Source organism: Cupriavidus sp. USMAA2-4, assembly GCF_001854305.1.
In the GTDB taxonomy this organism is placed as follows: Bacteria; Pseudomonadota; Gammaproteobacteria; order Burkholderiales; family Burkholderiaceae; genus Cupriavidus; species Cupriavidus malaysiensis.
In genome coordinates this window covers 3,718,740-3,774,378 of the sequence record NZ_CP017748.1, presented here as the reverse complement: position 1 = coordinate 3,774,378, position 55,639 = coordinate 3,718,740, and the positions used below count along the sequence as shown (strand labels likewise).

General features: G+C 68.4%; 53 protein-coding genes and 1 tRNA gene (2 of these 54 only partly in view). 27 read left to right on the top strand and 27 right to left on the bottom strand.

The genetic code is table 11. The features are described 5' to 3' along the window. Window positions 1-182: the 3' end of a thymidylate synthase gene (locus BKK79_RS16795; RefSeq protein WP_071014519.1), read on the top strand. It extends 613 nt beyond the left edge of the window; the window shows 182 of its 795 coding nt (coding positions 614-795); its start codon lies beyond the left edge, outside the window; its stop codon occupies window positions 180-182. Beyond that, window positions 179-679 (top strand): dihydrofolate reductase, encoded by a 501-nt coding sequence (locus BKK79_RS16790; protein WP_071014522.1) that lies wholly within the window; start codon window positions 179-181, stop codon window positions 677-679. Before BKK79_RS16795 ends, BKK79_RS16790 begins: the two co-directional genes overlap by 4 nt. A gap of 117 nt (window positions 680-796) precedes the next feature. Here BKK79_RS16790 and pmbA read toward each other — a convergent pair whose 3' ends face one another. Next, on the bottom strand, window positions 797-2,176 hold the full coding sequence (gene pmbA / locus BKK79_RS16785) for a metalloprotease PmbA (RefSeq protein ID WP_071014525.1): 1,380 nt from the start codon (window positions 2,174-2,176) through the stop codon (window positions 797-799). A 57-nt stretch (window positions 2,177-2,233) separates the two neighbouring features. Between pmbA and yjgA the strand changes: the two genes are divergently transcribed. Continuing rightward, window positions 2,234-2,818 (top strand): ribosome biogenesis factor YjgA, encoded by a 585-nt coding sequence (gene yjgA, locus BKK79_RS16780; protein ID WP_272481992.1) that lies wholly within the window; start codon window positions 2,234-2,236, stop codon window positions 2,816-2,818. Next, a complete protein-coding gene (gene mog, locus BKK79_RS16775) occupies window positions 2,815-3,468 on the top strand; it encodes a molybdopterin adenylyltransferase (RefSeq protein ID WP_071014531.1) in 654 nt (217 codons plus the stop codon). The genes yjgA and mog overlap by 4 nt, the downstream gene beginning before the upstream one ends. 14 nt (window positions 3,469-3,482) lie before the next feature. Here mog and BKK79_RS16770 read toward each other — a convergent pair whose 3' ends face one another. Both BKK79_RS16770 and orn read right to left on the bottom strand, forming a co-directional pair. Next, window positions 3,483-4,364 (bottom strand): AEC family transporter, encoded by an 882-nt coding sequence (locus BKK79_RS16770; RefSeq protein ID WP_071038098.1) that lies wholly within the window; start codon window positions 4,362-4,364, stop codon window positions 3,483-3,485. 129 nt (window positions 4,365-4,493) lie between these two features. Then, on the bottom strand, window positions 4,494-5,147 hold the full coding sequence (orn, locus tag BKK79_RS16765; RefSeq protein ID WP_071014536.1) for an oligoribonuclease: 654 nt from the start codon (window positions 5,145-5,147) through the stop codon (window positions 4,494-4,496). 204 nt (window positions 5,148-5,351) lie between these two features. Between orn and BKK79_RS16760 the strand changes: the two genes are divergently transcribed. From BKK79_RS16760 to BKK79_RS16750, 3 genes are read left to right on the top strand one after another with little or no spacing between them, the layout of a single operon-like run. Beyond that, a complete protein-coding gene (locus BKK79_RS16760; RefSeq protein ID WP_071038097.1) occupies window positions 5,352-6,599 on the top strand; it encodes a M48 family metallopeptidase in 1,248 nt (415 codons plus the stop codon). After that, window positions 6,596-7,561, top strand: a complete 966-nt coding sequence (gene rsgA / locus BKK79_RS16755) for a ribosome small subunit-dependent GTPase A (protein WP_071014541.1) — start codon at window positions 6,596-6,598, stop codon at window positions 7,559-7,561. Before BKK79_RS16760 ends, rsgA begins: the two co-directional genes overlap by 4 nt. Before the next feature lie 41 nt (window positions 7,562-7,602). Continuing rightward, complete coding sequence (locus BKK79_RS16750) at window positions 7,603-7,932, top strand: putative signal transducing protein (protein ID WP_071014544.1); 330 nt, start codon at window positions 7,603-7,605, stop codon at window positions 7,930-7,932. An 80-nt stretch (window positions 7,933-8,012) separates the two neighbouring features. Here the strand turns inward: BKK79_RS16750 and BKK79_RS16745 are convergent, their stop codons facing one another. Both BKK79_RS16745 and BKK79_RS16740 read right to left on the bottom strand, forming a co-directional pair. After that, window positions 8,013-9,005 (bottom strand): CobD/CbiB family protein, encoded by a 993-nt coding sequence (locus BKK79_RS16745; protein WP_071014547.1) that lies wholly within the window; start codon window positions 9,003-9,005, stop codon window positions 8,013-8,015. Window positions 9,006-9,282: 277 nt separating this feature from the next. Further along, entirely contained in the window at window positions 9,283-9,981 is a 699-nt protein-coding gene (locus BKK79_RS16740; protein WP_071038096.1) for a pirin family protein, read from the bottom strand. A 151-nt stretch (window positions 9,982-10,132) separates the two neighbouring features. On the opposite strand from BKK79_RS16740, the gene BKK79_RS16735 reads away from it, so the two are divergent. From BKK79_RS16735 to BKK79_RS16725, 3 genes are all read left to right on the top strand, one after another. Further along, complete coding sequence (locus BKK79_RS16735; protein WP_071014553.1) at window positions 10,133-11,065, top strand: LysR family transcriptional regulator; 933 nt, start codon at window positions 10,133-10,135, stop codon at window positions 11,063-11,065. Window positions 11,066-11,067: 2 nt separating this feature from the next. Next, window positions 11,068-11,982: a tRNA glutamyl-Q(34) synthetase GluQRS gene (gene gluQRS / locus BKK79_RS16730; RefSeq protein WP_071014555.1), complete on the top strand. Its 915-nt coding sequence runs from the start codon at window positions 11,068-11,070 to the stop codon at window positions 11,980-11,982. 488 nt (window positions 11,983-12,470) lie between these two features. Further along, window positions 12,471-12,797: a type 1 fimbrial protein gene (locus BKK79_RS16725; RefSeq protein ID WP_071014557.1), complete on the top strand. Its 327-nt coding sequence runs from the start codon at window positions 12,471-12,473 to the stop codon at window positions 12,795-12,797. A 149-nt stretch (window positions 12,798-12,946) separates the two neighbouring features. Here the strand turns inward: BKK79_RS16725 and BKK79_RS16720 are convergent, their stop codons facing one another. Then, the gene (locus BKK79_RS16720) at window positions 12,947-14,455 is read right to left on the bottom strand and encodes a DEAD/DEAH box helicase (RefSeq protein ID WP_071014559.1); all 1,509 of its coding nucleotides are present in this window, start codon (window positions 14,453-14,455) and stop codon (window positions 12,947-12,949) included. A gap of 352 nt (window positions 14,456-14,807) precedes the next feature. Here BKK79_RS16720 and BKK79_RS16715 point away from each other — a divergent pair, with 352 nt between their 5' ends. Further along, a complete protein-coding gene (locus BKK79_RS16715) occupies window positions 14,808-14,993 on the top strand; it encodes a hypothetical protein (protein ID WP_071014562.1) in 186 nt (61 codons plus the stop codon). 103 nt (window positions 14,994-15,096) lie between these two features. On the opposite strand, the gene BKK79_RS16710 is transcribed toward BKK79_RS16715, so the two are convergent. Both BKK79_RS16710 and BKK79_RS16705 read right to left on the bottom strand, forming a co-directional pair. After that, the gene (locus tag BKK79_RS16710; RefSeq protein ID WP_071014563.1) at window positions 15,097-16,095 is read right to left on the bottom strand and encodes a Bug family tripartite tricarboxylate transporter substrate binding protein; all 999 of its coding nucleotides are present in this window, start codon (window positions 16,093-16,095) and stop codon (window positions 15,097-15,099) included. 128 nt (window positions 16,096-16,223) lie between these two features. Further along, window positions 16,224-17,849, bottom strand: a complete 1,626-nt coding sequence (locus tag BKK79_RS16705; RefSeq protein ID WP_071038095.1) for an acyl CoA:acetate/3-ketoacid CoA transferase — start codon at window positions 17,847-17,849, stop codon at window positions 16,224-16,226. Between the two features lie 193 nt (window positions 17,850-18,042). Here BKK79_RS16705 and BKK79_RS16700 point away from each other — a divergent pair, with 193 nt between their 5' ends. Then, on the top strand, window positions 18,043-18,828 hold the full coding sequence (locus BKK79_RS16700; RefSeq protein ID WP_071014569.1) for an IclR family transcriptional regulator domain-containing protein: 786 nt from the start codon (window positions 18,043-18,045) through the stop codon (window positions 18,826-18,828). A 181-nt stretch (window positions 18,829-19,009) separates the two neighbouring features. Here the strand turns inward: BKK79_RS16700 and BKK79_RS16695 are convergent. Together BKK79_RS16695 and rpoD are read right to left on the bottom strand one after the other, a co-directional pair. Further along, window positions 19,010-19,088 (bottom strand) — tRNA-Ile (locus BKK79_RS16695). A gap of 54 nt (window positions 19,089-19,142) precedes the next feature. Continuing rightward, complete coding sequence (rpoD, locus tag BKK79_RS16690; RefSeq protein ID WP_071014572.1) at window positions 19,143-21,377, bottom strand: RNA polymerase sigma factor RpoD; 2,235 nt, start codon at window positions 21,375-21,377, stop codon at window positions 19,143-19,145. A gap of 28 nt (window positions 21,378-21,405) precedes the next feature. Here rpoD and BKK79_RS39100 point away from each other — a divergent pair, with 28 nt between their 5' ends. Beyond that, the gene (locus BKK79_RS39100; RefSeq protein WP_071070208.1) at window positions 21,406-21,804 is read left to right on the top strand and encodes a hypothetical protein; all 399 of its coding nucleotides are present in this window, start codon (window positions 21,406-21,408) and stop codon (window positions 21,802-21,804) included. 82 nt (window positions 21,805-21,886) lie between these two features. Here the strand turns inward: BKK79_RS39100 and dnaG are convergent, their stop codons facing one another. The 4 genes from dnaG to BKK79_RS16670 form a co-directional block, all read right to left on the bottom strand. After that, complete coding sequence (gene dnaG / locus BKK79_RS16685) at window positions 21,887-23,701, bottom strand: DNA primase (protein ID WP_071014575.1); 1,815 nt, start codon at window positions 23,699-23,701, stop codon at window positions 21,887-21,889. Window positions 23,702-23,969: 268 nt separating this feature from the next. Next, window positions 23,970-24,419, bottom strand: a complete 450-nt coding sequence (locus tag BKK79_RS16680; protein WP_071014577.1) for a GatB/YqeY domain-containing protein — start codon at window positions 24,417-24,419, stop codon at window positions 23,970-23,972. A 132-nt stretch (window positions 24,420-24,551) separates the two neighbouring features. Beyond that, window positions 24,552-24,764: a 30S ribosomal protein S21 gene (gene rpsU / locus BKK79_RS16675; protein ID WP_006576196.1), complete on the bottom strand. Its 213-nt coding sequence runs from the start codon at window positions 24,762-24,764 to the stop codon at window positions 24,552-24,554. Between the two features lie 164 nt (window positions 24,765-24,928). Continuing rightward, window positions 24,929-26,206 (bottom strand): NAD(P)/FAD-dependent oxidoreductase, encoded by a 1,278-nt coding sequence (locus tag BKK79_RS16670; RefSeq protein ID WP_071014580.1) that lies wholly within the window; start codon window positions 26,204-26,206, stop codon window positions 24,929-24,931. A 136-nt stretch (window positions 26,207-26,342) separates the two neighbouring features. Between BKK79_RS16670 and tsaD the strand changes: the two genes are divergently transcribed. Then, window positions 26,343-27,377 (top strand): tRNA (adenosine(37)-N6)-threonylcarbamoyltransferase complex transferase subunit TsaD, encoded by a 1,035-nt coding sequence (gene tsaD / locus BKK79_RS16665; RefSeq protein WP_071016518.1) that lies wholly within the window; start codon window positions 26,343-26,345, stop codon window positions 27,375-27,377. A gap of 105 nt (window positions 27,378-27,482) precedes the next feature. Here tsaD and folE2 read toward each other — a convergent pair whose 3' ends face one another. The 4 genes from folE2 to BKK79_RS16645 all read right to left on the bottom strand — a co-directional run bounded on the left by folE2 (window position 27,483) and on the right by BKK79_RS16645 (window position 31,700). After that, window positions 27,483-28,298: a GTP cyclohydrolase FolE2 gene (folE2, locus tag BKK79_RS16660; protein ID WP_071038094.1), complete on the bottom strand. Its 816-nt coding sequence runs from the start codon at window positions 28,296-28,298 to the stop codon at window positions 27,483-27,485. Between the two features lie 276 nt (window positions 28,299-28,574). Further along, a complete protein-coding gene (gene dxs, locus BKK79_RS16655; protein ID WP_071014584.1) occupies window positions 28,575-30,491 on the bottom strand; it encodes a 1-deoxy-D-xylulose-5-phosphate synthase in 1,917 nt (638 codons plus the stop codon). Between the two features lie 43 nt (window positions 30,492-30,534). Continuing rightward, entirely contained in the window at window positions 30,535-31,419 is an 885-nt protein-coding gene (locus BKK79_RS16650; RefSeq protein WP_071014587.1) for a polyprenyl synthetase family protein, read from the bottom strand. Next, entirely contained in the window at window positions 31,416-31,700 is a 285-nt protein-coding gene (locus tag BKK79_RS16645) for an exodeoxyribonuclease VII small subunit (RefSeq protein WP_083384126.1), read from the bottom strand. The genes BKK79_RS16650 and BKK79_RS16645 overlap by 4 nt, the downstream gene beginning before the upstream one ends. Window positions 31,701-32,101: 401 nt before the next feature. Here BKK79_RS16645 and BKK79_RS16640 point away from each other — a divergent pair, with 401 nt between their 5' ends. The 3 genes from BKK79_RS16640 to BKK79_RS16630 all read left to right on the top strand — a co-directional run bounded on the left by BKK79_RS16640 (window position 32,102) and on the right by BKK79_RS16630 (window position 35,269). Beyond that, complete coding sequence (locus BKK79_RS16640; protein WP_071014589.1) at window positions 32,102-33,205, top strand: aromatic ring-hydroxylating oxygenase subunit alpha; 1,104 nt, start codon at window positions 32,102-32,104, stop codon at window positions 33,203-33,205. A gap of 217 nt (window positions 33,206-33,422) precedes the next feature. Beyond that, window positions 33,423-34,343, top strand: a complete 921-nt coding sequence (locus BKK79_RS16635; protein WP_071014591.1) for a DMT family transporter — start codon at window positions 33,423-33,425, stop codon at window positions 34,341-34,343. A 68-nt stretch (window positions 34,344-34,411) separates the two neighbouring features. After that, complete coding sequence (locus tag BKK79_RS16630) at window positions 34,412-35,269, top strand: sulfurtransferase (RefSeq protein WP_071038093.1); 858 nt, start codon at window positions 34,412-34,414, stop codon at window positions 35,267-35,269. A gap of 40 nt (window positions 35,270-35,309) precedes the next feature. Here BKK79_RS16630 and BKK79_RS16625 read toward each other — a convergent pair whose 3' ends face one another. From BKK79_RS16625 to polA, 4 genes are all read right to left on the bottom strand, one after another. Further along, the gene (locus BKK79_RS16625; protein WP_156811376.1) at window positions 35,310-36,140 is read right to left on the bottom strand and encodes a ZIP family metal transporter; all 831 of its coding nucleotides are present in this window, start codon (window positions 36,138-36,140) and stop codon (window positions 35,310-35,312) included. A 186-nt stretch (window positions 36,141-36,326) separates the two neighbouring features. Then, window positions 36,327-37,202 carry a dienelactone hydrolase family protein gene (locus BKK79_RS16620; protein WP_071038092.1) on the bottom strand — a complete coding sequence of 292 codons (876 nt, stop codon included), beginning with the start codon at window positions 37,200-37,202 and terminating at the stop codon, window positions 36,327-36,329. Window positions 37,203-37,398: 196 nt separating this feature from the next. Next, complete coding sequence (locus BKK79_RS16615) at window positions 37,399-38,733, bottom strand: NAD(P)/FAD-dependent oxidoreductase (protein WP_071014599.1); 1,335 nt, start codon at window positions 38,731-38,733, stop codon at window positions 37,399-37,401. Between the two features lie 166 nt (window positions 38,734-38,899). Beyond that, window positions 38,900-41,722: a DNA polymerase I gene (polA, locus tag BKK79_RS16610; RefSeq protein WP_071014602.1), complete on the bottom strand. Its 2,823-nt coding sequence runs from the start codon at window positions 41,720-41,722 to the stop codon at window positions 38,900-38,902. A 4-nt stretch (window positions 41,723-41,726) separates the two neighbouring features. Here polA and BKK79_RS16605 point away from each other — a divergent pair, with 4 nt between their 5' ends. From BKK79_RS16605 to BKK79_RS16590, 4 genes are all read left to right on the top strand, one after another. Then, a complete protein-coding gene (locus BKK79_RS16605; RefSeq protein ID WP_231907932.1) occupies window positions 41,727-42,659 on the top strand; it encodes a TIGR00730 family Rossman fold protein in 933 nt (310 codons plus the stop codon). Between the two features lie 182 nt (window positions 42,660-42,841). Then, window positions 42,842-43,237, top strand: a complete 396-nt coding sequence (locus tag BKK79_RS16600; protein ID WP_071014606.1) for a hypothetical protein — start codon at window positions 42,842-42,844, stop codon at window positions 43,235-43,237. A 97-nt stretch (window positions 43,238-43,334) separates the two neighbouring features. Continuing rightward, window positions 43,335-44,318, top strand: a complete 984-nt coding sequence (locus BKK79_RS16595) for a homoserine kinase (RefSeq protein ID WP_071014609.1) — start codon at window positions 43,335-43,337, stop codon at window positions 44,316-44,318. A gap of 17 nt (window positions 44,319-44,335) precedes the next feature. Beyond that, window positions 44,336-45,124 (top strand): BPSS1780 family membrane protein, encoded by a 789-nt coding sequence (locus BKK79_RS16590; protein ID WP_071014612.1) that lies wholly within the window; start codon window positions 44,336-44,338, stop codon window positions 45,122-45,124. 210 nt (window positions 45,125-45,334) lie between these two features. On the opposite strand, the gene BKK79_RS16585 is transcribed toward BKK79_RS16590, so the two are convergent. From BKK79_RS16585 to BKK79_RS16575, 3 genes are all read right to left on the bottom strand, one after another. Next, window positions 45,335-46,096 carry a slipin family protein gene (locus BKK79_RS16585; RefSeq protein ID WP_071038091.1) on the bottom strand — a complete coding sequence of 254 codons (762 nt, stop codon included), beginning with the start codon at window positions 46,094-46,096 and terminating at the stop codon, window positions 45,335-45,337. 2 nt (window positions 46,097-46,098) lie between these two features. Continuing rightward, a complete protein-coding gene (locus BKK79_RS16580) occupies window positions 46,099-47,544 on the bottom strand; it encodes an NfeD family protein (RefSeq protein WP_157128482.1) in 1,446 nt (481 codons plus the stop codon). A gap of 155 nt (window positions 47,545-47,699) precedes the next feature. After that, a complete protein-coding gene (locus tag BKK79_RS16575) occupies window positions 47,700-48,578 on the bottom strand; it encodes a LysR family transcriptional regulator (protein WP_071014620.1) in 879 nt (292 codons plus the stop codon). A 205-nt stretch (window positions 48,579-48,783) separates the two neighbouring features. Between BKK79_RS16575 and BKK79_RS16570 the strand changes: the two genes are divergently transcribed. From BKK79_RS16570 to BKK79_RS16545, 6 genes are all read left to right on the top strand, one after another. Then, the gene (locus BKK79_RS16570) at window positions 48,784-50,007 is read left to right on the top strand and encodes a YbfB/YjiJ family MFS transporter (protein WP_071038089.1); all 1,224 of its coding nucleotides are present in this window, start codon (window positions 48,784-48,786) and stop codon (window positions 50,005-50,007) included. A 100-nt stretch (window positions 50,008-50,107) separates the two neighbouring features. After that, window positions 50,108-50,881, top strand: a complete 774-nt coding sequence (locus BKK79_RS16565; RefSeq protein ID WP_071014625.1) for a class II aldolase/adducin family protein — start codon at window positions 50,108-50,110, stop codon at window positions 50,879-50,881. Window positions 50,882-50,956: 75 nt separating this feature from the next. Then, complete coding sequence (locus tag BKK79_RS16560) at window positions 50,957-51,145, top strand: 4-oxalocrotonate tautomerase (RefSeq protein ID WP_071014628.1); 189 nt, start codon at window positions 50,957-50,959, stop codon at window positions 51,143-51,145. 83 nt (window positions 51,146-51,228) lie between these two features. After that, complete coding sequence (locus BKK79_RS16555; RefSeq protein ID WP_071038088.1) at window positions 51,229-52,260, top strand: threonine aldolase family protein; 1,032 nt, start codon at window positions 51,229-51,231, stop codon at window positions 52,258-52,260. Window positions 52,261-52,343: 83 nt separating this feature from the next. Further along, window positions 52,344-52,919, top strand: coding sequence for an NUDIX hydrolase (locus BKK79_RS16550; RefSeq protein WP_071014633.1), 576 nt, complete (start codon window positions 52,344-52,346; stop codon window positions 52,917-52,919). A gap of 40 nt (window positions 52,920-52,959) precedes the next feature. Next, window positions 52,960-53,187 carry a sulfurtransferase TusA family protein gene (locus tag BKK79_RS16545; RefSeq protein WP_071014635.1) on the top strand — a complete coding sequence of 76 codons (228 nt, stop codon included), beginning with the start codon at window positions 52,960-52,962 and terminating at the stop codon, window positions 53,185-53,187. A gap of 132 nt (window positions 53,188-53,319) precedes the next feature. Here the strand turns inward: BKK79_RS16545 and galU are convergent, their stop codons facing one another. Together galU and BKK79_RS16535 are read right to left on the bottom strand one after the other, a co-directional pair. Further along, window positions 53,320-54,189, bottom strand: a complete 870-nt coding sequence (galU, locus tag BKK79_RS16540; protein ID WP_071014638.1) for a UTP--glucose-1-phosphate uridylyltransferase GalU — start codon at window positions 54,187-54,189, stop codon at window positions 53,320-53,322. A gap of 52 nt (window positions 54,190-54,241) precedes the next feature. Continuing rightward, on the bottom strand, window positions 54,242-55,639 hold the 3' portion of the coding sequence (locus tag BKK79_RS16535; protein WP_071014641.1) for a valine--tRNA ligase. Its footprint extends 1,470 nt past the window's final position; 1,398 of the gene's 2,868 nt are visible here — the last part of the coding sequence; the start codon falls outside the window, past its right edge — the gene reads right to left on this strand; it ends in the stop codon at window positions 54,242-54,244.

Genomic DNA, 55,639 nt, shown 5'->3' with positions numbered 1-55,639 from the left:
ACTGCCACCTCTACAGCAACCACATGGAACAGGTGCGCACCCAGCTGGCGCGCGCGCCGCTGCCGCTGCCGCGCCTGCAGATCGCGCGCAAGCCGGACAGCATCTTCGACTACCGCTACGAGGACTTCTCGCTGGAAGGCTATCAGTCGCACGCAGCGATCAAGGCACCGGTGGCCGTATGACACTGCTGACCCTGATCGTGGCCAAGGCCCGCAACGGCGTGATCGGCCGCGACAATGCCCTGCCCTGGCGCCTGCCGGAGGACCTGGCCCACTTCAAGCGCACCACCATGGGCGCACCGGTGGTCATGGGCCGCAAGACCTGGGATTCGATCGGGCGCCCGCTGCCGGGCCGCCGCAACATCGTCGTCAGCCGCAACCCGGCGCTGCAGCTGGCCGGTGCCGAGGTGGCAACCTCGCTGGAAGAGGCGCAGCGGCTGTGCGTGGGCGCCGAACAGATATTCCTGATCGGCGGCGCCCAGCTCTATGCGGAGGCGCTGCCCAGCGCCGACCGGCTGGTGGTCACCGAGATCGACGCCGACGTGGAAGGCGACGCGCATTTCCCGGCGATCGACCGTTCGCGCTGGCTGGAAGTCTCGCGCGAAACGCACCGCAGCGAAGCCAACGGCTTCGATTACGCCTTCGTCGTCTATGAGCGCCCGCCGTCGGGCGAGGCATAGCCGGGGGAAGCATGGCCAGGCCGGCGCGCAAAGCGCGCCGGCATCAAGCAGAACGGGCGCCAAGGCGCCCGTTCTGCTTGATGCCCGGTGGCAAGCCGGCTTGGGCCGGCCGCCGCTTCAGTTACCGGCGATCGTCATCTGCTCGATCAGGATGGAGCCGGTCTCCTTGGTGCCGCGCACCAGGACGTCGGCGCCCACCGCGGCGATCTGGCGGAACATATCGTTCAGGCTGCCGGCGATCGTGATCTCTTCCACCGGATACTGGATCACGCCGTTCTCGACCCAATAGCCGGAGGCGCCGCGGGAGTAGTCGCCGGTCACGTAGTTGACGCCCTGCCCCATCAGTTCGGTCACCAGCAGGCCGGTACCCATCTTGGCCAGCATCGCGGCGAAGTCGTCGCCGGGCGCCGTCAGCGAGCTGCTGAGCGTCAGGTTGTGCGAGCCGCCCGCGTTGCCGGTGGTCTGCATGCCGAGCTTGCGCGCCGAGTAGGTGGAGAGGAAGTAGCCCTCCACCACGCCGTCGCGCACCACGTCGCGGGCACGCGTGCGCACGCCTTCCTCGTCGAAGGGGGCGCTGCCCATCGCACCCGGCACATGGGGCCGTTCATGGATCTGCACGTGCGGCGCGAATACCGCCTTGCCCAGCGAGTCGTACAGGAAGGTCGACTTGCGGTACAGCGCGCCGCCCGAGACCGCCTGCACGAAAGCGCCCAGCAGCCCCGCCGCCAGCGGTGCCTCGAACAGCACCGGACAGCGGCGCGTGCTCAGCTTGCGCGCATGCAGGCGCGCCAGGGCACGCTCGGCGGCGTAGCGGCCGATCTCCTCGGGCACCGCCAGGGCCTGCGGCGAGCGCTTGGAGGAATACCAGTCGTCGCGCTGCATGGCGCCGCCGCTGCCGGCGATCGGTGCGCAGGAAATGAAATGGCGCGAATACGGATAGCCGCCCATGAAGCCGCGCGAGGTGGCCAGCATGAACTGCGAGTGCTGGGCCGAGACGCTTGCGCCGTCGCTGTTGCGGATGCGTGGCGACACGGCAAAGGCAGCCGCCTCGGCGCGGCGCGCGATCTCGATCGCTTCCTCGGCATCCAGGGCCCAGGGATGGAACAGCTCCAGGTCTCGTGGCGCGTGCTCCAGCAGTTCTTCCTCGGCCAGCCCGGCGCAATCGTCCTCGGCGGTGAAGCGGGCGATGTTGTAGGCCGCCTCCACGGTTGCGCGCAGCGCCGACGGGGAGAAATCGGAAGTGCTGGCATTGCCGCGCCGCTTGCCGATCATTACGGTGACACCGACCACCTTGTCGCGGTTCTGCTCGATGGTCTCGACCTTGCCCTTGCGCACGGTGACCGACAACCCGCCGCCCTCGGAAATCTCGGTAGCGGCATCGGTGGCACCGAGCTCGCGTGCCACACGCAGCACATCGCTGGCCATCTCGCTCAGCTGGGCCGGGGTATAGGTGAAATGGGCGGTGAGATCGGCGGTCTGGTCCACGGTATGGTCCATGCAGTGGGGGCTTATCAAAAGTCCAAACGGCAATCATAGCAAGATAAAATGCGCACCATGACGCGAAACACCCAACACTCCCGCTTCCCCGGCGCCTTCGCGCCCGAACCGGAAGCCGACGACGAACCGAAGAGCAAGTCGCAGAAGAAGCGCGAGATGACCGCGCTGCAGGACCTCGGCGCCGAGCTCGAGGCCCTGCCCAAGGATCGCCTGGCCCGGGTGCCGATGCCCGACACGCTCTCCAGTGCGATCTATGAGGCACGCCGGACCACCAGCCACGAAGGCAAGCGCCGCCAGCTCCAGTATGTCGGCAAGGTGATGCGCACACTGGATGACGATGAGATCGAGGCGATCCGCCAAGCGCTGGAAGGCTTCAAGGGCACCAGCAAGGCGGAGACGGCAAGGCTGCACCTGATCGAACGCTGGCGCACGCTGCTGCTGGCCGACGACGAGGCGCTGACGCGCTTCCTGGCCGAGCACGCGGTCGAGGACGTGCAGGCGCTGCGCAACATCATCCGCAACGCGCGCAAGGAGCAGCAGCAGAACAAGCCGCCGCGCTACTTCCGCGAACTGTTCCAGGCCATCAAGACTGCGCTGGGCGGCGAGAGTCCCGACGCCGGCGCCGAGGAGCCCCAGGCATGACGAATCCGGCCACCCGGGCGGGCACGCAGCCCATCGCCCGCAACCACCCCGACGAACTGGTCGTGGGCCTGGTCTCGATCTCCGACCGTGCGTCGGCCGGCACCTACCAGGACGAGGGCATCCCGGCCCTGCGCGACTGGCTCGGCCACGCCCTCGCCTCGCCCTGGCAGGCCACCGAGAGGCTGATCCCGGATGAGCGGGCGCTGATCTCGCAGACCCTGATCGAACTGGTGGACGTGGCCGGCTGCGACCTGGTGCTGACCACCGGTGGCACCGGGCCGTCGCGGCGCGATGTGACGCCGGAAGCCACGCTGGCGGTCGGCACCAAGGAAATGCCTGGTTTCGGCGAGCAGATGCGGCAGATCAGCCTGCACTTCGTGCCGACGGCCATCCTGTCGAGGCAGGTCGCGGTGATTCGCGAGACACCCGGCCACGCGGCGCTGATCGTCAACCTGCCTGGCCAGCCGCGCGCCATCCGCGAGACGCTGGAGGGCCTGCGCGGCGATGACGGCAAGCCGCTGGTGCCGGGCATCTTCGCCGCCGTGCCCTATTGCATCGACCTGATCGGCGGTCCCTACATCGAGACCGACGAGACCGTGGTCAAGGCCTTCCGCCCGAAGAGCGCGATCCGCACCCAAAGCGCCGGCTGAGCGCCGGCGAGGCCTCAGCGCAGGCCGAGGTAGAGCCCCACCGGCACGAACAGCACGGCGCCGATATTGCCCAGCAGCACGATCGACGCGACCTGGTCCGGCTCCTGCCGGAAATGGTCCGCCACCAGGAAATTCAGCACCGCGGGCGGCAGCGCGGCAAAGACAAACAGCAGGCCGCGCTGCAACTCGGTCAGCGGCACCAGGCGCGCCAGCACGAGCGCGCAGGCCAGGCCGGTCAGCGGGCACAGCACCGCGCCGACCGCGCCCATGCCCCAGTTACGCAGATTGACGTCCTTCATGCGCACCCCGAGCGCGAACAGCATCAGCGGCACGGTGGAATCGCCCAGCAGCTTGATCGACTGGTAGACCGGCCCGGGCAGCGCGAACCACGGCCGCGCCAGCGACAGCCCCACGCCGGCCACCGTGGCCAGCACCATCGGATTGCGCGCGATCTGCGCGAGCGAGGCATGGCGGTTGACGATCTTCATGCCGAGCGTGAAGTGCATCAGGTTTGACGCCGCGAACAGCGCCACCGCCGGCGCCAGCCCGGCCTCGCCAAAGGCGAACACCGACAGCGGCAGCCCCATGTTGCCGCTGTTGTTGAACATCATCGGCGGCACGAAAGTGCGCGCATCGACCCCCATCACGCGGGCCGCCCCCCACGCCAGCAGCCCCGAACCCAGCACCACCGCCACCGCACAGGCCAGCAGCGCGAACTGGTCGGCCAGCACGAAGTCCTTGCTGACGAAGGCGGATACCACCAGCAGCGGCGCGATCACATCGAGCATGGCGCGGTTGATGCCGGCCATGTCGGGCCGCACGCGGCGCCCGTACAGCCAGCCGATCAGGATGATCAGGATGACCGGCGTGATGATGGAAACGATGCGGGCGAACATGGCGCGGGGCGAGGAGGCATGACGCGGTAGGGACCGCGCGCGCTGGCGCGGTGGAACAGGTGCCGCCAGCACCGCAGGGCGGCGGCGCGGCGGCGGCGCGGCGGCAGGGCGGCCCGAAGGCCGCCCGGTTCACTCCCGGGCCGGCGCGGCGCCGGCCGCGGGCGCGGCGGCGGAGGCGTCGGGCGCGACAGGGGCGGCGCTGGACTGGCGGATGAAGTGGGTACGGTAGTAGCGCAGTTCCTCCACCGACTCGAGGATGTCGGCCAGCGCGGTGTGCAGCTGGCGCTTGACGAAGCCCTTGTGCACGGCCGGTTCCCAGCGTTTGCACAGTTCCTTCAAGGTCGACACGTCGAGGTTGCGGTAGTGGAAAAAGGACTCCAGCTTGGGCATGTAGCGCGCCATGAAGCGGCGGTCCTGGCAGATGGAGTTGCCGCACATCGGCGACTTGCCGGCCGGAACCCAGCGCTTGAGGAAGGCCAGCAGCTCCGCCTCGGCCTGCTCCTCGGTCAGGGTGGAGGCCTTGACCTTGTCGATCAGGCCGGAGCGGCCGTGCGTGCCCTTGTTCCAGTTGTCCATGCCGTCGAGCACGGCGTTGTCCTGGTGGATCACCAGGACCGGGCCCTCGGCCAGGATATTGAGCTCGGAATCGGTCACCACCACGGCCACCTCGATGATGCGGTCGTGGTCGGGCGCCAGCCCGGTCATCTCCATGTCCAGCCAGATCAGGTTGTTCTCGCTCTTGACGGATTTGGTGGCGGCGCCGACGTGGGTATTGCTTGTCATCTGGACGATCGGGGAGGGAATCAGGGAAGTGGACGGAAACACCCGGAGCGGGCGGCGCCTCCACGCGGCGCGCGGACGGCGCCAGGGACGCCGGGCGCGAACAATTTATAATTCTCGCATAAGCGCCCGCACCGGGCGTCCGCGCCGCTTCCGCGCGGAGCCGGCGCCGCGGGCACTCCGACCCCAGCGACCCAAGGCCGCCCGATGTTCACCCTACTCTTTCTCGCCGCTCTGACGGTCATGGTGCTGACCAAGCTCTGGCTGGCCGCACGGCAGGTCGCCCATGTCGGCCGCCACCGCGGCACCGTGCCGGCCCGCTTCGCCGACACCATCGCACTGTCGGCACACCAGAAGGCCGCCGACTACACCATCGCGCGCACGCGGCTGTCGATGCTGGAGGTACTGGCCGGCGCGGCCGTGCTGGTCGGCTTCACCATGCTCGGCGGGCTGCAAGCGCTCAACCAGTTCTGGCTGGCCACCTTCGGCCCCGGCTACGCCTATGGCGTGGCGCTGGTCGCCAGCGTGGCGCTGATCGGCGGCCTGGCCGAACTACCGTTCTCGCTGTACGGGCAGTTCGGCATCGAACAGCGCTTCGGCTTCAACAAGATGACCTGGGGCCTGTGGCTGGCCGACATGGTCAAGATGATGGCGGTCGCCTGCATGCTGGGGCTGCCGCTGCTGCTGGCCGTGCTGTGGCTGATGGATCGGGCGGGCCAGTACTGGTGGCTCTGGACCTGGCTGGTCTGGATGGGTTTCAACCTGCTGCTGCTGGTGGTCTTCCCCACCTTCATCGCGCCGCTCTTCAACAAGTTCGAGCCGCTCTCGGACGATGCCCTCAAGACGCGCATCGAAGTGCTGCTGCGCAAATGCGGCTTCGCCAGCAAGGGCCTGTTCGTCATGGACGGCAGCCGCCGCAGCGCGCACGGCAATGCCTACTTCACCGGCTTCGGCGCCGCCAAGCGCATCGTCTTCTTCGATACGCTGCTGGCCCGCCTGTCCGGCGACGAGATCGAAGCCGTGCTGGCGCACGAACTGGGCCATTTCAAGCGCCACCACGTCGCCAAGCGCATCGTCGTCACCTTCGCCCTCAGCCTGGTCTTCCTGGCCTTGCTGGGCTGGCTGTCGACGCGCACGTGGTTCTATACCGGACTGGGCGTGCTGCCCAACCTGGGTGCCTCCAACCATGCACTGGCACTGGTGCTGTTCTTCCTGACGCTGCCGGTGTTCACCTTCCTGCTGGGACCGCTGTCGAGCATCAGCTCGCGCCGCCACGAATTCGAGGCGGACGCCTTCGCCGCCGGCCAGACCGACGCCGGCCACCTGGTCTCGGCCCTGGTCAAGCTGTACAAGGACAATGCCTCGACGCTGACACCCGACCCGCTCTACAGCGCCTTCTACTATTCGCACCCACCGGCAGCGCAGCGCATCGACCGCCTGCTGGCACACGCATGAGCCGCGGCGCACGGCAGCCGCGCGCGGCGCGGGAAACGGCACAGGCCGGCCAGCAGGCCCTGGTGGTGGCGGCGCACGGCCGCCACTACGTGGTCGAGATGGAAGACGGCAGCCTGCTGCACGCCTTCCCGCGCGGCAAGCGCAGCGACTGCGCGGTCGGTGACCGCGTGCGGGTGGAGAGCGCGGCGGCCGACCAGGTCGTGATCGCGGGTACGCAGCCGCGCAAGAACCTGCTGCACCGCTCCGACCAGTTCAAGTCCAAGCTGCTGGCCGCCAACATCGACCAGGTAGTGATCGTGCTGGCGACCGAGCCGAGCTTCTCCGAGGATCTGCTCGGGCGGGCGCTGGTATCGGCCGAGGCGCTGGAGATCCGCCCCCTGATCGTACTCAACAAGGTGGACCTGACCGACCGGCTCGAAGCCGCGCGCGCGCGGCTGGCCCCTTACCGCGAGCTGGGCTACACCGTGCTGGAGCTATCGGTGCACGGCGACCCGGACGGTACGCAGGCGCTGCTGCGCCCGCGCCTGGCGGGGCTGTCCACCATCCTGATCGGGCAGTCCGGCATGGGCAAGTCGTCCCTGCTCAACCTGCTGATCCCCGGCGTCGAGGCGCAGACGCGCGAGATCTCGGCCAAGCTCGATTCCGGCAAGCACACCACCACCTTCACCCGCCTCTATCCGCTGCCGGCGGACTGGGGCACAACCGAGGACCGGCGCGGCTGCCTGATCGATTCGCCGGGCTTCCAGGAGTTCGGGCTCTACCACCTCAGCGAGGGCATGCTCGAGCGCGCCTTCCCGGAATTCCGCCCGCGCCTGACGGGCTGCCGCTTCTACAACTGCCACCACATCAACGAGCCGGGCTGCGGCGTGCTGGAGGCGGTCCAGTCCGGCGACATCTCGCCGCGTCGCCATCAGCTGTACGCCCAGTTGCTGCACGAGTCCAGCCAGCAGAAGCCGTGGTAAGGTAGTCGCGTGGCGGCGTTGCGCCGCCGAGGGTGGCCACGATGAAACTGCTGCTGTCGACCGCTTCCCTGATCCATGCGGCGCACTGCCGCAACCTGCTGGATGCCGCCGGCATCCGTGCGGAACTGCGCAATGTCTGGCTGGCCGGCGCAACCGGCGACATTCCCTTCCAGGAAAGCGCCCCCCAGGTCTGGCTGCTCGATGCGGACCGCGAGGCCGAGGCCCTGGCCGTGCTGGAAGCCGCGGCCCGGCCGGTACCCGGCCCGCCCTGGCGCTGCGGCCGCTGCGGCGAATGGCACGAGGCCCAGTTCGGCGCCTGCTGGCATTGCGGCGCCAGCCGCGAGCCCGCCGGCACCACCGGCGCCGGCTGACGGCACCTCCGCCCGCGCGCAAACAGAAGGGCCGGCGCAAAGGCCGGCCCCATGCCATCGCGAGCGGCGCAGCGGCGTGCTCAGCCGACCCACAGCGCCAGCGACAGCATCGCCAGCAGCAGCATCCACAGCACCACCGCGCGCCACACCAGGCCCACCGCCGACTGCAGCGTACGTACCACGGGCTCGGTACCGAATTCCGGCGGGGCCGGCTCGGGGCCGCCGTCGTCGTCCGGCTCCGGCGCATAGTCCAGCGCCGGCCCTGCCGGGATGGCGCGCAGTACCACGGCGGAATCGTCCTCGGCCAGCGGCGTGCCCAGGCGCACACCGAGCGCGCCGCCGCCGCTGGCGAGCAGGATGCCGTTCACGCTGTCGTTGAACTTGCGCGCATGATTGCGCCAGGCGTAGACCGCGTCCTCGAAATTGCCGACGATGGCAAACCCGATCGAGGTCAGGCGCGAGGGCAGCCAGTCCAGCACATAGAAGGCTCGCGCGGCGAAGCGGCCCAACGCCGGGCTGCGCTCGGTCGACGGCTCGTTCCAGTGGCGGCCCAGGTACTCGGCGGTGCGGTAGAGCACCACGCCGCCCGGGCCGATCGGCACCAGGAACCAGAAGAAGACACCGAAGACATGGCGGTGGGCGGCGACGATGGCCGCCTCCAGCGTGTGGCGCACGATCTCGGTGACCGGCATCTCCATCGTGTCGAGCCCCGTCCACTCATGCAGCAGCGCGCGGGCTGCCGGCAGGTCGTCACGGTTGAGCGCCTCGTGGATATCGGTGAAATAGTGGCTGAACTGGCGGAAGCCCAGTGTCAGGTACAGCAGCAGCACGTTCCAGGCGAGCGTCAGCGCCACGCTGATCGAGGCCAGCAGGTAGTGCACCACCATCACCGCCAGCGTGAGCGGCACCACCACGGTGAGCCACGCCAGCCGCGCATCCCTGGTCCGTCCGGTGTCGAAGGCATGCTCGGCACGCCCGGACAGGACGCGCACGATGTCATAGATCGGATTGTTGCGGCCCAGGGCACGGAACTGCTCGGCGATCAGCGCGAGAAGGACGGAAACGAAGGTCATTGCAGGTCAGGATGGCGACGGCAGCCTGGCGGCGCCGGCAAGTGCCGGCATGGCCGCATGCCGTTAGCGAGAAGATAGCACATGCCCCCCGCCCCCGAACGGGCAAAACGCGCGCGGAATGCCGGAGGAACGCGACCGAGCATGGCATCGGCAGGCGCCGACCGGCCGCCGCAGGCAAAAAACAAGCCCGCCGGCACGACCGGCGGGCTGTTTCGCGACGTCTCCACGGCGCGCGCGGCCGCACATGCTGCATGCGCCGCGCGCCGCCTGGCCTCGCTCAGGGCAGGTCGAAGACCAGCACCTCGGCGCCGCTGCCCTGCGACAGTTCCACCAGCGCCTCGCCCTCGAGGCGGGCCGCGTCGCCGGCCTCGAGCGCACGGCCATTGACGCTCACCCGCCCGCGCGCGACGTGTACGTAGGCGCGGCGTCCAGGCGCGATGTCCAGGCTGGCGCGCTCTTCGCCATCGAACAAGCCGGCGTAGAGCCGCATGTCCTGGTGGACCAGGACCGAACCGTCGGCGCCGTCCGGGCTGGCCACCAGGCGCAGGCGACCCTGCTTGTCGGCAGCCTCGAAGTGCTGCTCCTGGTAGCTCGCCTCGATGCCCGTCCGATCCGGCAGGATCCAGATCTGCAGGAAATGCGTGACCTGCTGCGTGGCATGGTTGTACTCCGAATGGCGCACGCCGGTGCCCGCGCTCATGCGCTGCACGTCGCCCGGGCGGATCACGCTGCCGTTGCCCATGCTGTCGCGATGCGCAAGTTCGCCTTCGAGCACGTAGCTGATGATCTCCATGTCGCGGTGGCCGTGCGTGCCGAAACCCTTGCCCGGCGCGACCCGGTCTTCATTGATGACCCGCAGCGGCCCGAACTGCATGTGCTGCGGATCGTAGTAGTCGGCGAAGGAGAAGGTGTGATACGACTTGAGCCAGCCGTGGTCGGCATAACCGCGTTCGCCCGACTTTCTGATTTCAATCATTTTGACGACTCCGTTCGTAGGTTCCTTGCAGGGCCGCCGGGGCTCCCGGCGCCACAGCAAGCGAGATCTGCTGTTGACGCTAGGCAGTTTAGGGCAGCTGGAGTATAGTCGTCGGCACCACATTAGTAGCAATCATTCAGAATTTCTGAACATGCCTCTTTCCCTCGAATCCCTTGAGGTGCTCGATGCCATCGAGCGCAAGGGCAGCTTCGCCGCCGCCGCGCACGAGATGGGCAAAGTGCCCTCCGCCCTCACCTATGTCGTGCGCAAGCTGGAGGAGGACCTCGATGTCCTGCTGTTCGACCGCCGCCGCCACCGCGCCGAGCTGACGCCGGCCGGGCGCGCCCTGCTGGACGAGGGCCGCCACCTGCTGCACGCGGCAGACGACCTGGAACGGCGCGTCAAGCGCCTCGCCACCGGCTGGGAAGCCACGCTGACGATCGCGGTAGACGACCTGATCAACTTCCGCGCCCTGCTGCCGGTGATCCAGGACTTCTATGCCGAGAACTCCGCCACCCGGCTGCGCTTCTCCAAGGAGGTACTGGGCGGTTCCTGGGATGCGCTGGTCAGCAACCGCGCCGACCTGATCATCGGCGGCGCCTACGATGCGCCCAGCGCCCAGGGCTTCCAGGTGCGGCCGCTGGGCAACCTGCCCTTCGTCTTCGCCGTGGCCGCCCACCATCCCCTGGCGGCCGAACCGGGTCCGCTGACCACCACCCAGATCGCCATGCACCGCAGCGTGGCGGTGGGCGACACCTCGCGCAACCTGCCGACCCGCACCTATGGCGTGCTGGCCGGCCAGGACGTGCTGGTGGTGCCCAGCATGCGCGACAAGCTGGAAGCGCAGATCCGCGGACTCGGCTGCGGCTGGCTGCCGGCACCGATGGCCCAGCCCTTCATCGAAAGCGGGGTGCTGCAGGTCAAGGAAACGGTGGAAGTGCGCGGCACCGGCAACTTCAAGGTCGCCTGGCGCACCAGCACGCGCGGCAAGGCGCTGCAGTGGTGGGCGCGCAAGCTCGACGACCCTCGCCTGGCGCAGGCGCTGCTGCAGTTCCTGCCTGGTCAGCCTGTGACGGAAGACTGACGATGCCTGCCCCCGCCGACGGCGCGGCTCCCTATCGCGGCCGCTTCGCCCCATCGCCCACCGGCCCGCTGCACATGGGCTCGCTGGTCACCGCGCTGGCCAGCTGGCTGGACGCACGCGCGCATGGCGGCACCTGGCTGGTCCGCATCGAGGACATCGATTACCCACGCTGCGTGCGCGACGCCGATACCGGCATCCTGCGCACCCTTGCCGCCCTGGGACTGCACCCGGACGAGCCGCCGCTGTGGCAGAGCCGGCGCGAGCACTGCTACGCGAGCGCGCTGCAGCGGCTGGAAGCGGCCGGCCAGGTCTATCCCTGCGGCTGCTCGCGCAAGGAGATCGCCGACTCGCTGGTGCATGTGCGCGAACGCCACCAGACATTGGCCTACCCCGGCACCTGCCGGCACGGACTGAATGGCAAGCTGCCGCGCGCCTGGCGCGTGCGGGTGCCCGACGGCGACGCCGCCACCATCTGCTTCGACGATCGCTGGCAGGGGCGGCAGTGCCAGAACCTCGCCACCGAACTGGGCGACTTCGTGCTGCGCCGCGCCGACGGGCTATGGGCCTACCAGCTCGCGGTGGTGGTCGATGACGCACTGCAAGGCATCACCCATATCGTGCGCGGCGCCGACCTGCTCGACTCCACACCGCGGCAGATCCATCTGCAGCGCCTGCTCGGCCTGCCGGAGCCTGCCTACCTGCACGTGCCGGTGGTGGTCAATGCCGTCGGCGAGAAGCTGAGCAAGCAGAGCGGGGCACAATCCGTTGACGACCTCGCTCCGCTGGAGGCGCTGCGCGCCGCCGGCGCCCACCTCGGCCTGCGCCATGACGCCACGGACGTCCCGGACTGGCTCGCACGCGCCACCGAGAGCTGGGCCGGGCTGCTGGCTCGGCTGCCCCGGCCGGGCGCAGCCTAGGCGACGGGACGACGGACTGCGCCGGAAGCCACCGGACTCCGGACACCGGGCGAGAACCGCATCACCGATCAGCGCCACCCGGTGCGGCATTGGTGCGCGTCAAGCGACGCCGGCCCCCGCCCACCTTGGATTGGATATCACGTCCGATCCCAGCCTTCGGCTACCTCGGCAATCAGCACATTCCCGAGAAATCGGAAACACGCCTAGATATTCCCCAGAAATATTCCTAATTTATTTGCAGCGATCCCAGGTGACGGCTGATCGCTCATTAGTCCATTCCAATGAATTAGGAAATTTCCCAAGAATGGCACACCCACACTAGGTTTCCAGCAAATGTGCGCAGGATTCCTTGGGATTTTTCCAAGAAAATTCCCGCGCTAAGTTTCGCATTCAATCTGCCGTTTACTGGATTGTTCTGATCAAGATCGAAAAATCGGAAATCAGGACCGGTCCCACAGCAATTCGCGCAACGTTCACTGGAGATGCCCATGCCTTCCCGCCCGATGCCCGCCCGGCTTGTCCTCACCGTCGCCATGCTGGGAGCCGCCTCGCTGTGCGCTGCGCAAAGTGGCGTGATCCGCTTCTCCGGCATGATCGTGGAGCCGCCCTGCTCCTTCCGTTTCAGTAACGATGCCGGAGCCCGGCTGCGTCCCGAGTGCCCGCGTCCGGTCGCCGCGGACCTGTCCCTGGTCGATACCAGCGGGCGCGCGCTGCAGCCGACGGTACGGCTGGCGCAGGCTCCTGGCGCCATCGAACTCCCCGCGCGGCAGGCCGGCCAGGGCGCGCGATGGATCGCGATCGTGACGTATCAGTAGGAAGGGAAAACGAGGCGCGCGAAAGATTCCGCGAAAGATTTCACGGAAGATTTCGCGGAAGACTTCGCGGGAAAGCGCGCGGCCGGCATCGGGCAGGCGCCGTCAATTCCGGTGCCGGCAGCCATCGACGGCGGCACCGATGCGCGCGCTCAGGACTTGCGCGGAACGCCGCCGAGCAGTGCGGCCAGCGGGCGCTTCGGCGCGGTGCGGCCGCGCCCGAGCGCGGCGATGGCGGCCTCCTCCGGCTTCGGCGTGGCGGCGGCACTGCCGGCGCTGGGCTCGTAGGGGCGCGAGAAGAAGGGGTCGTCCGACGGACGGAAGACGGGGCGCTGCCCCGAGCCATTGCCATCCTTGCGGCGCGGGCGCTCCTCGGACTCGCCGCGGGCGCGACGGACTTCCGAGCGGGCACGACGCCGTTCGGCATCTTCGCCGCGCGCACGCTCGCCCGTGGGATCGAAGCCATCCAGCGTGGCACGCGGGATGCTGCGCTTGATCAGCTTCTCGATATCGACGAGCAGGCGCTCGTCGCCAGGCTGGAATACCGACAGCGCGTCGCCGCTGGCACCGGCACGGCCCGTGCGGCCGATCCGGTGCACGTAATCCTCGGCGCTGAACGGCAGGTCGAAGTTGATCACGCAGGGCATGTCGGGAATATCCAGCCCGCGCGCAGCCACATCGGTGGCGACCAGCGCGTCGATGGTGCCGTTCTTGAAGCCTTCGAGCGTCTGCATGCGCTCGGTCTGGGTCTTGTCACCGTGGATGGCGGCGGCGTTGATGCCCTCGCGCTCCAGGTGGCGCGCCAGGCGCGAGCAGCCGATCTTGCTGTTGACGAAGACGATGCACTGGCGCGACAGGCCCTGGGCCGCGCGCTGCTTGAGCAGGTGCACGACGGCGGCCTGCTTCTGGCCATCCTCGACCTGGTAGACGGTCTGCCGCACGTTCTCGTTGGCCGAGTTGCTGCGCGCCACCTCGATGGTGACCGGCTGGGTCAGGTAGCTCGAGGCAAGGCGCTTGATCTCGGGCGAGAAGGTGGCGGAGAACAGCAGCGTCTGGCGCTGGGCCGGCAGCAGGTTGATGATGCGCTGCAGGTCGGGCAGGAAACCCATGTCCAGCATGCGGTCGGCTTCGTCCAGCACCAGCATCTGCACCTGCGACAGGTTGACCGATTTCTGCTGCACGTGGTCGAGCAGGCGACCCGGCGTCGCCACCAGGATTTCCACGCCACGGCGCAGCGCATCGGTCTGCGGATTCATGTCGACGCCGCCGAACACCACCGTGCTGCGCAGGTCGGTGTGCTTGGCGTAGCGCGCGACGTTGTCGTAGACCTGGTCGGCCAGCTCGCGCGTTGGTGTCAGCATCAGCGCGCGCACCGGATGGCGCGCCGGCGAGGCGCTGCCATTGGCCAGCGGCAGCAGGCGCTGGATGATGGGCAGCGCGAAACCGGCGGTCTTGCCGGTACCGGTCTGGGCCGCGCCCATCACGTCCTTGCCCAGCAGCACCACCGGAATCGCCTGCGCCTGGATCGGCGTGGGCTTGGTGTAGCCCTGCTCGGTCAGCGCACGCAGGATGCGCGCATCCAAGCCGAAGCTGTCGAAGGTAATGGCGTTGGCGTTCTGGTCTGCGTTGGCTGCAGTGTCTGCTTGGCTGGTCGTGGTCATGATTTCGGTGTCTGGCGGCAGGAGCGGACCCGGCGCCAGCGGACACGCGTCTCGAAGCGGGCTGGCTGATCGGCACCGCGGCAACGCCGCAGGCCCGCCGGGGCGTGCCGGCAAAATCAATAGCCCATGAGAATCAAAGACTTAGATTTTAGCATCAGAGCCGCATCGATGAACAGCACGACGCGGCAACAGGCGTTCGTGACAGCAGCGAAAATGTCACGCACATGTCACGTTTGACCACCATCATCGCCGCTGCGGCGCTGCAAGCCGGACCTCGGGCACCGAAGCGGCCCGGCAGCGCCCATCCGACTCGAACCGAATCCACGCCACGCTACCGATACCGAAGTACCTGATGGAACTCTCTCGCATCGCCCTGCACCGCTTTCTGCTCATTTCGGGCGTCTTCCTCGGCCTCGGCTGCGCCCCGGAGGCAGCAATGTCCGCGCCGGCGCACGCCGGCGACGGCCAGGCACTGGCCGGCCACCGGCCTGGCCATCAGCCGGCGCCGGAATCGGCACCGGTCGCCGGCAAGGCCTGAGGCCTCTGCCACCGCCCCCGGCGGCAGGCGCGGCGAAGCGTGCCGCAGCCGCCTCATTCACGCAAACAATCCTTCCGACCGGCACCATTCGGTCCGAGCGGGCTCAGTCGCCGCGGATCCCGTTGTCCTGGATCACCTTGCCCCATTTGCGGTCGTCGGCGCGCATGCGCGCCGACATCTGCTCCGGCACCTGGTAGGACGCGACCGTGCCGGCCTTCAGCATCTTGTCCTGCACCGTCGGGTCGGCCAGGGTCGCCTTCAACTCGGCCGACAGGCGGCCGACGATCTCCTTGGAGGTGCCGGCCGGTGCCAGCAGGCCGCCCCAGGCCGTCGCATCGAAGCCGGGAAAGCCCTGCTCTGCCACCGTCTTCACGTCAGGCGTGAAACTCACGCGGCGGGCCGAACCCACTGCGATCGGGCGCAGCTTGCCGGCCTTGATATGCGGCAGCGCGGCAATCATGTCGGAGAACATCATCGGCACCTGCCCGGCCAGCAGGTCCGAGATGGCCGGCGCGCTGCCCTTGTATGGCACGTGCTGCACGTCGAAGTGGCCCAGGCTCTTCAGCAGTTCGGTCGACAGGTGGCCAAAGCTGCCATTGCCGGCGCTGGTGTAGTTCATCGCGCCGGGCTTGGCCTTCGCGCGCGCCATGTAGTCCTGCAGGCTGTGCACGTCGGGCAGCGCCTGGGGATTCACCACCATGACGATGGGCAGGTCATAGGCAGCCCCGACCGGCGTGAAATCCTTGAACAGGTCATAGCCCTTGCGCGGAATCAGGTGCGGCGCCAGCAGGGTGGGCGTGGCCAGCATCAGCAGCGTGTAGCCGTCCGGTGCGCTCTTGGCCACGGCCTCGGCGCCGATGGTGCCGGAGGCACCAGGACGGTTGTCCACCACCACCGGCTGCCCCATCGTTTCGCTGAGCTTCTGCCCGATGATGCGCGCGGCGGTATCGGTCGGCCCGCCCGGCGGGAACGGCACCACCAGGCGGATGGGCTTGGCGGGATAGGACTGGGCCAGCACCGGGGCGGCGCCCAGCGGCAGCATCGCCCCCAGGGCGGCAGCGCCGAGACGGCGCACGAATTGACGTCGGTTGGTCTTCTGCATGATGTCTGGCGGAACTGCGTCTTCAGGGATCGTCAAGAAAAGGTTGGACAGCGGAACAACGGGACAGCGAGACGGCGGGACAGCACGGCGGGCGGGAACAGCGCCGGCCGGCCGCCGCCTCAGGATGGTCAGAGCGACAGCGGGCCGGGCTGGAACAGCCGGGCATCCATCAGGCGCAGGTCCGGCGCGAGCGCGACCTCGGCATCGCACAGCGCGAGCACGTCGCGGCGGGGATCCAGGCCGGGGGCGATCTCCACCAGCGTCAGGCGCTGGGTGCCACGCTCGTCCGCGCGCATCTCGAACACCGCGCGCTCGGTCAGGTAGCGTACCGGCACGCCGTTGCCGGCCACATAAGGGCCGTTGAAGCTCAGGTGCGACACGGCGGGCACGATCTTGCGGATGCGCCCTTCGCGCACGATGCGCAGTGCGCCATCCTCGACCGCCACCTCCAGCCCGCCCGCGGTCAGCGTGCCCATGAAGACCACGGCACGCGCGCTTTGCGTGATGTTGATGAAACCGCCAACACCCGCGATCAGGGCCTGCTCGCCACTGCCGAAGCGGCTCACGTTGACGTTGCCGTCGCCATCCAGCTCGGCCAGCCCGAGGATCGCGAGGTCGATGCCGCCACCCTCGTAGAAATCGAACTGCGCCGGCTGGTCGACCACCGCCTCCGGATAGGCCGAGGCGCCGAAGCTGAGGCCGTCGGCCGGCGTGCCGCCGATCGGCCCGGCCTCCACCGTAAGCGTGAACCCTGCCACGCCGGCCTGCTCGGCCAGCATGCCCACCGCGGCGGGCATGCCGACGCCGAGGTTGACCACGCGCGGGCGGCGCTCGGCCAGCTCCAGCACCGCGCGGCGCTGCACGATGGTGCGGGCATCCAGCACCGTCGCCGGCGCTTCGGCCGCGGCAGGCGCGGCGGAACCGTCCGCGCCGCGCCAGGACGTGACATAGGCCGGGTTGAAGGTCTCGGCGAAGGTCATCTGGTGATGGGCCGGATCTTCGCTGACCACCACGTAGTCGACCAGGATGCCCGGCACGTGGATGGCCTGCAGGTTGTCGTGGCGCTCGACCAGCGACTCTACCTGGGCAATGACGATGCCGCCCGAGTTGTGGGCCGCCTGGGCGATCGCAAGCAACTCGTGATGGAAGGCTTCGCGATGCGTGCTCAGGTTGCCGCGCGGGTCGGCGCTGGTGCAGCGGATCAGCGCGCAGTGGATCGGGAAGCTCGGGTAGAACAGGTATTCCTCGCCGCGCAGGGCGATGGCGTCCACCCAGGCGCGTCCGGACGCCGCGGCCTCGCTGGCGCGCGCATTGAGGGCGCCGCCGTGGTAGCGCGCATCCTGCGCGCTACGCGGGTCGACGAAGGTGTGCAGGCCGATCTTGCTGATCACGCCCGGCTTGCCACCGGCGATGGCGCGGTACAGATGAGTGATCACGCCCTGCGGCAGGTTGAAGGCCTCGCACTCCCCTGCCAGCGCCAGCGCCGCCAGGCGCGTCGCCGAGCGCCAGTGCCCGCCGACGATGCGGGTGGTCATGCCGGCATTGCCGAAGTGGTTGACGCCGCGTGCACCGCGGTCGCCCTGCCCGGCCGAGTAGACCAGGGTCAGGTCGCGCGGCAGTCCGCTCTGCAGGAAGCGCCGTTCGAGCGCTTCGGTCACCGTCTCCGCATGCCCCGCGCCGACAAAACCGGCACTGGCCACGGTCCAGCCGGATTGCACCAGCGCAGCCGCTTGCTGCGCGCTCACCACCTGCATCGCTTGTCTCCGTTTTGTCCTGCTCTTCGCCGCAGCCGCTTGATCTGCCCCGGCTGGTGCCGGGCCGATGGCCCGGACATATTATTCTGCGAACATTTGTTCGCTAAACACTATGATACGGACAGGATCGCCGGTCGCGCAAGCCCTGCCCGGCGCACTAGAATCCAGCGTTTCACGACCCCACCCGCCCGCAATGCCGGAAACCGACGCTGCCAGAAAGGACAAGGAAGAACTGCTCGACTCGCTCAGCAAGGGGCTGGCGCTGCTGCGCCTGTTCGCAACGGGAGTCGGGCGCCTGACCATGCAGGACGTGGCGGAACGCCTGGAGGTCACGCGCGCCGCAGCGCGCCGCCTGCTGCTGACGCTGCAGCACAACGGCTACCTGGAGCAGGACGGGCGCTTCTTCGCCCTGACGCCGCGCGTCATGGAGCTCGGCTATGCCTACTTCGCCTCGATGACGCTGCCGCAACTGGCCCGCCCCTACCTGCAGGCCCTGTGCGCCGACGCCGGCGAAAGCTGCTCGCTGGGTGTCCTGGATGGCGATGCGGTGGTGCTGGTCGCACGCGAGGAACCCCATCAACTGCTGCGCGTGGACATGGCGATCGGCCGCCGCATGCCGGCCTATGCCCATTCGCTCGGGCGCGTGCTGCTGGCCGGCCTGGACCCGCTGGCACGCGAGCACTATCTCGCCGCGACCACCTTGCGCAAGCTGACACCGTTCACGGTCCATTCCCGGCAGGCGCTGACGCGCCTGCTGGCCGAGGTGGAACACCAGGGCTTCTGCGTGCTGGTCAGCGAACTGGTGGACGGCTACGCGGGCATCTCGGTGCCGCTGCGCGACCAGACCGGCAAAGTGGTGGCGGCGCTCGGCCTCAGCATGGTACTGGGCAGCCGCGCGCCGGCCGTGCTGGAAGCGGAGTTCCTGCCGCCGCTGCAGCGCGCCGCCGCGCAGATCGAAGCGATCCTGCGCAGCCGTTGAGCCGGCGGACGGGCGCAGTCGTCTGGCGGGCGAAGAAGCGAGCGGGGCCGGAGACGGCCGAGGCGGCTGCAGCACCGGCCAGGGCAAGCGGCTGAGCCGGGCATCGCACCGGTCCGCTCCGCCCGCATCGCAAGCCGCAAAGAGAAAGGGGCCCGCAGCATCGCTGCGGGCCCCTCGGCAATGGTGGGCCTCCCGTGAGTCGAACACGGCACCAACGGATTATGAGTCCGCTGCTCTAACCAAGCATGAGCTAGAGGCCCGGAAAACGCGACGGACCCGGCCGGGGCCGGGTCCGTCCCTGCATTATCTCAGGATCAGTTGCCTTCCAGGAAGCTCTTCAGCTTGTCGGAGCGGCTCGGATGGCGCAGCTTGCGCAGCGCCTTGGCCTCGATCTGGCGGATCCGTTCGCGCGTCACGTCGAACTGCTTGCCGACCTCTTCCAGCGTATGGTCGGTGCTCATCTCGATGCCGAAGCGCATGCGCAGCACCTTGGCTTCGCGCGGCGTCAGCGAATCCAGCACGTCCTTGACCACGTCGCGCATCGAACCGTGCAGCGCGGCTTCGGCCGGGGCCAGCGTGTTGGTGTCCTCGATGAAGTCGCCCAGATGGGAGTCGTCGTCGTCACCGATCGGCGTTTCCATGGAGATCGGCTCCTTGGCGATCTTCATGATCTTGCGGATCTTGTCCTCGGGCATCTCCATCTTCTCGGCCAGCGTCGCCGGATCCGGCTCGTTGCCGGTCTCCTGCAGGATCTGGCGCGAGATGCGGTTCATCTTGTTGATGGTCTCGATCATGTGCACCGGGATGCGGATGGTGCGCGCCTGGTCGGCGATCGAGCGCGTGATGGCCTGGCGGATCCACCACGTGGCGTAGGTCGAGAACTTGTAGCCGCGGCGATATTCGAACTTGTCCACCGCCTTCATCAGGCCGATATTGCCTTCCTGGATCAGGTCGAGGAACTGCAGGCCGCGGTTGGTGTACTTCTTGGCGATGGAGATCACCAGGCGCAGGTTGGCCTCGGTCATCTCGCGCTTGGCTTCGCGCGCGCGCTTCTCGCCTTCGGACATCTTGCGGTTGACGTCCTTCAGTTCCTTCAGCGGCAGGACCACGCGGGCCTGCAGGTCGATCAGCTTCTGCTGCAGTTCGTGCACGGCCGGCACATTGCGCTCGACGATGCCGCTGTAGGCCTTGCCGTCGGCGATCACGCCGCCGATCCACTCGAGGTTGGTCTCGTTGCCCGGGAAGCGGGCGACGAAATCCGCGCGCGGCATGCCGCACTTGTCGACCACGATGTTCAGGATCGCGCGCTCGAGCTTGCGCACTTCGTCCACCTGGCCGCGCAGCGTGTCGCACAGGCGCTCGACGTTGCGCGCGGTGAAGCGGATGCCCATCAGCTCGGCCTGGATGGCCTCCTGCGCCTTCACATAGGGCTTGGACTTGTAGCCCTCCTTTTCGAAGGCGCGGCGCATCTTGTCGAACTGCTCGGCGATGACGCGGAACTTCTCCATCGCGGCCAGCTTGAGCTCTTCCAGCTGGCGCGCCGACGCACCGGCGCCGCCGGCGTCGTCGTCTTCGTCCTCTTCCTCGTCCTCTTCGGCCTCTTCCTCTTCGAGCTCCTCTTCGTCGGCGGCAGTACCGCCCTGGGCGGCAGCCTCGGCGACGGCATCGGCGTTCGGATCGATCAGGCCGTCGACGAACTCGTCGATCTTGATCTCGTCGTTGGCGACGCGCTCGGCCTGGGCCAGGATCTCGGAGATCGTGACCGGGCAGGCGGAGATGGCCATCACCATGTCTTTCAGGCCGGCCTCGATGCGTTTGGCGATCTCGATCTCGCCCTCGCGCGTCAGCAGCTCGACCGTGCCCATCTCGCGCATGTACATGCGCACGGGGTCGGTGGTGCGGCCGAACTCGGAATCGACGGTGGACAGCGCGGCCTCGGCTTCTTCCTCGGCCTCTTCCTCGCTGGTGGCCGACGGCGCGTTGTCGTTGAGCAGCAGCGTCTCGGCGTCCGGAGCCTGTTCGTAGACGGCGATGCCGATGTCATTCAGCGTGGCGACCAGCGTGTCGATCGTTTCCGAATCGACCATGTCGTCCGGCAGGTGATCGTTGATCTCCGCATAGGTCAGGTAGCCGCGCGACTTGCCCAGCTTGATCAGAGCCTTGAGCTTCTGGCGGCGCGCCTCGAGCTCTTCCTCCGTGCCTTGCTGGGTCGAGGCGAATTCCTTCAGCAGCGCCTTTTCCTTGGCCTTGCGGTCCTTGGCCTTCTGCTTTTCGGTCTTCGGCGCCGCGGCAGGAGCCGCTGCGCGCATCTCGTCTTCGTAAAACTCTTCGCTCACGTCGTCTGTGGTGCTGTCGTCGTGCTGCATCTCGGCCTTGGGCTTGCGGCCGCGCTTCTTGGGTTCCGCAGCGGCGGGGCGCTCGGATGCAGCGGGGGCGGTGGAAGCGGCACCCACCTTGGCCTGCGTGGCCTTGGTTGCGGCGGCCGCCGTACGCTTGGTCTCGACTTCGGGATTCTGCTGTTTCGCCACGGTGATACTCTTGCCTCTCACAGGTACAGGCGCGGCATGGCTGCCGCCCGTGTTTGCGCTTGCATGGACGCCGCTCTCGGCGTTTTCACCGCTCTCGCGTGCCGAAGTCGAGGGCTGTGTCTTCTTCTTGGATGCGCGGGCTCCGGCTGCAGTGGTCGCGACCGATGCCGCGGCCGTCCCGGCCGCCTCGGCATCGCGCGCTGACTTCGCTGGCAAAGGCCTGGCTTGCGTCCCGACCGGCGCGGTTGATCGTACCGCCGTCGTCTTCGTGGACGCCTTGCCGCTCCCGGATTGGGGAGCCTTGGTGGAAACCTTTTCGGTTGCTTTGGCCTTTGCCATTGGCACGCTCACTTTCACCAGAACTGGGAAGAAAGATCTCGCAATCCAAACCGGCTATTGTAGCACGTCGCTACTTGCCGGCCTCCTGTCAGGTGAGGCATTCACCTGAAAAATCAAGGCTTAAGAGCAATTGCACGGCCCCGCTCGCAGCCCTGCCACGCCTGACTACCCACCTCCTGCCGAGGCGCCGCTCATCCCAGCCGGCGACGCCGGTTGATCTCGCCCACCAGCCAGCGCATGCGCGCCTTGGCGGCTTCGTCGGCGACACCATTGGTCACCGCGGTCTCCAGACCATCCAGTTCCCGCCGCAGCGGCTCGGCGAGCAGCTTGGTCACTGCGGCATCGAATTCCAGCCCGGCAGGTTCCTCTTCAATCTCTTCGCGCAGCACCGCCGTGCGCACATTGGCGTAGATCTCCGCATACGGCGACTGCGCCAGCTGCTCGCTGAATGCCGCAAAATTCACTTCTCCCTGCACCTCGCCGCAAGCTTCCAGCAGGTGGGCCAGCACCTCCGCCTGCGGCTGCTCGGCATCCAGCAACAGGGCGCGGCTGTCCTCGTCCAGGCGCGCGGCGAAGTGCGGGTAGCCCATCAGCAATTGCAGCAGCCGCTGTTCCAGCCCGGTCGGAGCCTGGCGCTTGGCGCGCGGCCGCGGCTGGGCGAAGCGGCCAGCGCGTGCCGGATCGCTGCGCAGGCCGCACACCGCTTCGATCTCCGCCGGCGTGGTGCCGGTGGCCTCGGCCAGCTCACGCACGATCTGCAGCCGCAGGCCGCCGGCCGGCATGGCCTGCAGCAGCGGCCTGGCTTCGTACTGGGCCCGGGCGCGCCCCTCGGGCTGGCGCAAGTCCTGTTCCTCGGTCACCACCTGCAGCAGGAAACGCGACAGCGGCATCGCATCGCGCACCTGCGCCGCAAAGGCCTCGGTCCCCTCCTCGCGCACATAGCTGTCCGGGTCATGCTCGGATGGCAGGAAGAGGAAACGGATGGTCTTGTTGTCCGCCACGTGCGGCAGGCAGGCCTCCAGCGCACGCCTGGCCGCGCGGCGCCCCGCGCTATCGCCGTCGAAGGAGAACACCACCGCATCGGTCTGCCGCAGCAGCTTCTGCACGTGCACGGCCGTGCACGCCGTGCCGAGCGTGGCCACGGCATTGGCGAAGCCCAGCTGGGCCAGGGCCACCACGTCCATATAGCCTTCGACCACCAGAACGTAGCCGGTTTCCCGGATCGCATGGCGTGCCTCGAACAAGCCATACAGCTCGGTCCCCTTGCTGAACAGGGGCGTTTCCGGCGAATTCAGGTATTTGGGCTCGCCCTGCCCCAGCACGCGCCCGCCGAAGCCGATCACCTGCCCCTTGGTGTTGCGGATGGGGAACATGATGCGGTCGCGGAAACGGTCGTAGCGGCGCGGCTTGCCGTCGGCATCGCGCCGCTCGGCGTTTTCGATCAGCAGGCCCGCCTCGACCAGGGGCCCGGCCAGCGCGTCATCGCGATAGCTGCCGAATACGGCTTCCAGGCCCTGCCAGTCGTCGGGGGCATAACCCAGGCCGAACTGGGCCGCGATCTCGCCGGTCAGGCCGCGCCCCTTCAGGTACTGGATAGCCTGCTGGGCGCCGCGCAGCTGGCGGCGGTAGAACTCGGTGGCACGCGTCATGGCCTCGGTCAAGGCCAGCGAGCGGGCCTGCTGCTCGGCACGTTGCGCGGGCGGCAGGCGATCGCGCTCTTCCGGCACCGTCATGCCGACCGACTGGGCCAGCTCACGCACGGCATCCGGGTAGGACTGCCCCGAATACTCCATCAGGAAACCGATGGCCGAACCGTGCGCACCACAGCCGAAGCAATGGTAGAACTGCTTGGTCGGCGACACCGTGAAGGAGGGTGATTTCTCGTTGTGGAAGGGACATAGCCCCATGAAATTCGCGCCACCCTTCTTCAACTGCACATACTTTCCCACCACGTCGACGATATCGACACGGTTGAGCAGGTCTTGGATGAAGGATTGGGGAATCACCCGGTTCGTCGTCCTGAGGAGCGGGACCGCCGCCGGCGCGGCGGTCCGTTCTGTGGTGTGGCATACGCACAAGCGGGACAGGGTGTTCCGCTTGTCATCGATATATTGTAGTGCAGGGCTAGCCGCCCGCCGGGGAATGCAGACAATTGCGCACTTCTATGCCGCATCTCCCCGGGATCTGCGGCCAAACCAGGCGGCTGTGGCACGAACGCGACAACCCCCGCAACATGCGCTGCGGGGGTCCGGCACGCCGCCGCCCGGCCAAGGCTTACTTCGGCGCCAGCGCGGCCTTGACCAGCGCGGACACCGCCGTCATGTCGGCACGGCCGGCCAGGCGCGCCTTGACCAGCCCCATGACCTTGCCCATGTCCTGCGGACCGGTGGCACCGCTCTCGGCCACGGCGCGCTGCACTTCGGCGGCCACCTCGGCCTCCGACAGCGCGGCCGGCATATAGGCCTGCAGCACCTCGACCTCGGCGGACTCCTTGGCCACCAGATCGTCGCGTCCCGCCTGCTGGAACTGCGTGATGGCATCCTTGCGCTGCTTGATCAGCTTCTCCACCACCGCCAGCACGGCGCTATCGTCCAGTTCGATGCGCTCGTCGACCTCGCGCTGCTTGATCGCCGCCAGCAGCAGGCGGATGGTGCCGAGACGCTCCGATTCGCGGGCGCGCATGGCGGCCTTCATGTCATCACTGATGCGGGCTTTGAGGGACATGACAATATTCCGTAGTGAAGGGCGTGGAAAGGAAGGGGGGCGGCGGTCAGGCCTTCGGACGGACCGCCACAACGCAAAAACCCGCCGGAGCCGAGCCCGCAGCGGGTTTCGATGCTGACGCAGGAGGTGCGATCAGTACAGCTTCTTCGGCAGCATCTGGCTGCGGATGCGCTTGTAGTGGCGCTTCACGGCGGCGGCCTTCTTGCGCTTGCGCTCGGCCGTCGGCTTTTCGTAAAACTCGCGTGCCCGTAATTCAGTAATCAAACCATTCTTTTCGATGGTGCGCTTGAAGCGACGCATCGCGACTTCAAACGGCTCATTTTCTTTGAGGCGGATGGTGGTCATTTGGCCAGTGGGGGATGGAAGTTTGCTAACTCGCGCGGCTAGCGGTTTTACGAAGATCGTAAGTTTAGCATCGGGCTCCGAGCCATGCGCAAGCAATTTCGGGCCGGCCAAATCGAGGGAAAACCCTTAGGAAAAAACTCCCCCGAACCGCATCGCCAGAGCGGCTACGCGGCCCCGCGCGAGTGCTGCGCCGCCTCGGCCAGTGCCCGCCCGGCGGCCACCGCCGAAGCCCAGGCCCACTGGAAGTTGTAGCCGCCCAGCCAGCCCGTCACGTCGACCACCTCGCCGACGAAATAGAGGTTGGCCACCTCGCGCGCCATCATCGTCGTTGACGACAGATCGCGGGTATCGACGCCGCCCAGCGTCACTTCCGCCTTGCGGTAGCCCTCGGTGCCGGAGGGCACGAGCTGCCAGTGGTTGAGCGCCTCGCCCAGCTTGCGCAATGCCTTGTCCGTCATATCGCGTACCGGCTGGTGACCCTGCAGGCCGGCAGCGGCGCACCAGGCTTCGGCCAGCCGCGCCGGCAAGCGCTCGGCCAGCAGGTTGGCCAGCTGCTTGCGGCTGCCCCCTTTCTGCTCGAGCAGCCAGGCGGCGGCATCCTCGCCGTCGAACATATCGATGGTGATCGGCGCGCCCGGGCGCCAGAAGCTGGAGATCTGCAGCACCGCGGGGCCGGACAGGCCGCGATGGGTCCATAACAGGTCCTCGCGGAAGCTGCCCGCCGCCTTGCCGGCACCGGTTCGGATATCGACCTCCCGGGCCACGCCGGCCAGCGGCGCGAACGGCTGCCAGGCCTGGCCGTCGAAGGTCAGCGGCACCAGCCCCGGCCGGGTCTCGACCACGCCGAGGCCGAACTGGCGCGCGATGCGGTAACCCAGGTCGGTCGCGCCGATCTTGGGGATCGAAAGGCCACCGGTAGCCACCACCAGCGCGCCGGCGCGCAGCGTGCCGTGCGCGGTCAGCAGCAGGAAATCGTCGCCTTCGCGGCGCACCTCCTCCACCGCGCAGCCGGTCTGCCAGCGCACCCCGGCGGCGTCGCACTCGGCGCGCAGCATGGCGATCACGTCTTCCGCGCTGTCGTTGCAGAACAGCTGGCCGCGATGCTTCTCGTGCCATGCGATGCCGTGGCGGCGCATCAGCGCAAGGAAATCCTGCGGGGTGTAGCGCGCCAGTGCGGAGCGGCAGAAGTGCGGATTGGACGACAGATAATTGGCCGGCCCAGCCTGCAGGTTGGTGAAATTGCAGCGCCCCCCGCCCGAGATGCGGATCTTCTCCGCCAGCCGCGTGGCGTGGTCGATCAGGACCACGCGCGCGCCACCCTGCCCGGCCACGGCCGCGCACATCATGCCTGCCGCGCCCGCACCCAGCACGGCCACGTCGAAGCGTCCCGCGGGGCGCGCGCCGCGCGCCGTCCCCGCCGATGCGGCACCTGCTGCGTCCATCGGTTCCCCAGATTGCAAAGAAGGGGCAGATTGTAGCGAAAAGCGCGGCTGGCGCCGGTATGCTACCCTGCGGCCTCGCCAGGCCCGGGTGCGCCCGCGCCGCGACCCTTCCCGCATCGACCTCTACGCTTTCCCCATGCTCGTCCTCGGCATCGAATCCTCCTGCGACGAAACCGGGCTGGCCCTCTACGACACCGGGGCCGGCCTGCTGTCGCACGCCCTGCACTCGCAGATCGCCATGCACCGCGACTATGGCGGCGTGGTACCGGAGCTCGCCTCGCGCGACCACATCCGCCGCGTGCTGCCGCTGCTGCAACAAGTGCTCGACCAGGCCGGGCGCACTCGCCGGGACATCGACGCCATTGCCTACACCCAGGGCCCCGGCCTGGCCGGCGCGCTGCTGGTCGGCGCCTCGGTCGCCAACGCGCTCGGCTTCGCGCTGAACGTGCCGATGCTGGGCGTGCACCACCTGGAGGGCCACCTGCTGTCGCCGCTGCTGACCGACGCACCGCCCCCCTTCCCCTTCGTCGCCCTGCTGGTCTCCGGCGGCCATACCCAGTTGATGGAAGTACGCGGCATCGGCGACTACGCCCTGCTTGGCGAGACCCTGGACGATGCCGCCGGCGAAGCCTTCGACAAGACCGCCAAGCTGCTCGGGCTGGGATATCCGGGTGGCCCGGAAGTCTCGCGCCTGGCCGAGTTCGGCACGCCGGGCGCCTTCGCGCTGCCACGCCCGATGCTGCACTCGGGCAACCTCGATTTCTCTTTCGCCGGCCTGAAGACGGCGGTGCTGACGCAAAGCCGCAAGCTGGGCAGCAACGTCTGCGAGCAGGACCGCGCCAACCTGGCGCGCGCCTTCGTCGACGCCATCGTCGATGTGCTTGCCGCCAAGTCGATGGCGGCGCTGAAACAGACCGGGCACCGCCGCCTGGTGGTGGCCGGCGGCGTGGGCGCCAACCGCCAGCTGCGCGCCCGGCTGGACACGCTCGGCCGCCAGCGCAAGATCGAGGTCCACTATCCGGACCTGGCCTTCTGCACCGACAACGGCGCGATGATCGCCTTCGCCGGCGCCATGCGCCTGCAGGCCGCACCGCAGCTCGCGCGCCACGACTACGGTTATGGCGTGACGCCGCGCTGGGAACTGGCCGATATCCGGCTGCCGGCGCACTGAGCGCCCCCCGCCCCCAGGTCCCCGAGCCCATGAAAAAAGCCACCCTCGGGTGGCTTTTTTCGGGCCTGGAGGCTGGCCGCGGCGCCGCCGCGATGCCCGCCGGACTTACAGCGCCGGCTCTTCGACGCGCTTGTCGCGCTCGATCACGGCATAAGCGCTGTGGTTGTGGATGGACTCGAAATTCTCGGCCTCCAGCACATAGGCGACGATGCGGTCATCGGCGTTCAGGCGCATGGCGATATCGCGCACCAGGTCCTCGACGAACTTGGGATTCTCGTAGGCACGCTCGGTGACGAACTTCTCGTCGGGGCGCTTGAGCAGGCCCCACAGTTCGCACGAGGCCTCTTCCTCGGCCATGCGCACCAGCGCCTCGACCGGCAGGTCTTCCGCCAGCTCCACCTTCATGGTGATGTGCGAGCGCTGGTTGTGCGCGCCGTACTGCGAGATCTTCTTCGAGCAGGGGCACAGGCTGGTCACGGGCACCAGGGCGGTCAGGAACACCTTGGCCTGGCCATCGCGCACCTCGCCCAGCAGCGTGACTTCGTAGTCCATCAGCGACTGCACGCCGGAGATCGGCGCGGTCTTGTTGACGAAGTACGGGAAGGTGACCTCGATCCGGCCGGCATCGGCCTCGAGCTTCTCGAGCATCTTGTCGAGCAGGCCGCGGAAAGCGAGCAGGTCGATCGGAGCGCGCTCCTCTTCCAGCAGCGCCATGAAGCGCGACATATGCGTGCCCTTCTGGTCGGCCGGCAGGTGCACGTCGAGATTGAAGGTACCCACGGTGGCCTGCACGCCGGACGGCGTGTTCAGCGACAGCGGATAGCGGACGCCCTTGACGCCGACCCGTTGAATCGGGATCTGGCGCGTGTCGCGGCTCGACTGCACGTCGGGCATCGCGAAGGCGGGATTGATGTCATTCATTACCGGTTTCCTCCAGAACCACGCAGCATGGCTTGTTGTGATTCTTACGGTCGTGGCACTTTCGCAGTCAACATGCCACGCAACGAGTGTGAAACCACGGGATGGGGTGACGACACCAACCCGCAGCTGCGAACACGGAACGGAAGGGATTCTAAGGGAAAACCGGCATGGCTGCCGGCGAGGGGTCCAATCCCGCACGCGCTATGCGGGTGATTGATTCCGCCTATCCGGCCGGCGCATGGCGCCGGCCGCCCCGCATCCCGGGAGCGCGCGGCGTCAGGCCGCGCGCGTCGCCACGGCGACGGGCGCCTGGCCGAGGCCGAAACGCTGGCGCACCGACGTCTCGATGCCCTTGGCATCCAGTCCGCTCTGCGACAGCAGGAAGGCGGGGTCGCCATGGTCGATGAAGCGGTCGGGCAGGCCGAGTTGCAGCACCGGCACATCGATGCCTGCCTCGGACAGCGCCTCGAGCACCGCGCTGCCGGCACCGCCCATCACGCAACCCTCTTCGACGGTGACGAGGTAGTCGTGCTCGCGCGCCAGCGTCTTGACCAGCTCGACGTCCAGCGGCTTGACGAAGCGCATGTTGGCCACCGTGGCATCGAGCGCTTCGGCCGCGCCCAGCGCCGGCTGCACCATCGAGCCGAAGGCCAGGAAAGCCACGCGCTGACCCTTGCGCGCCGCGCTTTCGCGGCGCACCTCGCCCTTGCCGAGCGGCAGCGGCTCGAGCGCCGGCGCGATCGCCGCGCCCGGGCCGGAGCCGCGCGGATAACGCACCGCGCTCGGCCCGTCGAAATGGAAGGCCGTCGTCAGCAGCTGGCGGCATTCGTTCTCGTCGCAGGGCGTGGCGACCATCATGTTGGGGATGCAGCGCAGGAAGGCGATATCGTAGGCCCCCGCGTGCGTGGCACCGTCGGCGCCGACCAGGCCGGCGCGGTCCAGCGCGAACACCACCGGCAGGTTCTGCAGCGCCACGTCGTGGATCAGCTGGTCGTAGCCGCGCTGCAGGAAGGTCGAATAGATCGCCACCACCGGCTTCAGGCCCTCGCAGGCCAGGCCGCCGGCAAAGGTCACCGCGTGCTGCTCGGCGATACCCACGTCGTAGTAGCGGTCCGGGAAACGCTTTTCGAACTCGACCATGCCCGAGCCTTCGCGCATGGCCGGGGTGATGCCGACCAGGCGCTTGTCGGCGGCAGCCATGTCGCACAGCCAGTCGCCGAAGACCTGGGTGTAGGTCTTGCGTGCCGGCTTGCCCGACGGACGGATGCCTTCGGCCGGGTCGAACTTGCCCGGGCCGTGGTACAGGATGGGGTCGGCCTCGGCCAGCTTGTAGCCCTGCCCCTTCTTGGTCACCACGTGCAGGAAGATCGGGCCCGAGCCTTCCAGGGCGCGCTGGCGGATGTTCTGCAGCGTCGGCACCAGGGCGTTCAGGTCATGGCCGTCGATCGGGCCGATGTAGTTGAAGCCGAATTCCTCGAACAGCGTGGCCGGTCCCACCATGCCCTTGGCATGTTCTTCGAAGCGCTTGGCGAACTCCAGCACCGGCGGCGCCACCGACAGCACGCGCTCGATGCCCTTCTTGGTGGCGGCATAGAACTGGCCGCTCAGCAGTCGCGCCAGGTGGCGGTTCAGCGCGCCGACCGGCGGCGAGATCGACATGTCGTTGTCGTTCAGCACCACCACCAGCGGCAGGTCCTTGTAGACGCCGGCGTTGTTCATGGCCTCGAAGGCCATGCCGGCGGACATCGCGCCATCGCCGATCACGGCGATCGAGACGCGCTTGTCGCCGAGCGTGCGCGCGCCGAGGGCCATGCCCAGCGCAGCGGAAATCGACGTCGAGGAGTGCGCGGTGCCGAAGGTGTCGTACGCGCTCTCGTCGCGGCGCGGGAAGCCGGAGATGCCGCCCCACTGGCGCAGCGTGCTCATGCGGTCGCGGCGGCCGGTCAGGATCTTGTGGGGATAGCTCTGGTGGCCGACGTCCCAGACGATGCGGTCCTCGGGCGTGTGGAAGGCGTAGTGCAGCGCGATGGTCAGCTCGACCGTACCGAGGTTGGACGAGAGGTGGCCGCCGGTCTGCGAGACCGACTCCAGCACATAGGCGCGCAGTTCTTCCGCCAGGGTCTGCAGCTGGCGCCGGTCCAGCTTGCGCAGGTCCGCGGGGTCGTCGATGGTCTTGAGCAGTGCGTAGGTCATGGTTTCGGTTCGGCCGCCAGCTTCTCGCGTCCGGCTTGTCATATCAATGGGTGCGCAGCACGATCAGGTCGGCCAGCCCTGCCAGGCGCGCGCCTTGCGCGCCGAAGCCCGACAGCGCCTCGTGGGCGCTGTCGCGCAGCTTGCCGGCCAGTTCCCGCGCCGGCTCCAGGCCCATCAGCGAGACATAGGTCGGCTTGTCGTTGGCGGCGTCCTTGCCAGCGGTCTTGCCCAGCGTGGCCGTATCCGCGGTCACGTCCAGGATGTCATCCACTACCTGGAAGGCCAGGCCGATCGCCGCGGCATAGCGGTCCAGCGCTTCCAGGCCGGCCGCGTCGATGCGGCCGCACAGGGCGCCCATGCGCACGCTCGCGCGCAGCAGCGCCCCGGTCTTCATGCGGTGCATGCCTTCCAGCTCGGGCAGCGTCATCCCGCGACCGACATGCTGCAGGTCGATCGCCTGACCGCCGCACATGCCGACCGAGCCCGAGGCGTGCGCCAGTTCGCCCACCAGGCGCAGCCGTGCCGCAGGTTCCAGCGCGGGCGTCCCGGCCAGCACGACGAAGGCCTGTGTCTGCAGGGCATCGCCGACCAGCAGCGCGGTCGCCTCGTCGTAGGCTTTGTGCACCGTCGGCCGGCCGCGGCGCAGGTCGTCGTCGTCCATGCAGGGCATGTCGTCGTGCACCAGCGAATAGGCGTGGATCATCTCCACCGCGCAGGCGGCCGCATCGCAGGCCTCGGGGCTGGCCCCGCTCACTTCGCCGGCTGCGTGCACGAGCAACGGGCGGACCCGCTTGCCACCGCCGAGCACAGCATACCGCATGGCTTCATGCAAGGTGTGCGGAATTGTATCTGCGGCAGGAAGTGCCGCTTCGAGCGCCTGCTCGGCCCTGGCGCCGAGCGCCTGCATCCATTGGGGGAAATCGTTCATTCTGTGTCCGCCTGCGTGCCGGCCTCGGCCATCGGTTTGAGTACTTCGCCTTCCAGCACCTTGATCTGCTGCTCGACGCGCTCCAGCTTCTGCTGGCAGTAACGCACCAGTTCGGCACCGCGGCGGTAGGCCGCCAGCGACTCCTCCAGCGGCAGCGCACCGCTCTCCATGCTCGCCACCAGTGCGTCCAGCTCGTCCATGGCCGCCTCGTAGGAGGCGGGCGGCGCTGCTGGCGCCGGGGCGTCGTCGGGCTGGACCGGGGCGGTCTTTTCTCTTGGCATGTCTGGCCTTGCAACAGGGGAAGCCGGGATTTTACGCCAAAGCGCGGACTTGTCCGACTCCCGCGATGGCGGAAACGCCGGTAAAGGGCAGCTTTGAGCCCCCACGAGAGGAAAGTGACTTGTGCGCTCCGGTCGTCTTTCCGAATGCGCCGACAACGGCACCCCCATGACGACCCGGGTCGACTTTTTCGCTAAAAAGGCAAAAAAATCAGACCCTTAACTTTTTGGCTCGGGTACAATCCCGGGCTCGGCAGAAAAAGCGAGCGCCACCTCTTCCGGCTCGCCACCCAGGTGGCGTCCCCCGCGTGCCCACCGCCTCTGTCCGTCTCTTTCCCATATCGATCTTTGTTTCGATGGTTGGGTTGTTCACTGCTTTCACCTGTCATTTGGGAGTGGGGATAATGTCCAATCTCAGCACCGCGCTGAAACTGGCGCCAGCTGACACTCAGCTGCCCGTCGACGCCTACTTCGATGAGGCGTTGCATCAACAAGAACTGGAACGGCTGTTCGACAAGGGCCCCGGCTACGTCGCCCATTCGCTGATGGTGCCGGAAGTGGGCGACTACTACGCCCTCAAGGCCGAGGACGAGGGGCGCATCCTGGTACGCAACCGGGAAGGCATCGAACTGATGTCCAATGTCTGCCGCCACCGCCAGGCCATCATGCTGAACGGCCGCGGCAACGCCCAGAACATCGTCTGCCCGCTGCACCGCTGGACCTACGACCTGAAGGGCGAACTGCTCGGCGCACCGCATTTCGAGCAGCAGCCCTGCCTGCACCTGAAGCGCTCGCCCCTGCAGAACTGGAACGGATTGCTGTTCGAGGGCAAGCGCGACGTGCGCGCCGACCTGGCGCGCCTGGGCGTGTCGGAGGACCTGAACTTCGACGGCTACATGCTCGACCATGTCGAGATCCACGACTGCGACTACAACTGGAAGACCTTCATCGAGGTCTACCTGGAGGACTACCACGTCGTGCCCTTCCACCCGGGCCTCGGCAGCTTCGTCTCCTGCGACGACCTGGCCTGGGAATTCGGTGAGTGGTACAGCGTGCAGACCGTGGGCCTGCACGCGGGCCTGAAGCGCCCGGGCAGCCCGACCTACCGCAAGTGGCATGACGCGGTGTTGCGTTTCAACAACGGCGTGCTGCCCAAGCAGGGCGCGATCTGGCTGACCTACTACCCCAACATCATGGTGGAGTGGTATCCCCACGTACTGGTCGTCTCGACCCTGCATCCGCTGGGGCCGCGCAAGACCCGCAACGTGGTGGAGTTCTACTACCCCGAGGAAATCGCCCTGTTCGAACGCGAATTCGTCGAGGCCGAGCGCGCCGCCTACATGGAAACCTGCATCGAGGACGACGAGATCGCCGAACGCATGGACGCCGGACGCCTGGCGCTCTACAAGCGCGGCACCAGCGAGACCGGGCCGTACCAGTCACCGATGGAAGACGGCATGCAGCACTTCCACGAGTGGTACCGGGGCGCCATGCGTTACACCGGATAAGGCCGGACGCCAGCGCCACCGCGCCCCTCCGGCACGAAAAACGGACCGCCTGTGCGGTCCGTTTTACATTGCGGCGCGGCAGCGCTGTTACAATTCGGCATCCGGCGCAGGCTGCACTTGGCGCTGCCTGGCGCCGGCAGACCATGCCGCGGTACGGGACGCCCAGCCGACGATGCCCCGCCCGCGCGCTGCCCGCCCCCCGCCCTCCCGTCTTGCCATGCAATCGCTCTGGATGCTGTTCGCCGCCTTCTCGTTCTCGTTGATGGGGGTGGGCGTCAAGCTGGCATCCGAGTTCTATACCACCGGCGAGATCGTCTTCTACCGCAGCATCATCGGCGTGCTCATCATGTGGGCCGTGCTCGCCTCCGGCGGCGTCTCGGTGCGCACCCCGCACATGCCGGTGCATATCAAGCGCAGCCTGTTCGGCGTAACCTCGCTGCTGCTGTGGTTCAGCTCCATCACCATGCTGCCGCTGGCCACGGCGATGACGCTGAACTACATGTCGCCGGTCTGGATCGCCCTGATCCTGGGCGCGGGTGCCGCGCTGGCCGGCACCCGCGGGGCCGACCGCAAGCTGATCGGCGCCATCCTGATGTCCTTCGCCGGGGTGCTCTGCCTGCTGCAGCCTTCGGTCGGCAAGGAACAGCTGACCGGCGGCCTGATCGGCCTGATCTCCGGCGTGTTCACCGCGCTGGCCTATGTCGAGGTGCGGCAACTGGGCCAGCTGGGCGAGCCGGAAGGCCGCATCGTGTTCTACTTTTCGCTGGTCGGCGCAGTGGTCGGCCTGGCCTGGATGCTGTGGACCGGCCCGAGCCCGCATACCTGGCATGGTGCCGGCCTGCTGCTCGGCATCGGCGTGCTGGCGACGCTGGGACAGACGGCCATGACGCGCGCCTACAAACGCGGCAACACCCTGCTGACGGCCAACCTGCAGTACGCCGGCATCGTCTTCTCCAGCATCTGGGGCATGCTGATCTGGTCGGACCGCCTCAATGCGCTGTCCTGGCTGGGCATGGCCCTGATCATCGCCAGCGGCATCGCCACCACGCTGACACGTGCGCGGGCCGCCAGCGACCAGCCCGCGACCCCGGCTACGCCGGTGGAATCCGCCGAAGCGGAAGTCCATCCCGAGGTGTAGCATCGGGCCAGGGGACCGGGCGACGGTCCCCTGACGCCAACTTCCGCCCCGAACCCACCGTTTCCGCCATGCCGACCACCCTGATTTCCAGCAAGGACCTCAAGGCGCTGCTAGCCGACACCAGCACCCGCTGCGTGCTGCTCGACTGCACCTTCGACCTGGCCGACCCGGCCGCGGGCCGCGAGGCCTACCATCGCGCGCACCTGCCGGGCGCGCACTATCTGCATCTCGACAATGAGTTGTCCGGGCCGAAGACCGGCAGCAATGGCCGCCACCCGCTACCGGATCCGGACGCCCTGGCGGCACGCCTGCGCGCGCTGGGGGTGGACGACGACACGCAGGTGATCGCCTACGATGCCCAGGGCGGCATGTATGCCGCGCGCGCCTGGTGGCTGCTGCGCTGGCTGGGCCATGAGGCGGTGGCCGTGCTCGACGGCGGCAGCAACGCCTGGATCGCGGATGCGCTGCCGGTCGAGCCAGGCACGACGCCGGAACCCGAGGTCCAGAGCGGCTTCAGCCGCCGCCCGCCGCTGGTGCGCGCGGTCGACGCCGCCGCGCTGCTGGCCAATCTGCAGTCGCCGCGCTGGCTGGTGGTCGACGCCCGCGCGCCGGACCGCTTCCGCGGCGAGAACGAGACGCTCGATCCGGTCGGCGGCCACATCCCGGGTGCCGCCAACCGCTTTTTCAAAGACAACCTGCAATCGGACGGGCGCTTCAAACCCGCGGCCACGCTGCGCGCGGAGTTCGGCGCGGTGCTGGGCGCCACGCCGCCCGAGTTGTCGGTGATGCAGTGCGGCTCCGGCGTGACCGCCTGCCACAACCTGCTGGCGCTGGAAGTGGCCGGGCTGCGCGATGCCGCGCTCTACCCCGGCTCCTGGAGTGAATGGTGCGCCGACCCGGCGCGCCCGGTGGCGACCGGCAACTGAGCCAGGCGGACGGACGCGGTGCCGGCCACCGGTGCCGCGCTCAGTCCAGCGCCGCGGCGGCGTGCGCCGCGCGTGCGCCGTGCCGGTGCTCGTGGTGGATGCCGTTGGTGATGAAGTAGATCGCCGCGATGCCGGCCGCGACCAGCACCATCTGCAGCAACGACTCACGCCAGCGCGGCTTGCGCTGCATCTGCGGCATCAGGTCGCTGACCGCGATGTAGACGAAGCTGCTGGAGGCGATCACCAGGACATAGGGAATCCAGCCGCTCATCTGGTCTAGCAGGAAATAGCCCACCAGGCCGCCGGCGATCGCCGATACGCTGGACAGCAGGTTGAAGGCGAAGGCACGCGTCTTCGAGAAGCCTGCGTTCAGCAGCACGATGAAGTCGCCCACCTCCTGCGGGATCTCGTGGGCGGCGATGGCCAGCGCGGTCACCAGCCCGATGTGCGGATTGGCAAGAAAGGCGGCCGCGATGACGATGCCGTCGGCGAAGTTGTGGAAGCCGTCGCCCACCAGGATGGCCAGGCCGCTGCGGCCGGCCGACTCGCGATCATGCCCGTGGTGGTGGTGATGCCCGTCGCCTTCGTGATGGTGCGAGTGGCGCAGCAGCGAGATCTTCTCCAGCAGGAAGAAGCCCAGCAGCCCGGCCAGCAGCGTGGCGAACAGCGCACGCGGGTCGGCGCCGGATTCGAAGGCCTCGGGCAGGGAATGCAGCAGCGCCGTGGCCAGCAGAACCCCGACCGAGAAGCTCACCATGCGCTCCACCACCCGGGACGCCACCGTCAGGGACAACAGTGCCGCGCCGAAGATGCTGCCGACCCCGGAAATGGTGGCGGCCAGCAGAATGTAGACAAGGGTGGAATCGATGATGGCCTCCGGCTGGAAACGGCGCTCCTGCCCGCTTGCGCCGCACCGGCGAGGCAGCCCGGGCAGAAACGCAACACTGTTGCAAGAGCGAAAAGCCGCATTGTACGGACTTCGGCACCGGCTTTGCAATCCTTGCGCGGCCTGCGCTGGGCACGGCGGCCGGAAGGCGCTCGCCGCGAGCGGCCCCGGTCAGGCCACGCCGTGCTGCTGGAACCAGGCCAGGCAACGCTTCCAGCCGTCCGTGGCATCGGCCTCGCGGTAGCTGGGCCGGTAGTCGGCATGGAAGGCATGGCCGGCATCCGGATAGACCACGAAGACCGAGGCACGCGCATTGGGGTTCGGCGAAGCGGCCAGTTCCGCCTTCATCTTCTCCACCTGCGGCTGGGTGATGCCCGTGTCCTTGCCGCCGTACAGCCCCAGCACCGGCACGTCGAGCTGGTCGACCAGGTCGACCGGATTGCGCGGCTTGAGCGGGTTGGGCTCGCCCACCAGTTGGCCGTACCAGGCCACCGCGGCCTTGAGCTGCTTGTTGCGTGCGGCGTAGAGCCAGCTGATGCGGCCGCCCCAGCAGAAGCCGGTGATGGCCAGCCGCTTCGGGTCGCCGCCATGGGCCATGGCCCAGGCCACGGTCGCATCGAGGTCGCCCATGACCTGGGCATCGGGCACCTTGGAGATCAGCTTGGCCTGCAGTTCCTGGATGGTGCCGAAGCTCGACGGATCGCCCTGGCGTGCGAACAGTTCCGGCGCGATCGCCAGGTAGCCCAGCTTGGCGAAGCGGCGGCAGATGTCGGCGATGTACTCGTGCACGCCGAAGATCTCGCTCACGACCAGCACCACCGGCAGCTTGCTGCCGCCTTCGGGCTGGGCGCGATAGGCCGGCATGTCGAAGCCGGCCGAGGCAATGGTCACCTCGCCCGCGGTCAGTCCGTTGAAATCGGTCTTGATCGCCTGCGCCGTGACCGGCAGCGCCGCCGCGGCAAAGGCCGAGCCGAGCGCGGTCTTGACGAAGGTACGGCGGCTGAAGGCCTGGCCGGGGACGAGGCTTTCCACTTCGGGTTTCAGCATGCGTGCATCTCCTGGATAGCAGGATCGGGGGCTGGCGGAAGATCGGGAACGGGCCGGCCGAAGCCGGCCCGGCAGCGCTCGATTCTATGCCAAGCCCACGCCGCATGCGCGCGCATGCCCAGGGACTCGGATGCTCCGACGCACGTGGACTGCCCGGCATGGCAGTCCACGGTGCGCGGCGGCGGGCCGCGCCGCCTCAATGCAGCTTGACGCGCGGCCGGGTCTTGCTGCGCAGCCAGTGCGTGATGGTGTCCAGCCCCATGCGCAGGGCGCCGTGCAGCGCCATCACGTGCATGCGGTACAAGGACGTGTACATCAGCCGCGCCATCACGCCCTCGATGAACATGGAGCCGCCGATCAGGCCGCCCATCAAGCTGCCGACCGCGCTGAAATGGCCGAGCGAGACCAGCGAACCCAGGTCCTTGAAAGCAAAGGACGGTAGCGGCTTGCCCTCCAGCCGCGCGCGCAGCGCGCCATAGAGAAAGGTCGCCTGCTGGTGGGCCGCCTGCGCGCGCGGCGGCACCGAGCCCTGCTTCTCCGGCCAGGGGCAGCTCGCGCAGTCGCCGAAGGCGAAGATGTCGGGGTCGCCCTCGCTCTGCAGCGTCGGCTTGACCACGATCTGGCCGAGCCGGCTGGTCGGCAGGCCCAGCGTGGCCAGCACCGGCGGCGCCTTGATGCCCGCCGCCCACACCGTCAGGTCGGCATCGATGTGCTTGCCGCTGGCGGTCAGCACGGCATCGGGCGCGATCTCGGTCACGCGCTCGCTGGTGAAGATGTCCACCTCGAGCTTGCGCAGCAGCTTGGCGGTCTCGGTCGAGACCCGCTCGGACAATGCCGGCAGGATGCGCGGGCCGGCCTCGATCAGGTGGATATGGACGTCGCGGCGCGGGTCGAGCCGGTGCAGGCCGTAGGCATTGAGCACCTGCGCCGTGTTGCGCAGCTCGGCGGACAGCTCCACGCCCGTGGCACCGGCGCCGATGATGGCGATGTCCACGCGCGGACGGCCGTCCGCATCGGCTCGGCCGAGGCCGTTCTGCGCACGCACGCAGGCCGACACCAGGCGGCGCCGGAAACGGTCGGCCTGCTCGGCGGTATCGAGTGCGATGGCATGCTCGGCTGCGCCCGGCACGCCGAAGAAATGGGTCACGCTGCCGATCGACAGGACCAGGGTGTCATAGGGCAGCGTGCGCGCCGGCAGCACTTCTTCGCCGTCGGCATCCACGTAGGCGGCGAGCGACACGGTCTTGGCCGCGCGGTCCACGCCCACCATCTCGCCGAGCTGAAACTCGAAGTGGTGCCACAGCGCCTGCGCAGCGTACTCGAGCTGGTGGGTGTTGGGGTCCATGCTGCCGGCCGCGACCTCGTGCAGCAGCGGCTTCCAGATATGCGTGGGCGAGCGGTCGACCAGCACCACCGCGACCGCGCCGCGGCGGCCGAACTTGTCGCCCAGGCGGGTCGCCAGTTCCAGTCCGCCGGCCCCGCCGCCCACCACGATGATGCGATGCGCGCTACCGCTTCCCTCAGTACCCATGTGGCCTACCCAAGATTGTCGTGACCGTCGCGCGGACGTTCACGCCAGTTTGCGGCATGGCAGCAACGGGCACAAGCCCTCGATTCCCGATTCAGCGGTCACTTCAAACTGTACTGCAGTACAGCGCAGGCGCGCTCCGGGGGCGCCGCGGCGCCCCCATTCTCGCTCAGTGCGCCTCTTCCCAGTTGGCGCCGCTGCCGACTTCCGCCACCAGGGGCACGCGCAGCTCGGCCACGCCGCACATCAGCTCGGGCAGCCGGCGCTTGACCAGTTCCAGCTCGGCCTCGGGCACCTCGAGCACCAGTTCGTCGTGCACCTGCATGATCTGCAGCGTCTGCAGCCGGTCGCGCTCGAGCCAGTCCTGCACCGCGATCATCGACAGCTTGATCAGGTCCGCCGCCGTGCCCTGCATCGGCGCGTTGATGGCGGCACGTTCGGCGGCCTGGCGGCGCGGGCCGCTGCCGCCATTGATGTCCGGCAGCCACAGGCGCCGGCCGAACACGGTCTCGACATAGCCCTGCTCGCGCGCGGCCTGCCGGGTGTCCTCCATGTAGCGCGCCACGCCGGGATAGCGCGTGAAGTAGCGGTCGATGTAGTGCTTGGCCGCCTCGCGCTCGATGCCGAGGTTGCCGGCCAGGCCGAAGGCGCTCATGCCGTAGATCAGGCCGAAGTTGATCACCTTGGCGTAGCGGCGCTGCTCGCTGCTGACCGCCTCGCGCTCCACGCCGAAGATCTCGGCGGCGGTGGCGCGGTGGATGTCCTCGCCGCGCGCGAAGGCGCCGAGCAGGTTCTCGTCGCCCGAGATATGGGCCATGATGCGCAGCTCGATCTGCGAGTAGTCGGCCGAGACGATGACGCGGCCCGGCGGCGCGATGAAGGCCTCGCGGATGCGCCGGCCCTCCTCGGTGCGCACCGGGATGTTCTGCAGGTTCGGGTCGGTCGAGGCCAGCCGTCCGGTCACCGCGGTGGCCTGCCCGTAGCTGGTGTGCACGCGGCCGGTGGCCGGGTTCACCATCTTGGGCAGCTTGTCGGTGTAGGTGGACTTCAGCTTGGCCAGGCCGCGGTAGTCCAGCAGCAGCTTGGGCAGCGGATAGTCCTCGGCCAGCTTCTGCAGCACCTCTTCGTCGGTCGAGGGCGCGCCGCTGGCGGTCTTCTTCACCACCGGCAGCTTCATTTGGCCGAACAGGATCTCGCCGATCTGCTTGGGCGAGCCGAGGTTGAACGGCTGGCCGGCCGCATCGTAGGCGGCCTGCTCCAGCTCCAGCATGCGCTGGCCGAGCTGCGCGCTCTGCTCGGCCAGGCGCTGCGCGTCGATCAGCACGCCGTTGCGCTCGATCTTCTGCAGCACCACCGAGACCGGCATCTCGATATGCCGGTACACGTGTTCGAGGCCGGGCACGGCCTGCAGCTGCGGGAACATGGCGCGGTGCAGGCGCAGCGTCACGTCGGCATCCTCGGCCGCGTACTCGGTGGCGCGCGCCAGGTCGATCTGGTCGAAGCCGATCTGGCTCGCGCCCTTGCCGCAGACCTCCTCGTAGGTGATGGTCTTGATGCCGAGCAGGCGCTCGGCCAGGCTGTCCATGCCGTGGTTGCGGTGAGAGGCCAGCACGTAGCTCTGCAGCATCGTGTCGTGGACGATGCCGCGCAGCGTGACACCATGGTTGGCGAACACATGCGCGTCGTACTTGATGTTCTGGCCGAGCTTGGGGCGGGCCGGATCTTCCAGCCAGCCGCGCAGGCGCTCCAGCACGAATTCGCGCGTGAGCTGGCCGTGCTGCTCGATGCCGGCCACGTCGGGACCGCAGTGGCCCACCGGGATGTAGCAGGCCTCGCCCGGCACCAGCGACAGCGAGATGCCAACCAGCCGGGCCTGCATCGGGTCGAGCGAGGTGGTCTCGGTATCGACGGCCACCAGCGCGCCCTCGGCGAGCCGGTCGAGCCAGGCCTGCAGCGCCGCCTCGGTGGTCACGGTCTCGTAGCGGGTCTCGGCGGGCGGCGCATCCGGCGCCGGCACCGGGTCGGCCGGCGTCGCGGCCGGGGCGCTGTCGAACAGGCCGCCCTGTGCCTGCGGCGCGCGCGCGCCGGCGCCCTTGGCGGCCTGCGCGCGCAGGCTGGGCAGGCTCTCGCCGGTCAGTTCGCGCAGCCAGGTCTTGAAGCCATAGCGGGAGAAGAACGCGACCAGCTTGTCCTTGTCCTCGCCCACGTCCTTGAGGGCGTGGAAATCGGACACAGCCGCACCGAGGTCGCAATCGGTCTTCACCGTGACCAGCGTGCGCGCCATCGGCAGCCAGTCCAGGGTCTTGCGCAGGTTCTCGCCGACCACGCCCTTGATACCGTCGGCGCCGGCCATCACCGCATCGAGCGAGCCATGTTCGGTCAGCCACTTGACCGCGGTCTTGGGGCCCACCTTGGGCACGCCCGGCACGTTGTCGACAGCATCGCCGATCAGCGACAGGTAGTCGACGATGCGCTCCGGCGGCACGCCGAACTTGGCCTGCACGCCGGCGGGATCGAGCACTTCGCCGCTCATCGTGTTGACCAGCGTGACCTCGCCGTTGACCAGCTGCGCCAGGTCCTTGTCGCCGGTCGAGACGACCGTGCGCACGCCCTGGGCGGAGGCCTCGCGCGCGAGCGTGCCGATCACGTCGTCGGCCTCCACGCCCTCCACCATCACGATGGGCCAGCCCAGCGCGCGCACCGCTTCGTGGATGGGTTCGATCTGCCGCGCCAGGTCCTCGGGCATCGAGGGCCGGTGCTCCTTGTAGGCCGGATAGAGATCGTCGCGGAAGGTCTTGCCCTTGGCGTCGAACACGCAGGCGCTATACTCTGCCGGGTAATCGTTGCGCAGCTTGCGCAGCATGTTGATCATGCCGTAGATTGCCCCTGTGGGCAGCCCCTCGCCATTCCTCAGGTCCGGCAGAGCGTGATACGCGCGATACAAATAGCTCGAACCATCGACGAGCAAGAGTGTTTTTGGACTATCCGACATTCCCATGGACTCTAAATTGATTGGTGCCGCGGCTGACGGCACCGCCACCGCTCCCGTTTCCGACGCCACCGAAGGCCATCAGGCCACGGCCGGCGCCGCGACCGCTCCCGGCACCCAGGCTGACACGCCGGCGCGTCCCGCCGCGGACGCCAATGCGAATGCGAATACCGGTGGCGCCGGCGCTGGCGCCGCCGGCCTGCGGGCCAATCCGCGCAAGATGATCCCCAGCCTGCGCGCTCTGGCGGACGAAGATCGCGCCACGGCGAAGAAAGCTCGCGCCTCGTGGCAAATGTTCACGATTATGGCAGAGTTCATCGAGGCCACCGAGTACCTGTCGGAGATCCGGCCGGCGGTCTCGATCTACGGCAGCGCGCGCCTGCGCGAGGACTCGCCGTACTACCAGCAGACCATCGAGATCGCGCGCCTGTTCTCCGACGCGGGCTTCGCCGTGATCTCCGGCGGCGGCCCCGGCATCATGGAAGCGGCCAACAAGGGCGCGCATGCCGGCAAGTCCGCCAGCGTCGGCCTGAACATCGAACTGCCGCACGAGCAGCAGGGCAATCCTTACCAGGACATCGCCATGCGCTTCCGCCACTTCTTCACGCGCAAGGTGACCTTCGTCAAGAACTCCGACGCCTTCATCGTGATGCCGGGCGGTTTCGGCACGCTCGACGAGCTGGCGGAGGTGCTGACGCTGGTGCAGACGGGCAAGTCGCGCTCCGTGCCGATCGTGATGTTCGGCAGCCGCTTCTGGAAGGGCCTGCTCGACTGGTTCCGCTTCACGCTGCTGCCGATGGGCCTGATCGCCGAACACGACCTCGACCTGATGAAGATCGTCGACGAGCCGCACGAAGTGCTGGAAGCGGTCTACGAGTACTACGAGCGCCGCGGTGGCGACAAGCCGATCCCGCCCAAGGAAGAGATGTTCTACCTGTAAGGCGGCCGGCAGCATCCCGTCCACGGGCGGCCGTGGTGCATCGGAAGCCACCGCGGCAGCTCCTGCCCGGCGGGACTTGCTAGAATGGAAGCCTGTCACACTGCGTCAGCCCGGCGCCGCCGGGCCGCAGCGGATTTCCGCCGTGCGGCGCCTGGCGCGCCCGCGCGGCACAGGAGCCTCGAATGCACTCCCCTACCCGAATGGCCGCGATGCCCGCGGCGCGACCGACGACCGGCCGCGCCCTGCTGCTTGCCGCCGCCGTGCTGGCGCTAGCCGCGCCGGCGTGGGTACAGGCCCAGGGCAACGCCTTGTCGCAGGAAGAACTGGACCAGATCAACAACCAGCCGATCGCGCCGCAGGCCAAGACCCAGATCAACCGGCCGCGCGAGCCGAGCTTCCAGCTCGACGAGCGTGACGGCACCCAGGTACGCGAGTACCGGAACAAAGGCCAGGCGACCGACATCCAGGTCAAGTCCGGCTTCGGCACCCGCTACCAGATGAGCAAGCCGGAAGACAGTTCGCCCAAGATCCGGGATCACGAGGTCAACCGCGTGCCCTCGGTCAACCTGCAGTTCTGAGCCCGCGCGGCACTGCCGCGGCGGCCCTCCGGCAGTCATGCCGCGGCGGCGGACGCCCTTGCGCCCGCCGCTTCCGTTTTCACCTCACACGACTAGTATGGCCGTATTCACCACGGTCTCGCAGGACGAGATCGCCAGCTGGCTGCTGGACTACGACCTGGGCACGGTACGCGATTTCCGCGGCATTGCCTCGGGTATCGAGAACAGCAACTTCTTCCTGACCACGGAGCGGGACGGGCACACGCAGCAGTACGTGCTGACCATCTTCGAGCGGCTGAGCTTCACCCAGCTGCCCTACTACCTGCACCTGATGGCCCACCTGGCGGCGCGCGGCATCCGCGTGCCGGCGCCGATCCCGGCCCGCGACGGCGAGATCCTGCGCGCGCTCAAGGGCAAGCCCGCCACCATCGTCACGCGCCTGCCCGGCAGCTCGCAGCTCGCGCCGGATGCCGGCCATTGCGCCGAGGTCGGCGACATGCTGGCGCGCATGCACCTGGCCGGCCAGGATTACGGCCGCAGCCAGCCCAATCTGCGCAGCCTGGCCTGGTGGCAGCAGACCGAGCCCGAGATCCTGCCCTTCCTCGACGGGGTGCAGCGCGATCTCCTGCGCGACGAGATCGCCCACCAGGCGGCCTTCTTCGCCAGCGCCGACTACGCCGCGCTGCCGGGCGGCCCCTGCCACTGTGACCTGTTCCGCGACAATGTGCTGTTCGAGGACACGCCGCAGGGCGGGCACCGCCTGGGCGGCTTCTTCGACTTCTACTTCGCGGGCCACGACAAGTGGCTCTTCGATCTCGCCGTCACGGTCAACGACTGGTGTATCGATCTCGCCACCGGCGCCCTGGACGCCGGGCGTGCAAGCGCGCTGCTGCAGGCTTATCATGCCGTGAGGCCGCTCAGTGAGACGGAGGCCGCACACTGGCAAGACATGCTGCGGGCCGGCGCGCTGCGCTTCTGGGTATCCCGCCTGTGGGACTTCTACCTGCCGCGCGAAGCCGACATCCTGCAGCCGCACGACCCGACCCATTTCGAACGCATCCTGCGCCAGCGCCTCGCGACCCAGGCGCTGCCCTGGACCTGAGCCGGATCCGAATCGCCATGCAACTACTGGAAGTCCCCGCCAAGGAAGGCTACGTCTGGTTCCGCCAGGGTATCTGGCTGTTCCGCAAGAACCCGCTCGCCTTCCTGATGCTGCTGTTCATCTACCTGATCGCGGCGCAACTGGCCATCTTCGTGCCCCTGTTCGGCGTGATCGCGCTGCTGGTTGCCACGCCCGGCCTGTCGGTCGGCATCATGACCGCCTGCCGGGAAGTGATCCAGAACAAGCGCGTGCTGCCCACGGTGCTGCTGGCCGGGTTCCGCACCAACGGCAAGCAGGCCACACGCCACCTGCTCGTGCTGGGCGGCATCTACGCGTGCCTGGTGTTCGTGCTCAGCCTGATCGCCGGCGCGGTCGTCAACGTCAGCGACCTGCTGCCCATCCTGCTCAAGGAAGAAGCCCCCTCGGCCGAGGCGGTGCGGCAGATGTACTACGCGCTGGTGGTCGGCGCGGTGCTGTACACGCCGATCGCGATGATGTTCTGGTTCGCGCCGCTGCTGGCCGCCTGGCACAACGTGCCGCCGGTGAAGGCCATGTTCTTCAGCTGGACCGCATGCTGGCGCAACCGCGGCGCCTTCTTCACCTATGCGCTGCTGTTCGCCGTGCTGATGGTCGCCATCCCCTTCTTCCTGGAGGCCGTGTTCAGCGCCTTCGGCGCCGAGACGGTGCTGTCCTTCCTGGTGACGCCGTACTCGCTGCTGATGCTGGCGATCCTCTACTGCTCCTTCTACGCGACCTACCGCGGCTGCTTCAACGTGCCGCCCGCCGAAGCCCCCCCCTCGGCCTGACACGCGGCGCGAGGACCGGCGCCGCCGGTCCTGCCCCCCTTCCCGCCGCTAGTCCACTGAATCACTGAAATCGGTCGGTGCCTGCCATGCCATGCGGGCTCATCGCGTCGCTGCAAAGGCTCGCCATCGCCGTGCGATGGCTGCGCTTTGCGCCTGGCGCTGATTCCCACATGACATGGCCCTCCCCTCTCATTTCCATGATTCTGCGGACTAGGGCTGCCCGCCGGTCCCGCGCCGCAATACGTCGAGCAGTTCCATCGGCAAGGGAAAGACGATGGTCGAGCTCTTGTCGCCGGCGATCTGCGTCAGCGTCTGCAGGTAGCGCAACTGCATGGCCTGCGGCTGGCGCGCCAGCATCTGGGCAGCCTCGAGCAGTTTCTCGGAGGCCTGCAACTCGCCCTCGGCGTGGATCACCTTGGCGCGGCGCTCGCGCTCGGCCTCGGCCTGGCGGGCGATGGCGCGTACCATCGACTCATTGAGATCGACGTGCTTGATCTCCACGTTGGAGACCTTGATGCCCCAGGCATCGGTCTGCGCGTCGAGCACCTTCTGGATATCCAGGTTGAGGCGCTCGCGCTCGGCCAGCATCTCGTCCAGCTCGTGCTTGCCGAGCACGGCGCGCAGCGTGGTCTGCGCGAGCTGGCTGGTCGCTTCCAGGAAATTGGCCACCTGGATGATGGCGCGCTCGGGATCGACCACACGGAAGTAGACCACGGCGTTCACCTTGACCGAGACGTTGTCGTGCGAGATCACGTCCTGCGGCGGCACGTCGAACACGATGGTGCGCAAGTCCACGCGCACCATCTGCTGCACGGCCGGGATCAGCAGCACCAGCCCCGGCCCCTTGACGCGCCAGAAGCGGCCCAGCATGAAGACGACGCCACGCTCGTACTCGCGCAGCACGCGGAAGGCGCTGGCGATCAGCAACACCAGCAGGAAGACGACACCGCCAAAGCTGAAGCCGTAGGCCATGGTCAGGCTCCTTTCTCGATAGAAGCGATGGGCGGCGACGCGTCCGGCGCCTGCCCTCCGGCACCGCCGTCCGCATCCGGCGACACCTCCAGCACCAGGCCCTCGCGCCGCATCACGCGCACGCGCTGGCCGCGCGCCAGCGGCTGCGCGCCGCGGATGCGCCAGCGCTCGCCGCGCACCTCCGCCCAGCCGTCGCCGCGGCAATCCTCCAGCACCACGCCCGACGCGCCGACCAGGATATCGCCACCGCTCACCACCGGCCGCCGTCGTGCGCGCAGCAGCATGGTCGACATGGCCAGCAGGAAGAGCCCGCTGACCAGCGAGAGCGCCACCACCAGGCCCACCGGCACGCCGAAGCCGGGCACATCGGTATTGATCAGCATGACCGCGCCGAAAGCGAAGGCCACGATGCCGCCCACCCCCAGCGTGCCGAAGGTGGGCAGGAACAGCTCCGCCACCATGCAGCCGATACCCAGCGCCACCAGGGCCAGCCCCGCATAGTTGACCGGCAGCATCTGCAGCGCGAACAGCGCCAGCAGCAGGCAGATGGCGCCAGCCACGCCGGGCAGCACCATGCCCGGCGTGGAGAACTCGAAGATCAGTCCATAGATGCCGATCATCATCATGACCAGCGCCACGCTGGGCTCGGTGATGACGGCCAGGAAGCGGTCGCGCCAGTCCGGCGCCAGCATCCGCACCGGCGCATGCGCGGTATGCAGGACCAGCGGCTCGCCACCCGGCGCGAGCCGCACGCTGCGGCCGTCCAGCGCACGCAGCAGCGCCGGCAGGTCGGGCGCGACGAGATCCGCCACGTGCTGCGACACCGCCTCGCCGGCAGACAGGCTGACCGCTTCGCGCACCGCGCGCTCGCCCCAGTCCGCGTTGCGCCCGCGCAGTTGTGCCAGGCCGCGGATATAGGCCGAGGCATCATGCATCTGCTTGCGCTCCATGGTGTCGGCCGGTGCCGCCTGCGGCGCGCTGCCCGGCACGGCGGCGGGCGGGGCGCCGCCCGGCTGCGCGCCGCCCAGGCCGATCTGGACCGGGCTGGCGGCGCCCAGGTTGGTGCCCGGCGCCATCGCCGCGATATGGCTGGCATACAGGATGTAGGTACCGGCGCTGGCGGCGCGCGCGCCGCCCGGGTAGACATAGCTGGCGACGGGCACGCGCGAGGCGAGGATGCCCTGGATGATCTCGCGCATCGACAGGTCGAGCCCGCCGGGCGTATCCATCTCGATCACGACCAGCTGGGCACCGTCCTGCTGCGCGTGCGCCATGCCGCGCAGCAGGTAGCCGGCGCTGGCCGGCCCGATCGCGCCGTGCAGCGGCAGCACATAGACCGGCGCGCCGGCCGGCTCGGCGCCCGCCAGCCAGCCGACGGCGGCCAGCAGCAGGCACAAGGCGACGGCCAGCCGCCGCATCAGGGCAAAGGGAAAGAACGAGTCGGGCATCATCGCGGGCAGCCGCAGCTGCGCAATGCCGTGGCGGCACCACTTCCAGTGTAGGCGACCGGGCACATCGCGGTGCGGGCAGCTTGGTATCCGTCGGCGCTGTCGCCGCCGCGCGCGCAGTCGCCTGAAGCCGCCTCAGGCCGCCTCAGGTTGGCTCAGGCGGCCGCCGCCAAGTCGCTGCCATGCCCCCGCACCACGTCGGCGAGTGCGTCCAGGGCAGCACTCGCCATCGACGGATGCCACACCAGGCGGGTGGTCACGCGGCCGGCCTCGCCCAGGCTGTGCACGCTGACCTTGGGCGGCTCGGGATACAGGCCCAGCACCGAGCGCGGTGCGATGGCGGCACCGATGCCGGCCGCCACGCAAGCGACGATGGCATGGTAGGAGCCCAGTTCCAGCACGCGCAGCGGGGAAGCGCCAGCGCCGGCACACCAGGCCTCGAAGCGGGCGCGGTAGTGGCAGCCGGCCTCGAAGGCCAGCAAGGTGCCGGTCTCGAGATCCGCGGCGCTGCGGATGGGGCGGTGGCGCGCATGCGCGATCACCACCAGTTCTTCCTCGAAGGCCGGCAGCGCCACCAGCCCGGGATCGATCACCGGCTCGGCAACGAAGACGCAGTCCACCTCGAAGCGGGCCAGGGCCAGCAAGGCCTGTCGCGTCGGGCAGGTGACCAGTTCGAGCTGCACGTCGGGCCAGGCCTGGTGATAGCTGGAGAGCACGGCCGGCAGGCGGCTCGCCGCCGTGCTTTCCATCGAGGCGATGCGCAGGCGCCCGCGCGGCCTGGCCGGCTGCACCGCCTGGCGCGCCTCGTCGGCCAACTGCAACATGCGGCGCGCATAGTCGAACAGGGTCTGGCCGGCCGGCGTCAGTACCATGCGCTTGCCATCGCGCACGAACAGTTCCACGCCCAGCGACTGCTCCAGCTGGCGGATGCGGGTGGTGACATTGGACTGCACGCGGTGCAGGCGCTCGGCGGCGCGCGTCACGCCACCCGCCTCCACCACCGTGCGGAAGATTTCCAGGGCGGCCAGGTCCATGTGAAGACTCCTTGCCGGCGCACAGGCCGGCGCATGGCCGGGAACCTTCCGGTGCAGGCCCCGAACCATCTCAAATCAAGATGTAGTCGATCTTAATTATTCATTTATAGGGATGCAAGCCAGAGCGTAGCATGGCAAGGACAGGTTGGCACAGGCCCTCTCGGCTGAGACGGCCCGGCAAACCGACCGATGAGGACGACACGACATGCTGCACACGGATGACAGGAACATTGCCGCGCTGGCCGCCGCCGGCGAGCGGGAAGCCGGCCCGTTCGCCGTCGCGCTGGCGGGACTGGTGGCATTGGCGGTGGCGATGGGCGTGGGCCGCTTCGCCTTCACACCGCTGCTGCCGATGATGCTGCACGACGGCAGCGTCAGCCTGGCGGGCGGTGGCTGGCTGGCCACCTGGAACTACATCGGCTATTTCGCCGGCGCCCTCGCCTGCCTCTTCATCCGCCCCGATGCGGCGCGCATGGTGCGCCTCGGCCTGGCGCTGACCGTGCTGCTCACCTTCGCCATGGCCGCGCCCGGCGGCATGACGGCCTGGTCCGTCTGGCGCGGCATGGCCGGCATCGCCAGCGCGCTGGTGATGGTGTACACCGCCGGCTGGTGCCTGCACCGCCTGGCCGAACTCGGACAGCCGGCGCTGGCCGGTCTGATCTTCTGCGGCCCCGGCCTGGGCATCGTCGTCACCGGGGTGTCGGCCTTCGGCATGGTCGCCGCAGGCTGGCAGGCAAACTGGGGCTGGCTGGCCTTCGGCGCCCTGGGCCTGCTGCTGACGGCCCTGGTCTGGCACGTGTTCACCCCCGAGGCCCGCGCCGCCAGCGAGGGCGCCCGCGCGGCCGCCCCGGACAGCGCGCCGCGCCTGGACGGCGGTACCTGGGCCCTGACCTTCGCCTACGGGCTGGCCGGCTTCGGCTACATCATCACCGCCACCTTCCTGCCGGTGATCGCGCGCCAGGCCATGCCGGGCTCGGTCTGGGCGGACCTGTTCTGGCCGGTGTTCGGCGTCGGCGTGACGGTGGGCGCGCTGCTGGCCACCCGGGTCGGCATTGCCCATGACAACCGGCGCCTGCTGGTGCTGACCTACGCGGTGCAGGCGCTGGGCGTGGCCATCGCGGTGGTCTGGCCCACGGTGGCGGGCTTCGCCCTGAGCAGCCTGCTGGCCGGGCTGCCCTTCACCGCCCTGGTCTCCTTCGCCATGCGCGAGGCGCGCCGGCTGTGGGGCGGGCAGGCCGCGCGCCTGATGGGGCTGATGACCGCCTCCTACGGGCTCGGCCAGATCGCCGGACCGCCGCTGGCGACGGCGCTGGTGGCCCGCGGCGGCGGCTTCGCCTCGTCGTTGTCGGCGGCCGCCGGCGCGCTCGTGCTGGGCGCGCTGATCTTTGCCTGCATGCTGCGGGTCCTGCCGTTGCCGTCGGCACGCTAGCGCGTTCTGCCCGCGCGGCGCAAGGGCGGGGACTGCGCTACAGTATCGCCTTCGCCGCCGCCGCGGTACCGCGGCCGGCGTGCTGCCGGAGCGATACGCCATGTCCTTTGCCTTGCAGCCCGCGCGCGCCGCGGGCGCCGCCCTGCCTGCCACGCCCGAGGAATGGCGCGTGCGCGTCGACCTTGCCGCCGCCTACCGGCTGGCCGCGCTGCAAGGCTGGGACGACCTGATCTACACCCATCTCTCGGCCACGGTACCGGGCGAGCCTGGCCACTTCCTCATCAATCCCTTCGGCTTCGCCTTCGACGAGATCCGCGCCAGCGACCTGGTCAAGATCAACGGCCGCGGCGAGGTGGTGGGCGAGAGCCGCCATCCGGTCAACGTGACCGGCTTCGCGCTGCACGCCGCGGTGCACGCGGCGCGCGCCGATGCCCACTGCGTCATGCACCTGCACAACACCGCCGGCGTGGCGGTCTCGGCCCAGGCCGGCGGCCTGCTGCCGCTGTCGCAGCACGCCATGCGCTTCCATGGCCGGCTCGGCTACCACGACTACGAGGGGCTGGCCTTCACGCCCGCCGAGGGCAGCCGCCTGACCGTCTCCCTGGGCGGCCATCCGGCCATGCTGCTGCGCAACCATGGCACGCTGACGGTGGGCCGCACCGTGGCCGAAGCCTATGTGCTGATGGCCACCCTGATCAAGGCCTGCGAAATCCAGATCGGCGCGCAGGCCGGCGGCGCGGTGGTGGCGGTACCAGAGCCGGTCGCCTCCAGGACCTCGGCGCAACTGCATGACGACGGCGCCGTCGAGGGCGAACTCGAATGGCCCGCGCTGCTGCGCAAACTCGATAGAATCGACGCTGGCTACAGGGACTGAACCGCCCTGGCCGGAGACAAGCAACCCGGCGGCGGCATGCATGCCACCCCGCCGGATCAATGGAGCTGACAAGCCATGCCGACTTACCACGTGGAACTGTTCGAGGGCCGCACCATCGAGCAGAAGCGCAAACTGGTGGAAGAAGTGACCCGCGTGACCTGCGAGACGCTGGGCTGCGCGCCCGGCGCCGTGGACATCATCATCACCGACGTCAAGCGCGAGAACTGGGCCACCGGCGGCGAACTCTGGGCCGACAAGAAGTAGCCGGGCCGCGGCGGAAACGCCCCCCCCCCCGTCCCCGGGGCCGCCTGCGGCGGCCCTCGCCTCCCACAGCGCCACGGCCACCCATGCAGCACTTCGCCTCAGACAACTACGCCGGCTTCTGCCCGGAATCGCTCAAGTACTTCCTCGAAGCCAACGGCAGCGGCCACGAGCAGGCCTACGGCGACGACACCTGGACGCAGAAGGTCTGCGACCGCATCCGCGACCTGTTCCAGACCGACTGCGAGGTCTTCTTCGTCTTCAACGGCACCGCCGCCAACTCGCTGGCCCTGGCCGCCCTGTGCCAGTCCTACCATTCGGTGATCTGCCATGAGCTGGCGCACATCGAGACCGACGAATGCGGCGGTCCGGAGTTTTTCTCCAACGGTTCGAAGCTGCTGACCGCGCCGGGACCCGACGGCAAGCTGACGCCGGACGCGGTGGAGGCGCTGGTCACACGCCGCAGCGACATCCACTACCCCAAGCCCAAGGTGGTCTCGCTGACGCAGTCGAGCGAGGTCGGCACCGTCTACAGCGTGGAGGAAGTGCGCGCCATCGCCGCCATCGCCAAGCGGCGCCAGCTGCGCGTGCATATGGACGGCGCGCGCTTCGCCAACGCCGTGGCCTCGCTGGGCTGCCATCCGTCCGAGGTGACCTGGCGCGCCGGCGTCGACGTGCTGTGCTTCGGCGGCACCAAGAACGGCCTGCCGGTCGGCGAGGCGGTGGTCTTCTTCGACCGCCGGCTGGCCGAGGACTTCGCCTACCGCGTCAAGCAGGCCGGCCAGCTCGCCTCGAAGATGCGCTTCATCTCGGCGCCCTGGCTGGGGCTGCTGGAGAACGACGTGTGGCTGGCCAATGCGCGCCACGCCAACGCCATGGCGCAACTGCTGCATGAGCGCATCGCCGCCATCCCGGGCGTGCGCATCATGTTCCCCACACAGTCCAACGCGGTCTTCGCCGAACTGCCGCTGCCGGCGATCGAGACGCTGCGTGCCAAGGGCTGGCGCTTCTATACCTTCATCGGTGCCGGCGGCTGCCGCTTCATGTGCTCCTGGGACCTGCAGCCGGAGACCGTGGAAGCGCTAGCGCGCGACATGCGCGCCGCCTGCGGCGCCTGAAGCCGGCGGCGGGCGGAACCGGCAGCGGAACGCAGCCCGCAAACCCAACGATACGAGACAAGAACAGACCGGAGAGTCAAGCCATGCAAGCCTATCGATTCTGCCCGCAATGCGGCGCCCCCCTGCAACTGCTGCCCCTGTCGGGCCGCGAGCGCTATGCCTGCATCGAGCACGGATGCGGATTCGTGCACTGGAACAACCCGCTGCCCGTGCTGGCGGCCGTGGTCGAATACGAAGACAAGCTGCTGCTGGCGCGCAACGCGGCCTGGCCGGAGAAGATGTTCGCACTGGTGACCGGCTTCCTGGAGCGCGACGAAACGCCCGAGGAAGGCGTGGCACGCGAGCTCAAGGAGGAGACCAACCTCGACGCCCAGGGCGTGTCGCTGATCGGTGTCTACGAGTTCATGCGCAAGAACGAGCTGATCATCGCCTACCACGTGCAGGCCACGGGCACGGTGGCCCTGTCCGAGGAACTGGCCGAATACAAGCTGGTGGCACCGGAAGACATGCGCATCTGGAGCGCCGGCACCGGTTTCGCCGTGGCCGATTTCCTGGCCCGGCGCGGCTATCCGGTGCGCTTCTTCGATCGCCAGACCGGCGCGGACATCCCCGACCCGCGCCTGCGCGGCGGCGACGCTTCGCTACAATACCGGCTGTAGAACGATCGACATCGCAAGCGAAGCTGAGAGGAAGAGAGGAATGGAGTTCCAGAAAGAAGTGGATGCGCGCGGGCTGAACTGCCCGCTGCCGATCCTGCGGACCAAGAAGGCGCTGGCCGACATGGCCAGCGGCGAGGTGCTCAAGGTGCTGGCCACCGATCCGGGCGCCACGCGCGACTTCCAGGCCTTTGCCAAGCAGACCGGCAACGAGCTGCTGTCGCACCAGGAGGTCGACAAGGTCTTCGTGTTCTACATGCGCCGGCGCTGAGTCCGCCTGCGGCAACCGCCGCGCGGCCGGTCCCAAAGACAAAGCCCCCGCGACGCGGGGGCTTTTGTTTCAGGGCCGGCGTACCTGGCGGCCTGCCGGTACCTGCCGGTACCTGCCGGTACCTGCTGGTACCTACTGGCGGGCCTGCAGGTAGGCACGGAAGTCCGCCCCGACTTCGGCATGCTTGAGCGCGAACTCGACCGTGGCCTTCAGGTAGCCCAGCTTGCTGCCGCAGTCGTAGCGCACGCCGTTGTAGCGGTAGCCGAGCACCTGCTCGTGCGCCAGCAGGTGCTGGATCGCGTCGGTCAGCTGGTACTCGCCGCCGGCGCCCGGCTTCAGCTCGCGGATGTGCTCGAAGATGCGCGGCGTCAGGATATAGCGCCCGACCACGCCCAGGTTGGAGGGTGCGTCCTCGGGTGCTGGCTTCTCGACGATGCCCGACATCTTGATCACCCGCTCATCCCACTCGCGGCCATCGATCACGCCATAGGAACGGCTCTGTTCCGGCGCGATCTCCTCGACGCCCAGCACCGAGCAGTTGTAGTGGTTGTACAGGTCCACCATCTGTTTCATCACCGGCGGATCGCCATCCAGCAGGTCGTCGGCCAGGATGATGGCAAAGGGCTCGTTGCCCACCAGCTTCTGCGCACACAAGACCGCATGGCCGAGGCCGAGCGCCTCCGGCTGGCGGACATAGAAGCACTCCACGTTGGCCGGCTTGATCGAGCGCACCACGTCGAGCAGCGCCTTCTTGTTCTTGGCCTCGAGCTCGGCCTCGAGCTCGTAGGCCTTGTCGAAGTGATCCTCGATGGCACGCTTGGAACGCCCGGTGACGAAAATCATCTCGGTGATGCCGGCGGCCATCGCCTCCTCGACCGCGTACTGGATCAAGGGCTTGTCCACCACTGGCAGCATTTCCTTCGGACTGGCCTTGGTGGCGGGCAGAAAGCGGGTTCCCAGCCCGGCTACCGGAAAGACTGCCTTGGTTACGCGGGTTTCCATGTCAGAGACTCCTATTGTCGTATTGGGGCGCTGCTGACCTGCCAAGCACGGTTCATGCCGGCAAGCGCTGCAGCTGGTCCTGCAACTTGGCCAGGGTCTGCTCGAAGTCGGCCAGGCGCTGCTGCTCCTGGGCCACGACGGCCGGCGGCGCCTTGGCGACAAAACTCTCGTTCGAGAGCTTGCCCCGGCACTTGCCGATCTCACCGCCGATGCGCTCGACCTCCTTGGCCAGGCGCGCCCGCTCGGCGGCGACGTCGATCTCGATCTTCAGCAGCAGACGATTGCCGCCGACGATGGCCACCGGTGCCCCCGCACCTTCGGCCATCAGTTCGCTCTCCTGTTCGAAGACGCGAACCTCGGAAAGTTTCGCCAGCGCCTTCACGTAGTCTGCCACGGACAGCAGGAAGGCACGATCGCCATGGGCGTACAGCGGGATCCGCTGCGCCGGCGATATGTTCATTTCACCGCGCAGGTTGCGGCAGGCATCGACCGCGGCCTTGAGCTGCGCCACCCACTGCTCCGCGTCCTCGTCGATCTTGGCCAGCGCCGGCAGCGGATAGGCCTGGGTGGCGAGGCTCTCGCTGCCATCGCCCTTGGCGCGGCCGGCAAGCGGCGCCACCTTCTGCCACAGCTCCTCGGTGATGAAGGGGATGACCGGGTGGGCCAGGCGCAGCACCGTCTCCAGCACGCGCAGCAACGTGCGGCGCGTGGCGCGCTGCTGCGCCTCGCTGCCGTTCTGGATCTGCACCTTGGCCAGTTCCAGGTACCAGTCGCAGTACTCGTCCCAGACGAACTTGTAGATGGCACTGGCGATGTTGTCGAAGCGGTACTCGGCGAAGCCTTTCTCGACCTCGGCCTCCACGCGCTGCAGCAGCGAAACGATCCAGCGGTCGGCCTGCGAGAAATGCAGGTAGCCGTCGGGGCCGCAGTCGTTGCTGCACGGGCCGAGGCCGCAGTCATGGCCTTCGGTGTTCATCAGCACGAAGCGGGTGGCGTTCCACAGCTTGTTGCAGAAGTTGCGGTAGCCCTCGCAGCGGCCGGTGTCGAAGTTGATGTTGCGGCCCAGCGTGGCCAGCGAAGCGAAGGTGAAGCGCAGCGCATCGGCGCCGAAGGCCGGGATACCCTCGGGGAATTCCTTCTTGGTCTTGGCCTCGATCTTGGGCGCGTCCTTGGGGCGGCGCAGGCCGGTGGTGCGCTTCTTCAGCAGCGGCTCGAGCGCGATGCCGTCGATCAGGTCGACCGGATCCAGTGTGTTGCCCTCGGACTTGCTCATCTTCTTGCCTTCCGAATCGCGCACCAGGCCGTGCACGTAGACGGTATGGAAGGGCACCTTGCCGGTGAAGTGCTTGGTCATCATGACCATGCGCGCCACCCAGAAGAAGATGATGTCGTAGCCGGTGACCAGCACCGACGACGGCAGGAAGTGCTTCAGCTCGGGCGTCTGCTCGGG

Coding starts and splice junctions, on each gene's coding strand:
- BKK79_RS16620 (WP_071038092.1), bottom strand. CDS start 37,202: ATGCTGAAACCCGAAGTGGAAAGCCTCGTCCCCGGCCAGGCCTTCAGC.
- BKK79_RS16700 (WP_071014569.1), top strand. CDS start 18,043: ATGCCGGAAACCGACGCTGCCAGAAAGGACAAGGAAGAACTGCTCGAC.
- dxs (WP_071014584.1), bottom strand. CDS start 30,491: ATGACCTACGCACTGCTCAAGACCATCGACGACCCCGCGGACCTGCGC.
- BKK79_RS16630 (WP_071038093.1), top strand. CDS start 34,412: ATGCCGACCACCCTGATTTCCAGCAAGGACCTCAAGGCGCTGCTAGCC.
- BKK79_RS16635 (WP_071014591.1), top strand. CDS start 33,423: ATGCAATCGCTCTGGATGCTGTTCGCCGCCTTCTCGTTCTCGTTGATG.
- BKK79_RS16710 (WP_071014563.1), bottom strand. CDS start 16,095: ATGCAGAAGACCAACCGACGTCAATTCGTGCGCCGTCTCGGCGCTGCC.
- BKK79_RS16565 (WP_071014625.1), top strand. CDS start 50,108: ATGTCCTTTGCCTTGCAGCCCGCGCGCGCCGCGGGCGCCGCCCTGCCT.
- rsgA (WP_071014541.1), top strand. CDS start 6,596: ATGAGCCGCGGCGCACGGCAGCCGCGCGCGGCGCGGGAAACGGCACAG.
- BKK79_RS16650 (WP_071014587.1), bottom strand. CDS start 31,419: ATGAACGATTTCCCCCAATGGATGCAGGCGCTCGGCGCCAGGGCCGAG.
- BKK79_RS16575 (WP_071014620.1), bottom strand. CDS start 48,578: ATGGACCTGGCCGCCCTGGAAATCTTCCGCACGGTGGTGGAGGCGGGT.
- BKK79_RS16555 (WP_071038088.1), top strand. CDS start 51,229: ATGCAGCACTTCGCCTCAGACAACTACGCCGGCTTCTGCCCGGAATCG.
- BKK79_RS16580 (WP_157128482.1), bottom strand. CDS start 47,544: ATGCCCGACTCGTTCTTTCCCTTTGCCCTGATGCGGCGGCTGGCCGTC.
- BKK79_RS16590 (WP_071014612.1), top strand. CDS start 44,336: ATGCAACTACTGGAAGTCCCCGCCAAGGAAGGCTACGTCTGGTTCCGC.
- rpsU (WP_006576196.1), bottom strand. CDS start 24,764: ATGACCACCATCCGCCTCAAAGAAAATGAGCCGTTTGAAGTCGCGATG.
- orn (WP_071014536.1), bottom strand. CDS start 5,147: ATGACAAGCAATACCCACGTCGGCGCCGCCACCAAATCCGTCAAGAGC.
- BKK79_RS16680 (WP_071014577.1), bottom strand. CDS start 24,419: ATGTCCCTCAAAGCCCGCATCAGTGATGACATGAAGGCCGCCATGCGC.
- BKK79_RS16745 (WP_071014547.1), bottom strand. CDS start 9,005: ATGACCTTCGTTTCCGTCCTTCTCGCGCTGATCGCCGAGCAGTTCCGT.
- polA (WP_071014602.1), bottom strand. CDS start 41,722: ATGTCGGATAGTCCAAAAACACTCTTGCTCGTCGATGGTTCGAGCTAT.
- BKK79_RS16750 (WP_071014544.1), top strand. CDS start 7,603: ATGAAACTGCTGCTGTCGACCGCTTCCCTGATCCATGCGGCGCACTGC.
- BKK79_RS16725 (WP_071014557.1), top strand. CDS start 12,471: ATGCCTTCCCGCCCGATGCCCGCCCGGCTTGTCCTCACCGTCGCCATG.
- BKK79_RS16550 (WP_071014633.1), top strand. CDS start 52,344: ATGCAAGCCTATCGATTCTGCCCGCAATGCGGCGCCCCCCTGCAACTG.
- BKK79_RS16760 (WP_071038097.1), top strand. CDS start 5,352: ATGTTCACCCTACTCTTTCTCGCCGCTCTGACGGTCATGGTGCTGACC.
- BKK79_RS16705 (WP_071038095.1), bottom strand. CDS start 17,849: ATGCAGGTGGTGAGCGCGCAGCAAGCGGCTGCGCTGGTGCAATCCGGC.
- BKK79_RS16640 (WP_071014589.1), top strand. CDS start 32,102: ATGTCCAATCTCAGCACCGCGCTGAAACTGGCGCCAGCTGACACTCAG.
- BKK79_RS16740 (WP_071038096.1), bottom strand. CDS start 9,981: ATGATTGAAATCAGAAAGTCGGGCGAACGCGGTTATGCCGACCACGGC.
- yjgA (WP_272481992.1), top strand. CDS start 2,234: ATGACGCGAAACACCCAACACTCCCGCTTCCCCGGCGCCTTCGCGCCC.
- gluQRS (WP_071014555.1), top strand. CDS start 11,068: ATGCCTGCCCCCGCCGACGGCGCGGCTCCCTATCGCGGCCGCTTCGCC.
- BKK79_RS16600 (WP_071014606.1), top strand. CDS start 42,842: ATGCACTCCCCTACCCGAATGGCCGCGATGCCCGCGGCGCGACCGACG.
- BKK79_RS16570 (WP_071038089.1), top strand. CDS start 48,784: ATGCTGCACACGGATGACAGGAACATTGCCGCGCTGGCCGCCGCCGGC.
- BKK79_RS16735 (WP_071014553.1), top strand. CDS start 10,133: ATGCCTCTTTCCCTCGAATCCCTTGAGGTGCTCGATGCCATCGAGCGC.
- tsaD (WP_071016518.1), top strand. CDS start 26,343: ATGCTCGTCCTCGGCATCGAATCCTCCTGCGACGAAACCGGGCTGGCC.
- galU (WP_071014638.1), bottom strand. CDS start 54,189: ATGGAAACCCGCGTAACCAAGGCAGTCTTTCCGGTAGCCGGGCTGGGA.
- BKK79_RS16545 (WP_071014635.1), top strand. CDS start 52,960: ATGGAGTTCCAGAAAGAAGTGGATGCGCGCGGGCTGAACTGCCCGCTG.
- BKK79_RS16645 (WP_083384126.1), bottom strand. CDS start 31,700: ATGCCAAGAGAAAAGACCGCCCCGGTCCAGCCCGACGACGCCCCGGCG.
- BKK79_RS16605 (WP_231907932.1), top strand. CDS start 41,727: ATGGACTCTAAATTGATTGGTGCCGCGGCTGACGGCACCGCCACCGCT.
- pmbA (WP_071014525.1), bottom strand. CDS start 2,176: ATGGACCATACCGTGGACCAGACCGCCGATCTCACCGCCCATTTCACC.
- BKK79_RS16585 (WP_071038091.1), bottom strand. CDS start 46,096: ATGGCCTACGGCTTCAGCTTTGGCGGTGTCGTCTTCCTGCTGGTGTTG.
- folE2 (WP_071038094.1), bottom strand. CDS start 28,298: ATGAATGACATCAATCCCGCCTTCGCGATGCCCGACGTGCAGTCGAGC.
- BKK79_RS16715 (WP_071014562.1), top strand. CDS start 14,808: ATGGAACTCTCTCGCATCGCCCTGCACCGCTTTCTGCTCATTTCGGGC.
- BKK79_RS16720 (WP_071014559.1), bottom strand. CDS start 14,455: ATGACCACGACCAGCCAAGCAGACACTGCAGCCAACGCAGACCAGAAC.
- BKK79_RS16770 (WP_071038098.1), bottom strand. CDS start 4,364: ATGTTCGCCCGCATCGTTTCCATCATCACGCCGGTCATCCTGATCATC.
- mog (WP_071014531.1), top strand. CDS start 2,815: ATGACGAATCCGGCCACCCGGGCGGGCACGCAGCCCATCGCCCGCAAC.
- BKK79_RS16560 (WP_071014628.1), top strand. CDS start 50,957: ATGCCGACTTACCACGTGGAACTGTTCGAGGGCCGCACCATCGAGCAG.
- BKK79_RS16790 (WP_071014522.1), top strand. CDS start 179: ATGACACTGCTGACCCTGATCGTGGCCAAGGCCCGCAACGGCGTGATC.
- BKK79_RS16615 (WP_071014599.1), bottom strand. CDS start 38,733: ATGGGTACTGAGGGAAGCGGTAGCGCGCATCGCATCATCGTGGTGGGC.
- BKK79_RS16670 (WP_071014580.1), bottom strand. CDS start 26,206: ATGGACGCAGCAGGTGCCGCATCGGCGGGGACGGCGCGCGGCGCGCGC.
- BKK79_RS16595 (WP_071014609.1), top strand. CDS start 43,335: ATGGCCGTATTCACCACGGTCTCGCAGGACGAGATCGCCAGCTGGCTG.